Below are 45,891 nucleotides of genomic sequence, written 5' to 3'. Positions count from 1 at the left end.
CCCTCACCCTCACCCTCACCCTCACCCTCACCCTCACCCTCACCCTCACCCTCACCCTCACCCTCGCCTGCCGCCTCCACAGTCACTTCGACCAGGGCCATGGCTTCTTCACCCTCCAAGTCGTTTACGGTATACGTAAAAGTCTCAGCGCCAACAAATGACATTGCGGGGGTATATACCACCCCTCCGCCATCGTCGGCGGGCGCCGCCTGGCCGCCCTGATCCGGCGCCCCGACCGCCACCACAGACAGCACGTCTCCCGTGTCGACATCCGTGTCGTTCGCGAGCACATCCAGCAGATTCTCCGACGAGTCCGCCGCCACCAGGAACGAATCCGCGACAGCCACCGGCGCGTCGTTGACCGGTTCCACGGTCACATCCACCGTGATGGTGTCCGTATCCAGATCCGCGTTGAACACCCGCACCGAAAAGCTGTCGCTTCCATGAAAATCCGGATTCGGTGCGTAACCGATAGCCTTCGAGGATCCCGTGCCGCTCGCGGTGGCCACCCCATGGGCCGCTGGAGTCTGGATGCTCCACGTCAGGTCGTCGGCATCCGCGCCAGTCGCGTTCAGCGTTAGTGAAAAGGGCGTCGGATCGCCGTCCTCGTCCATGAAAACGCTCACCGGGCCCACTTCCACGATTGCGGGCCCCGGTTTCGGAATTCGGAGCAGGGATGCAAACGCCTCGATCTCTCCATCGACCAGGGTCGCGTCCGAAGGGTTCGTACTGTCGTCGTCGCCCTCCCAGACCACGAGAAAAACCTGGCTCGATGTGCTGTAGGCCACATGGGGACGGCTGGCGCGGTAGGCCCCGCGTTTGGCGGCGTCCGATTCGCCGTCGTCGCCCATGTCGGAAATGCGAAAGTCGTTCTCGCCCACTTCCGATCCGTCCACCCCGGCGATTCGCTGGCCGAATATCTCAAACTCACCATTGACCAGCGGCGCAATGTCGTCTTCGCCCGACCAGATCACAAGATACTCGTCGGCATCCGGATTCCAGCATACCCGCGGTTCCGAGGCAAAGTAATCGTCCCGGATCTGCGGGTCGGTCTCCGTGTCGTCCCCCATATCGCTGAGGCGCATGTCATTCTGGCCCACCTCCGCCCCTGTAATCCCATCCAGACGCTGGCCGAAAATCTCGGACTCGAAGGGGGCCAGCGGCGGCGTGTCGTCAACCCCCCGCCACACCACAAAGTATTCGTTGCGGGTCGCGTTCCAGGCGACGTCCGGATCCCGGGCGAAAACGGTGGTGTCGCTGTCCGACGCGCCCATATCGCTGATCCGGAAGTCGTTCTCGCCCAGCTCGGCCCCCGTGGATGCATCCAGCCGCTGCCCCCAGATCTCGCGCGCATCGTTTACGAGCGATCCCGTATCGTCGTCTCCATACCAGACCACCAGGAACTCGTTCTGGGTCGCGTTGTACGCCGCACGGGGCCGGACCGCGCCGAAATCATCCCGCACCGAAGGATCCGTCTCCGAATCATCGCCCATGTCGCTGATTCGGAAGTCGTTGCCGCCGATAGCCGCGCCCGTGGCGCCATCGATAAGCTGGCCAAATACCTCAAACTCCCCCTCAACAAGCGGGGCGATGTCGTCTTCGCCGGACCACACCACCAGGTACAGATTGTCCGTGCTGTTGTACGCGGCCGCGACATCTTGCGCGTCAAATCCATTGGCCCCGTCCCCGCCCATGTCGCTGATGCGAAAATCGTTCTCGCCAATCTCCGCGCCCGTCGCCCCATCCAGACGCTGGCCAAATATCTCGTACTCCCCCGGCGACAGCGGCGCCGTGTCGTCGCTCCCCACCCAGACCACCAGATACTCATCGTTCGTGGCGTTGTAGACCGGGAAGGGATCGTAGGCAGTACAGAGCCTGCGTGTCGCCGGATTCGTTTCCGCGTCATTCCCCATGTCGCTGATCCGGAATCCCGGCTCGCCGAGCAGCGCGCCCGTCGACGCGTCCACACGTTGCCCGAAAATCTCGTATTCGCCCTCCACAAGCGGCGCGCGGTTATCGTCCCCCGCCCACACCACCAGAAACTCATTGTGGGTCGCGTTGTACGCCACCCGGACATGAAACGCGCCATACGCGGTGTCGCCATCCGGGCCCTGATGGCTGATCCGGCGATCCCCCAGCAGCGCCTCAAGTGATTTGGCCCCACTCGCGGCCTCCGCCGCCGCGGCGATATCGTACAGCGCGCTGGAAACCCACCAGGCGGTCAGGAACACTGTCAAAAAGCGCCGGAAGAATCTGCGAGAGATGAGCTCGTGGCCACCGGCCGGTGATTGGCAATATCGCACGGGCAGGCCCCTTTATTGTTTGACGCGCCTCATCCTCACTACAGCCCACAGTGTACGAGATCGGCGCGGCCGTGGCAAGGCGGTGAGAAGCCCCAAATATCCTCAGCCCCGTGTCACGCGCGGCAGAAAACGCCCCGTGTAGCCCCGGTATTGGCGATACCGCTCTCCAAACGCGTCCTCCAGGATCGCCTCCTCCAGCGGCGTGCGCCACGCGATCAGCAACCAGAACGCCAGCGCGCACGCCGACACCGCCCCGTTTGCCAGCAGCAGGCACACGCCAACGGATTCCAACATTCCCCCGCTATACAACGGGTGCCGGATCCACCGAAACGGGCCCGACGTCACCAGCGCATGCCCCGCGCGCGTGCTGATGCTAATCGTCAGGTTCTTCCCGAGATGGTGCATGCCCCAGATGTGCAGCGCGGCGCCCGCCGCCATCACCGGCGCGCCAACCCACCGAAGCCACGGCGGAATCGGCAGCGCGGACCACCCCATCCACGCCGGATTTATCATAAAGGCCAGCACGGTGAAGCAATAGGCCGCATAGGCCGCGCCCGTCGCCGCCGCCAGCCCCCGGCCCTCGGCGCGCTCCTTGAACAGCGTCGCACCCGCCCGCGCACCCCTTACGTAACGCCGGCTGAATACGCCATGCGCAACCGCAACGATCGCCAACGCAATCCGGTATCCCACGTCCACGAGTCGATTCCTCCACGCGCCGGCCACGCCTCCCATTAGCGATACCGTACGTTCCGTGCATTGTACCCCCGGGGAACGTAAGAAAGCAGAGCGCGTCGATCCCGCGCACTTTTTTCACTAAACCCCGAAAAGCGTTCCATTCTGGTGTTTCCCATGCGGAATATGCCCGAAATCGCCTCTCTTATCCTATAGACGCGCGTGCCTTCGGACGCCACACGCGGCGACTCGGGTCGTAGTCTGTCAAGTATACGCCGGTCTTCCACCGGCGGCGTCCACAGACCGTGAAAGGAGTTTCGTCATGGTTCCATTTCGATTGAAACAGGCCCTTGCGGCCCTGACTGTTCCCCTCTTCCTCATGGGCTGCCCGCTCGGTGGCTCGCCCGCGACCAAGAACGCCGAATTGACCGTGCTCGTGGCCGCAAACGACGCCGGCCTGCGCGCCAAGTCCACCAGCGTGCCCAAGGCCCGTGTGGTTCAGCAGGAAGAGCTCGTCAGCCTGACGATCACCGTGGATCAGGTCGCCCTCCAGCAGGTCGGCGATCCGGCCAATGTCGTCGTGATTGACACCCCCTTCGACCTCAATTTGCTCGACATCCTGAACATGCCCAATCTGATCGACCTTGCCCCCGTACCTCCGGGCGAATACGAGGGCGCCGTCCTCTCGCTTTCCGGAGCTGCGGCCGTCTTCGCCGATGCGCCCGACGCCCCCGTAGCCGTGGACCTGCTCGACGGCGGCAACCTTCGTGTGCCAATAAGCTTTTCCGTCGTTGCGGGTGAAGCCGGACTCCTCGTCTTCGACCTCGGCGCCATTACCCTCGTCGAACTCGACGCCGGCGGCTACCAGCTCATCCCCGACCTGCAGGTCGGCCTCTTCAACGCCGTCCAGGCCCAGGTGCGCGGCGAGATCGTCGAAAGCAACCCCGATGACGCCTTCATCGTGGTCCGCCGCGGCGGCGCCGAGATCCTCGTGGATGTCCTGAATGCCGCCATCTTCCTCCCCGATGACTTCGACACCGCCAACGGAACCCCCGCCGACCTCATCGTCGGAGCCGAGGTCGTCGCCATCGGCGCGCTCAACTTCGATGGATCCCTCGCCGCCAATACCGTCGCGATTCTCGACTTTCCCGTGGAGGACGACGAAAGCACCCGCGGCGGCAAATTCCACCTCCACTTCCGCCTCGTCAGCACCGGCGTGGACCCCGACGCCGAAGGGGAGGCCAGGTTCAAGACCCACAATGACTTCCGGCAACTCAAGATCAAAATGGAGGATCTCACCCTGATTCGCGTGGTCGAAGTCGCCGTCGATGGCGAACTCATCGCCGACGCGCGCGTCCGGAAGAGTGAAAAGGCCCACATCAACCTCGTCTCCGCACGCGGCGACTACGTCCCCGCCATGACCGAAAACTCGGTCATCGAAGTCTTCGACGCCGAAACCGGCGAGCTTGTACTCGTCTCCGAAGTCGGAACCCGCCACGAACGCGGACATCGCGACGACGATGATGATGATGATGATGATGACGACGATGACGACAAGTAAGCAGTAGCCGAACCGGCCACAAAACCCGCGCCAGGGCGAACCCGCCCTGGCGCGGGTTGTCTATCACCGCGCCTCCCAACCACAAGAGCCGGACCAATGGGAGCGCGAGTCGAAGATACGCCGTGGCGGACGGCCCGCCCGCAACGCGCCGAAGGCGCAACACAATTCTCCCGTGCCACGCGATTCCGCCTCAGGCGGATTCGTGTGCCTGGAGCAACGCCAACCCACCACCTCCATCAATAGCCCACTCGAGCGAATCCACTCCGCCCACTACCCACTACCGCCATTGTCAACTGTCAACTAACCTCCAGTTTGAACTTCCCCCCGGAAATCTTTATGCTCACCCGGATGACGTTGCGGGCCGTCTTCCCCTGGATCCTCGCTGTGTTCCAGGAGGGAGCAGGGGAACGCCGCCCGAACTCAAAAACAACTGCGGCCCATCCCATGGTTTGCCGCTCCGGAGAGTACCAATGACCAAGAATGCCATGACCCGGCGCGCCTTCCTGGCCGCCACCACCACCACGGCCGCCGCGGGCGCCCTCGCCCAGCCCAACACGGCCCAGGTCGTCCCGGGGAAGAAATCCCCCAACGAAAAACTCAACATCGCCGCCATCGGCGCCGGCGGCAAGGGCATGGGCGACATCATGTCCTGCCACCGCCACGGTGAAAACGTCGTCGCCCTCTGCGACCCCGACTTTGACCGCGCCAGCGAGGCCTTCTACCGCCTGCCCGAAGCCAAGCAGTTCAAAGACTACCGCGAGATGCTGGAGTCCATGCCCGAGATCGACGCGGTCACCATCTCCACCCCCGACCACACCCACGCCCCCGCCGCCTACATGGCCATGAAGCTCGGCAAACACGTCTATGTGCAGAAGCCCCTCACGCACACTGTCGCCGAAGCGCGCCTCCTGACCAACGTCGCCCGCGAAATGGGCGTCGCCACCCAGATGGGCAACCAGGGACACTGCGGCGACGGCGTCCGCGACCTCTGCGAAATGGTCTGGTCCGGAGCCATCGGCCAGGTCAAGGAAGCCCACGTCTGGACCAACCGCCCCGTGTGGCCCCAGGGCATCGACAAGCCCCTCGACGAGGAAGCCATCCCCGAAACCATGAACTGGGACCTCTGGATCGGCACCGCCCCCATGCGCCCCTACAATGCCAAGTACGCCCCCTTCAACTGGCGCGGCTGGTGGGACTTCGGGTGCGGAGCCCTCGGCGATATGGCCTGCCACATCATGGACCCCGCCTTCTGGGCCCTCAAGCTCGTTGAAGCCCCCGACTACACCGTCGAAGTCGTCGCACAGTCCGGCAAGAACGACCAGACCGCCCCGAACGCCTCCATCGTCAAGTACAGCTTCCCCGCGCGCGGCGACATGGCCCCCGTCGACGTCTACTGGTACGACGGCGAGCTCATCCCCAAGCGCCCCGACGGCGTGCCCCTCGATCAGAAGCTCGGCGATGGCCGCAACGGCTCCTATTTCGTGGGCGAGAGCGGCATCCTGACGGCCGGCGAATACGGCGGCCAGGCGCGCCTCCTGCCCGACGAGAAAATGCTCGACTACAAGAAGCCCGAGCAGACCATCAAGCGCATCGAGGGCGAAGATCCCTACCTCAACTGGATCCAGGCCTGCAAGGGCGGCGAAGCGGCCGCATCCAACTTCGACTACTCCGGCCCCTTCACCGAAATGGTCGTCTTCGGCAACCTCGCCATCCGCACCGAGCAAAAGATGCACTGGGACAACAAGAAGGGCATGGTCACCAACGTCCCCAACCCCGCCGAATTCGTCAGCAAGGAATACCGCAAAGGCTGGGAACTCCCCTGCTAGTCGCATAATACAATCGCATCTCTAATCCACGGCCCCGCGGGCGCCCCCCGCGGGGCCTTTACTGTAGGAAAGCGCGTCCCGCGTCGTCCCTGCTGTCCCTGTTGTCCCGCGCGTCTCCCGAAACTTGAACCTCCCCACGCCCCGTCGAATACACTGCCCCGAAGACAAGCGCAACAGGAGCCCAACGCCATGATACACGACACCCTCACCCGCCGCGCCTTCCTCGCCGCAACCACCACCACCGCGCTCCTCGCCGCCACCACGGCCCGCGCCAACGATGCCCGCGTCGTCCCCCGCAAGCTATCGCCCAACGAGAAGCTCAACGTCGCCGCCATCGGCGTCGGTGGCCAGGGCCTGACCGACATCATGAACTGCCGCAAGGAAAACGTTGTCGCCCTCTGCGACGTGGACTGGAAGCGCGCCGAAGAGGCCTTCTACCGCCTGCCCGACGCCCGGCGCTTCATTGATTTCCGCGAAATGCTGGAGGCCATGCCCGAGATCGACGCCGTGACCATCTCCACGCCCGATTTCATGCACGCCCCCGCCACCTACACCGCCATGAAGCTCGGCAAGCACGTCTACGTCCAGAAACCACTCGCCCACACGCCCATGGAAGCGCGCCTCCTCGCCCGCACCGCCGCAGAAACCGGCGTCGTCACGCAGATGGGCAACCAGGGCCACTCCAGTGCCGGCGCGCGGCGCTTCTGCGAGATTCTCTGGTCCGGCGAAATCGGCGAGGTCCGCGAAGCCCACGCCTGGACCGACCGCCCCGGACGCCGCTGGCACCGCGACCCCGCCGCCCTGGAATCCGGCGAACCAGTCCCGGAGCAGCTCGATTGGGACCTCTGGCTCGGCTGCGGCCCCCGCAGGCCCTACAGCGAAATCCTCCACCCCAATAAATGGCGCGTCTGGTGGGACTACGGCTGCGGCGCCCTCGGCGACATGGCCTGCCACGTCCTCGACGCCCCCTACTGGGCCCTGAAGCTCGGCGAGGCTGCCGCCTTCACCGTCGAACCCGTCCTCGCCGAGGGAGGCAGCGACGTGCAGACCCCCGCCGCCTGCGTACTCAAATTCAGCTTCCCCGAACGCGCCGGCATGCCCCCGGTCGACCTCTACTGGCACGACGGCGGCAAGCTGCCACAGCGCCCGCCCGGCGTCCCCAACGGCGAGCGGCTCGGCGACAAAGACGGCGGCTCCTTCCTCATCGGGACCGCCGGCGTCCTCGGCACGGGGACCTACGGCACAACCACCAGCCTGCTCCCCGCAGCCCGCATGGAGCGCTACACCCTGCCCCCGGAAATCCTCCCCCGCGTAAGCGGCTCACACTACCGCAACTGGATCGAGGCCTGCAAAGGCGGCGACCCGGCCTGCTCCAGCTTCGACTACGCCGCACCCTTCACCGAGATGATCCTCGTCGGGAACATCGCGCTCAGAGTGGGGGAGAAGGTCAAATACGACTTCGCCAACGGCGCCGTCCTGAACAACCCCGCCGCCCAGGCCCTCCTCTCCAAAGAATACCAGAACGGATGGACGCTCCCCGTGGACCCCTGAACCGCCGGAAACAAAACCCGCCACCTCCATCAACACTGCGCCCACTGCGTCCACTCCGTCCACCCGCCGAATGGATTATTCCCGCCCGTTGCGCTACCATACTACGATGTATCGGGGCGGTGGGAGCCCCCTACCCCGCACGTGTCTTTCGCAACGAGGAAACCGTTCCATGAATCAGTCCAAGCTATCCCGGCGCGCCTTCCTGGCCGCCACCACCACCACCGCGGCCGCCCTCGGCGGCTGCGCAACCACCCAGAGCGCGGCCCCCAACACCGCCCGCGTCGTCCCCAAGAAATACTCCCCCAACGAAAAGCTCAACGTGGCCTCCATCGGAGCCGGTGGCAAGGGCCTCGGCGATATCATGGACTGCCACAAGCTCGGCGAGAACGTCGTCGCCCTCTGCGATGTCGACTGGAACCGCGCCGGCGAAGCTTTCTACAAGCTCCCCAACGCGAAGCAGTACAAAGATTTCCGGAAAATGCTCGAAGAAATGCCGGAAATCGACGCCATCACCATCTCCACCCCCGATCACACCCACGCCCCGGCCGCCTACCTCGCCATGAGCATGGGCAAACACGTCTACGTTCAGAAACCCCTCACCCACACTGTCGCCGAGGCGCGCCTCCTCACCAATCTCGCCAAAGAGACCGGCGTTATCACCCAGATGGGCAACCAGGGCAACTCCGGCGACGGCGTCCGCGAACTTTGCGAAATGCTTTGGGACGGCGCCATCGGCGACGTGCAGACCGTATACACCTGGACCAACCGTCCCATCTGGCCCCAGGGCATGGCCGCCGCGCTGCCCGCGCAGCCCATCCCCGAAACCATGGACTGGGACCTCTGGATCGGCCCCGCCCCCCTGCGCGAATACAACGAGGGCTACGCCCCCTTCAACTGGCGCGGCTGGTGGGATTTCGGCTGCGGCGCCCTCGGCGACATGGCCTGCCATATCATGGACCCCGCCTACCGCGCCCTCAAGCTCAATGAGGCCGCGTATTACACCGTCGAGTTGATCGCCCAGGAGGGAAGCACCCCCGAATCACCGCCCACCTCCTCCATCGTTAAGTACAGCTTCCCCGCGCGCGCCGGCATGAAACCCGTCGATGTCTTCTGGTACGACGGCTTCAAAGTCGACCCCGCCTCCGGCGAGAAGATCTACAACCTGCCCCCGCGCCCCGAAGGCGTCCCCGCCGATGAAAAAATCGGCGACGGCGGCAACGGCTCGCTCTACATCGGCTCCGGCGGCATCCTCACCACCGGAACCTACGGCGGCGAGTCCCGCCTGCTCCCCGCCGTGAATATGGCGGACTACACCCGCCCCGCGCCCACCATCCCGCGCGTCGAAGGCGGGAACCACTACAAAAACTGGATCGACGGCATCAAGGGCGGCCCCGCCCCCGGTTCAAGCTTCGAATACTCCGGACCCTTCACCGAAATGGTCAACTTCGGCAACCTCGCCGTCCGCACCGGCAAAAAGCTCCACTGGGACAACATCAAGGGCCAGGTAACCAACGACAAAGACGCCGCCGCCCTCATCAGCAAGGAATACCGCAAGGAGTGGGAGCTCCCCTGCTAATCCCCCCGAAACAACACAAAGAAAAGCCCCCGGCGACCAACAGCGCCGGGGGCATATTTGTTATAGCGCGTATTGTGTTGCCTGGCGGTGCGGGCATACAAACACCCACAAACCACGAAAGACCGGCGCGCAGGGGCGCGGACACGCCCGTATGCGATATCCCCCGGAACCGGCGCTCTCCCGACACGCGTCCACGGTGCCCAACCCTGTGAAAACAGCCGGCGGCGCGCCATCGACAGGATCGCGGGCATTCCTGCCCGCGGCAACAACCACCCCCACAACACCGCGCACCCCTTCAATCCACCACAACCAACGTGCCACGCGATCGCGCCCGAGGCGCGTTCGTGTGCCTGGAGCAACGCCGCCCCGACCCCACCCATTCCACCCCACACGAGCGGCGCCTGGGAAACCCGATCCGCCATCAACCCCCTTAAAGCATCGCCCGCGCTTCCGCCACGGCGCACCATCGGCCCGCCCGCGACAAAGCACGCCCAATTGGCGCACCGGGCGCTACGACACAACCCGGTGCGCCGCCGACAGCCCCTGCAACGTCTTGTTCTCCTGAATCGCCGTATCCGGGATCAACAGATAATGCCACGGCTTGCCCCCATTGCCCTGCCCGTGCGCCGTCGCCTGCATGCACCACACCGCCGCCGCCCGCGCCTTCGCAAGCACCGTCTCGTCCCCCATCTCGTTATCGGCCTTCGGTTCGCACAAATACTTCGCCGCGCCCGTTTCGACCACGAAATCCGGCACGTACAACGCCCCCTCGCGATCGTATTGGATGTGAATGTCGCCCTTGTTCAGTCGGACCCACTTTTCCACCGCATCGTCATTCTCCAGCACCACCGCCAGCCGCCGCTCGGAGTCCGCATCAAAGCGCTGCATCGGATAAACGCATTTCCTGAACCCGCCAAAGACCATCCGGCGGATCCGTTGCTTGTCCTCCACCGGCAGGCGAAAATCGCGCACATCCTCGCCATCGGGCGCCTTTATCGGCAGGGCCCGTATTGTCGTGAACTCCCGCGTCACCTTCACGTCATACTCCGCCGTCATATCCTCGTAATGCGCCTGCATCTGCGCGTGGATGAGCTTCACCAGCGGCGCCTGGTGGTACTGGAGCACGTTGTGCACCTCGTCGTCGTCTTTCAGGTACGAACGCAGGTGCGCCACCATCTGCCCCGCCAGCCGGTACAGCAGGGGCGCATCCACGTCGTAGTTGACGTCGCCAAACGCCGCCAGCCCGCGCACCAGGTAGTCGTCCAGCCGCTCCTCCTCAACAATGCCGTCGCCGCCGCTGACGCTGTATCGTTTCGCGTCGTGCAGCCCCTGCGAAATGAGATCGCTCTCCACCGGCTGCGGGCGTATGGTCTTCAAGTCCAGATCAAAATCGACATAGCGGCCCGCGCTCTCGCCCCGGGGAACCAACGCGATGCGCGGCACATCGATGGTCATCGCGGCATAGCTCAACGCCGTCTCCCGCACCACTTTCGCCACGTTCACCTGTTCCACGGCGCCCGCAATTTCGTATTGCTGCGGGGCCATCGCCGATTCCACCCGCGCCACGCGGCCATTAAGAGAACTCTAAACACTGGTGAGAGATTTAATACGGGCCAATCACCGTGGTATTGTAGTTCCGCATCTTTTAGAATAACGCGGTAACGAACGTAAGGCGGATTATCTAACCTGAACTATACTTGGACGGGGTACCAATGCAGAACACGGCAACGCCAAATGAAAAGACGCTGAATATCCTTCACTTATCCGATCTGCACCGTGAACCTGGTAATCCAATCAGCAATAAGGTGCTGCTCAGTACGCTTATGCGGGACCGTGACAATTATACGTCCAATGAGGATCCGAGAATCCCAGCGCCTAACTTTGTCATAGTTAGCGGTGATATCGTCCAAGGAGTCAAGCACGATACGGCTGACGCGAAGGTATTGCTCAAGCGCCAATACGATGAAGCCACCACCTTTCTAAATACTGTCGCAGATGAATTCGTCGATGGTGACAAAGACCGCGTCGTGATCGTCCCTGGTAACCACGATGTTAGCGATGAAGTGTTTCGCCGAAGTACTAAGAGACGCGAAGTCCACCCGGATGCACGAAGGGCTCTCGTCGGCCAACTCTTCCGCCCAAACTCAAAGTTTCGCTGGAGTTGGGAGGAGTTCGCTCTCTACGAGATCGATGACCCCACCGTCTACGACGAGCGTCTTACAGCGTTTTGTGAATTCTACGAGGCATTCTACGAAGGTAAGCGACATTATGGGAAGGAGTCGACTCGGCAGCTTGATTTCTTCGACTACCCCGACTACGGTATCGCCGTCGTCGGGTTCTCGAGCTGTTACAATAACGACTTGCTTAACCGTCAGGGCGCTATTCACCCCGACTGTATAGCGGAGGCTGACACCTGGCTTCGCGATATTTCGCTCTCCCGTGAACCGATCCGCGTCGCGGTATGGCACCACAATACGGAAGGATCACCGACTGCGTCGGACTATATGGATTCTGAAATCCTTCAGAACCTGATTGACATTGGTTTCAGTCTCGGATTTCACGGGCACCAACACCGGCCGGCCTTTCTCGACATCAAGTTCCGACATGTGCAAGAGCGGCGCATGACCGTCATCAGTGCTGGCACCCTTTGTGGCGGTGCAGCTTTCCGGCACGGGCGCGCCTACAACATTATCGAGATCGACCCGACCGCTAGGTCTGGACGCCTTCATTTGCGGGAAATGCAGAATGACAAATTGGATATGCCAATTTTCGGCCCCCGCTCTCTGCCGCCGAACCGGACAAGCTTCATCGATTTCACTTTCGATTCGCCACCTCAGCCCTTTGCCAGGCTTGATCGAACCACTATGCTGTTGAACAACGCACAGACGCTCTACAACACCGGAGAATTCCAAGCTGCGGCGGACATATTGGCACCGCTTGCGATCAATGACGCGGATCCTCTCGCGCGCCGGCTGCTCCTTGAGTGCTACAAGCAACTACATGACGTGTCGGCGGTCGTCGATAATTTCGATCCGCCGGAAGGCCCAGCTGAGACGATTGCGCTCATGGATGCGTTATGGGAGCTTGGCTTGCGGCCCCGCCTCGCCGAAGTGCTCAAGTTGCCAGTGGTCTGCGGAGCTACGGATTCGTCCGTGATAGAAATGCGCAACAAATACGCTGTAAAGGTGAGGATATGAGCGATCAGACAAAGGAACGTATCTCATTTGAGGTGGAAACCAGCAGGATTCTCAGGATTCTCACTTCAGAGATCTACGATTCCCCTAAAGCCTTCTTAAGGGAGAATGTACAGAACGCATACGATGCAATACTTATGCGCTGTTGTGTTGAACAGATCCCAGCTGCCGAGCGAAACATTGAGATCACTGTGAATGAGGGCAAGTTGACCGTGCGCGATGACGGAATCGGCATGAGTGAAGAGGTCCTCAGGAACAATTTTTGGAAGGCCGGGTCGAGCGGTAAAAAGTCCGAACTCGCGCAGCGCTCCGGCGTAATTGGCACGTTCGGGATCGGAGCAATGGCCAATTTCGGAGTATGTGTAGATCTTCGTGTCGAAACCCGACCGATCAACTCCGATGTGACTTTGGTGAGCGGCGCTAGGCGCGATAACCTCAAAATTGGACAGGATTGTATTGACTTTGAGCGCATTTCTGACGACCGGGGATCCGGCACCTTAATTATTGCGGAACTAGACCCATCGTTCTCGATTGACGCTGCCGGGGTCTGCGAGTACCTCGAACAGTACGTTCGTTTCCTCCCGGTCCCGGTAGCGGTCAACGGTCGAAATATTAGCCAACAGAGCTTCCCGGACACGCTGGCCAGCAGGGCAGCAAACTATGCCATTGTCTCAACGCGTTCAATCTCCCGTGGCAACCTCGCGGGAACGCTTGAAGTTTCGCTGAATGGACAGCATCGTCTGCTTGTCCAGCTCAGGGAGATTTCATTGAACGGCAGCCCGATTGATGGAGAAGTCTTTCTTGTGCAACAGGGCGGGCCGACTCATGGATTTCGCAACTTGTTTGGACTCGCACCTATTCCAGTCTCGGGTTACTACGGGCTGGGCGGCTTCGTCAATCTCGATATTTTGCTTCCCACGGCCGGACGCGAAGCGCTTAGCCGCCAAAGTGTACAGCAAGTTGCCGCGATAGTTGAGATGGTCGAAGCCGAGGCGTCCGTTGACATCGCTAGGACCGATTCCGCTGACGGCAACCAAGAGTTCCAAAGTTACGTCATGTCTCACAATCTCACCACACTTGCCGAGAAGGTGAAGATTACCGTTCGTCCTGAAGGGGTTTCAATTTCTCTTGGTGAAGTCACAGCATACGAGCCCCACAAGAGCAAGTTCTATTACAAGGGGCAAGACCAGACAATCCTTAATCGATTTGCCAGCGATCAGGCTAATTTGCTCCATGTCAGCCAAGCAAATCCACGGCGCAAGCTCCAAGTGAGGTACCTCACGCAAATCGTTAGGTTAGAGGAAGTCCCGGAGAGCACGCTCATAGATAGAATTCCCCATCGCGAATTGACTTTGGAAGAGGCCATGTTCCTTGTGCGGCTTCGGGGGATACTTCTTGATGACTACCTTATGCCCGATGTCGATGCTGCGTTCGCCACCATTAGCCACGGTGTGTCGTTCAATGTCGAGAGGAATGACGGAATGATACAGTTGTCCATCGCCAGGAGCATTGACCCAGTAAAGATAGTCCTCGAATGCTACTTGACGTCGCGCGAAGTCTTCGACGGATTCATGAAGGATTTCGTTCGTGAACATCTATACCCGCACATCCGCGACCACGTACCGTCATCCACAAAGCAAGGTCGCGATGCGCTCTACCGACGACTGAAAGAACAGAAGGAACTATTCCGCCTGCAAGATAGCGATTACGGCGCGATCGAGCCGCTCCTTGCGGATTATCTCGCGGGAAAAGTGGAATTTTCGGAAGTTCTTCGTACTTCCCGGGGGCGCAGTACCACGCAACGGCAGCAGGTCAGCCGAGATCAGGTCGGCAGCGTTGAGAGTGAGTTTCCAGACATTATCGCCAGTGATGAATCGAGTTTCTTGGCGAATAGCATTGAGCCGGCTCCGCCGATTATGCGCGACGGATTCCAGAGCGACATGAAGGTTCTTACAGTCTCGGCGCAGCACCCCAAACTCAATAATTTCCAGATGTTCCTGGCTCTCTCCGAACGCATGATGAAATGCGATGGTGAGTTCCTGCACTGGCCGCATACGACAAAGATTATCTGGGGTGCGCATAGGGTAATCTATATCTTCACGGATGCGACTGGCGAACTTAGCCTGTATTACGACATAGAACTCAGGGCCCCACTGGAAACCGACCAAACGGGCGGCGCGATGTTTCCCACAACAACTATCGTGACCAGCAACCGTATCTTCGTCCCTGTGCCCGCAGACCTCGAACTGGCCTTTCAGATTGGCGATGTACCGAAGGAGTTTTACGTGCGGTTCGACACAATACCTTAGTCATCGCCCTACTTCCGGGTTTGGCGGGCGGTTCGTTCTGCGGCCCTCCAATGAGCCGGGACTTCTCTCTCACCAGAGATCCAACTCTTATTCGGAGAAATTGACTTAGATTCGTTTTTAGATTAACAATTGAAGCTTTGAGTTGAAAATGTTTGAATGGATAGACACTGAGATAAGTGGAGATCTAAGGCGGGTCTTGTAGGAGTGGCAAGTGTATAACTTGAACGGGCTGACTGCAGCCATCACCTTCTTTTTCGCGCTTTTTGCCCTCTTCATGGGATGGGAACGCCCAATTCCAATTCTTTGGTGGTGCGTGCTTGTATCAAATCTTGTCGGTTCGGTATTCGAGGGGATTTCAGACAATATGATCCGAATGCACGGGTTTCATAATACTCCGACCAAGGTCGTCATAGTCGCTAGTCATTCGACTCGATTGCTCACATTCGTATTGTCTTTGTGCCTAGTCTTTTTGTGACCTGTTTGCATCGAGTGTATATTTGAAGTGTCCCGCAACCTCAAATTGAACTATGCGTTAGTTGCTGCGACAGCAGCATTCCCTTGGAATTCGGTTTACTTAAGTTCTCTGGCTCGCCCCACACATTCCTCCATCCCATCCGCCGCCGGAACTGGTTCGCCAGTTCCTCCTTCGTCCCCGAGTAGCTCTTCCCCATCCCCTGCTAGGTCGACCAGACTCTCTGGGGAGAGGTGAAAAACGATGCCCTCTGCGACCACATCCAGCGCGCCGGCGTCGGATTTTATGCGCTTAAGCCGGCGGCGCATGAATAGGGTCCTGGACGGTCTCCCACAAGGCTCACTTGACCAAAGACTTGACTTACGCTTGACTTATGGGTACGTGAGTCATGGCCTATTTGCCACAATTCAACATCACCCCGCCCCTTCTCTCCGAAGTGGAGCGGATTGCGGATCTCCGCGCGCGCATTCTGAGCGCCGCCGTGGATATGCCGTGGATTCCCGCGATGCAAAAAGACGCGCGTTCGCGCAATGTCCACGGCTCGACCGCTATCGAGGTTTTCCCCGGGGTACAGCCACCCGCACATTGGGGCGGGTGTTCGCGCTTGCGCGGCGGCGGTAATTGCGGCGCGGGAGGCAGTCCCCACCCGGCCGCGGCGCGTGTCACAATCCCCTGCTTCCGCCCATGCGTCCGCCCCACGTACTCCTCCAGCAGCATGCGCATGAATAGGGTCCTGGACGGTCTCCCACAAGGCTCACTTGACCAAAAACTTGACTTATGCTTGACTTACTGCTACGGTGAGTCATGGCCTATTTGCCACAATTCAGCATCGCGCCGCGCCTGCTCTCCGAAGTGGAGCGGATTGCGGATCTCCGGGCGCGCATTCTGAGTGCCGCCGTGGATATGCCGTGGATTCCGGCGATGCAAAAGGACGCGCGTTCGCGCAATGTCCACGCCTCGACCGCTATCGAGGGGAATCCGCTGACCCTCGTCCAGGTGCGCGCGCTGGAGGAAGGTCGCGAACTTTCGGATCCGTCGGAACGAGCCAGGCGCGAGGTGTTGAACTATTTCGCTGGGCTGCGCCACATCGAACAAAACGCGATGCGCGACCCCATCCGCCAGGACGACGTCCTGGCCCTGCACCAGATTCTCGCGGGCGAGGTGATGGATCAGGGGGAATCGGGCCGCTATCGAACAATTTCCGTTCAGGTGGGCCGGTATGTGCCCCCGCCGCCGAAGCTGGTTTCCGGGCTGATGTCGGAACTCCTCGAATGGTGGAACGGCCCTTCACGCGAACTCTCGCCCGTGCTCTCCTCCGCCATCCTCCACTATCGTTTCGAAGCGATTCATCCCTTTGCGGACGGCAACGGCCGGACGGGCCGGGCGCTGGCCCTTTGGGATCTCTACCGCCGCGGTTTCGATACCCACCACATTTTCGCGGTCGACGAATACTTCTGGGAAAACCGGCCGGCGTACTACGCCGCGCTGGACGCCGTGCCCCGCCAGGAGGACGACCTGAGTGCGTGGATAGAATACTGCGCGGCGGGCCTGCGGCAGACCCTCGAACGGGCCTGGCTTCGAATCCAGACCTTCCAGATAACGCCCGGCGAACGGCTCGTGCTGCGCCCGCGCCAGGAGGAACTCCTGCACCTGCTCCGCGACCACGGAAGCATGGCGCCGAAGGAATTGTGGGCGGCCCTCGGCGTCTCGCGCCAGGGCGCAATGGACCTGCTCAATCCGCTGCTGGACGCCGGCCTCGTCGAGAAGGTCGGCGGAAAAAAGAGCGGGCGGTATGTGCTGCGGGACGTTCTTTCATGCAGCGCGGAAAAAGAGTGAACGTGCTGGGTTTACTCCAACACCTTCCGCCCATACGGTCGCCCCTCCGACGGCTCACCGCGCTCGCCGCATACGGCTCGTGTATACTACAAGAAACGATGCCGCCCCCGGAGGAGCGCACCATGCAATTCAATATTGAAACAGAATGCGAAGAAGACGGACGCTGGATCGCCGAAGTGCGCGAGCTTCCCGGTGTGCTGAAGTATGCCGCCACCCGCGAGCAAGCCATCGCGCTCGCCGAGGCCCTCGCGCTCCGCGTCATGGCCGAGCGCATCGAGGCGGGCGAGCATCCGGTGGAACCGATCCAGATCTCGTTTACCGCGGCATGAGCGCCTGGCCAGCCACCCGGGCCAGCCGCGTTCTCTCCGCCCTCAAACGAATTGGATGGACAGAGAAGCGCGTTTCCGGTTCCCATCGCACCCTCGCAAGAGAGGGATTCCCCGACTTCGTGTTTGGCTTTCATGACCGCGAAGAAATCGGACCTCGAATGCTGGCGCGCATCCTCGCATAGGGTTGTGAGGTCGTCGACGTTGGCGACGATGCGGTGTTGCTTGGCCGGGGCATGCAGGATCGCAGCCATTCATGTCCGCGGCAAAGGGAGCTCGGGAAATAAATTGACGTAAGTAGTTTGAAATAAGATCCAAGCGTACCAAGGAGCGGAAAGCATTGGGGACCCGCGCCTCTTCAAGTACACATCGATCACGACATGTCATGCGCTCGTCCTACCGCGCTTCCTCGTATATTAACAGTCCGTTCGTGCTGTTTCCGCGCGTTGCTGCTTCAGGCGGCTAAAATGTTACCAAACCGGCAAAACTTGCCGGGAAAACGAGAACTCGAAATACCATGGTGTGAATCCCTGCCGGGGCCACTATCCAACGTCGGGCCAACCGGGTCGGACCCCGCCATACCCCCGTCTCATCAACGACTCGGCCGCGCTTGTCTACCCCGCGCCGGGATCGCGTATAATCGGGATAGCACCACCAATTGCTGGACGTTTCCATAAGCGGATATATGGCGAAAGAACGACTCGACATCCTGGTACAGCAACAGGCGGGGGTTTCCCGCTCCAAGGCCCAGGGGCTCATTCAGACCGGGCAGGTATTCGATGGCGCGGGCAACCGGCTGGACAAGCCCGGCCTGCGCATGGAGATCGCGTCGCCGCTCGACATCCGCGAGCAGCCCCGTTTTGTGAGCCGGGGCGGAGAAAAGCTGGCCGCCGCCTTCGACGCCTTCCCGTTTTCGGTTCAAGACCGGGTCTGCATCGATCTCGGCGCCTCCACCGGCGGTTTCACGGATTGCTGCCTCCAGCGGGGCGCCCGGATGGTCTACGCGGTCGATGTGGGCTACGGACAGCTCGCCTGGCCACTCCGACAAGACCCCCGCGTCGTCGTCATGGAGCGGTGCAACGCGCGCAACCTCACCCGGGACATGCTGGGCGAGCCCCCCTCCCGTTTTGTGACGGACTGCTCCTTCATCTCCCTGAAGCTCGTTGTTCCGCCGCTGGTCCCCCTACTGGGCGATGCCCCCGAGGGCATCGTCCTCATCAAGCCCCAGTTTGAGGCGGGCAAGGATCAGGTGGGAAAAGGCGGGGTCGTCCGCGACGAGGCCGTCCGGCGGCAGGTCGTCGAGGACGTCCGCTTCATGGCGCACGATCTGGGCTTTCAATCGGTGGACGTGATCCCCTCCCCCCTGCTCGGGCCCGCGGGCAACCGTGAATTCCTGGCCCATCTGCACCAATTCGAACGCCCCGAGGCCGCGCCATGCTAGCCACCCTCCGCGTCCAAAACTACGCCCTGATCGACACCGTCGAGATCGATTTCGAGCAGGGGCTGAACGTGCTCACCGGCGAAACCGGCGCGGGCAAGTCCATCCTGATCGGCGCCCTGAACCTGGTGCTCGGAACCCGGGCCTCCGGCGACGTGCTCCGGCAGGGCGCGGACAAGGTCCAGATCGACGCCATCTTCCTGATCGATAAGCCCGGGCGCCGCCTGAAGGCCCTTTTAAAACAGTACGATATTGACCTGGACGGCCCCGAACTGCACCTCGCCCGCACCATCGGCGCCGACGGCCGAAGCAAAGCCTATATCAACGGCGTCATGACGCCGATTTCGGTGCTCTCGGATATCGGGGACGAACTCGTGGACGTACACGGGCAGCACGATCACCAGTCCCTCTTGAAACCCGACCGGCAACTGGACCTGCTGGACGCCTACGGCGGGACCGAAGCCGAGGCCGCCGCAATGCGGGAGCAGGTGGAAGCCTTCCGCGCGCTGGAGCGGCGCATCGAGGCGCTTGAGAGCGATGATCGCGACCGCACACGCCAGATGGAGTTTCTGCGCTTTGAAGTGAACGAGATCGACGAGGCCGCGCTTGAACCGGGCGAGGATGAGGCCCTCAAGGCGCGCATCAATCTCATTACCAATGCGGAATCCATCTTCGAAACGGCCCGGCGGGCCTATGCGCTGCTCTATGAGCGCGAGGACGGCGCCGCGATTGACCAATTGGGCGCGTCGAGCCGGGATCTGGAGGAGCTGGCGGCGATTGACGAGCGTTTTGCGCCGCTGTCGGCCCAGCTCGCCGAGGCCCTGGCCTCGGTCGAGGCGATCGCGTCGGAATTGCGCGGCTATACCGAAGAACTTGAATTCGACCCGGAAGAATTGAACGCCCTGAACCGGCGCAATGCGCAGATCGGCGCCCTGAAGCGAAAATACGGCGCGACGGTGGAGGAAATCCTGGCCTACCGCGGTCGGGCCGCCGCGGAACTGGACGGCTACGAGAACCGGGACGAACAATTGGCGGCGCTGCGGGAGGAGGCGGCGGGGCTGCGCGCGCGAATCACGGCGGCGGGAGCAAAGCTCAGCGCGGCGCGCCAGAAAGCCGCGAAGAAGCTCGCCAAAGAGGTCACGACATCGCTTCAGGATTTGGGCATGAAGGGCGCGCGTTTCGAGGCGCATTTGCAGGCGATCGAAATGAGTCTGAGCGGCTTCGACCGCGCCGTGTTCCAGCTTGCCGCGAATCCCGGCGAACCCATGCAGCCGCTGAAACAGGTCGCGTCCGGCGGCGAAATCTCCCGGATTATGCTCGCGATCAAGACCGTCCTTGCCAAGGCCGACACAATACCCTCCCTCATCTTCGACGAGGTGGACGCCGGCATTGGCGGAGACGTGGCGCGGATGGTGGCGAAGAAGATGCGCGCGATCGCGGCGTCCCACCAGGTCCTGAGCATCACGCACCTGGCGCAGATCGCCGCCGCCGGCGATGCCCATTTCACCGTCGCAAAGGCGACGAGCAATGGCCGCACCCGCACGGACGTCAAGCCGATTGCGGGCGATTCGCGGGAGAAAGAGATTGCCCGGTTGCTGGACGGTTCCGTCTCCAAAGTCAGCCTCGAACACGCCCGGGAGTTGCTGGCCACAACGGCCTGAAGTCACGAAAAGGAGATGTCATGGAGGTCGCCCGGATCAAAGTCGGCGTCATGGGTTCCGCCGGGGGCGAGATGGGTGACCTGCTCGTGGCGAAGTGCCGCCTGCTCGGGCGCGCGATCGCGGAGGAGGGCTGCGCCATCCTTACCGGCGGCTGCCCGGGCCTGCCGCATCACGCCGTCATCGGCTGCAAGGAAGCCGGCGGCCTGACGATAGGGATCTCCCCCGCCATCAGTTACGACGAACACGTGGGGCGCTACGGATCCCCGACCGACCACCTCGATGTGCTCATCTACACCGGCAGCGGGCTCATGGGCCGCGAGGTCACGGGCATCCGCAGCTGCGACATCGTGATTATCGCCGGCGGGCGCTCCGGCACGCTCGGGGAATTCGCCATCGCCTATGACGAGGGCCGCCTCATCGGCGTGCTCACGGGAACGGGCGGCGTGGCCGATCATGTGGACGATTTCCTGCCCGTAATCAAAAAACCGACGGGCTCGCGAATTGTATTTGACGACGACCCGGAGCGCCTCGTCCGGCGCTGCGTTCAGTCCTTTAGAGAAAACCCGCCGGTAGTACGGCAACGGGAGGCCTCCCTGTGAAAATCACATCTTTTGGCGGCGCGGAAGAAGTCACTGGCAGCAAGCACCAGATCGAGATCAACGGCGCGCGGATCCTGATCGATTGCGGCATGTTCCAGGGCCGCCGGAAAGATTCCGACGAGAAGAACCGTCACCTTGGATTCGATGTGGACCGGATTAACGCCGTGATACTCAGCCACGCGCACATCGACCACAGCGGCCTCCTCCCCATGCTCGCGAAATTCGGGTACCGCGGCGTGATCTACGCCACCCCCGCGACGCGCGACCTCTGCTCCATCATGTTGCAGGACAGCGCCCGCATACAGAAGCGCGACGCGGAATGGCTCTCGAAAAAGCACATGACCTTCGTGCCGCCGCTCTACAGCGAAGACGACGCGCGCGCGATCATGCAGCGTTTTGTCTCCATCCCCTACGAGGTCCGCTTCCCGGTCATTCCCGGTGTCTTCATGACCTTCCACGACGCCGGGCACGTCCTCGGCTCCGCCATGGTGGAGCTTGAATACGAGGAGAACAGCAAGCGGCGCCGCTTCCTCTTCAGCGGCGACATCGGGCGCAGGAACATGGCCATTCTTTCGGATCCGTGGGAACCGGGACCCGCCGACGCGGTGATGATGGAAAGCACCTACGGCAACCGCGACCACGACCCCATGGAAAAAATGGAGGGCAAACTCGCCGGCATCATCAACGAGACCGCCGGCCGCGGCGGCAAGCTCGTGGTGCCTTCCTTCGCCCTGGAACGCGCCCAGGAACTCGTCTACGCCCTGAAGCGCCTCGAACTGAAGGGCGCCATCCCCGAACTGCCCGTTTTCGTGGACAGCCCCCTCACCGTCAACATCACCGAGGTGTTTCGCCTTCACACCGAGTCGTTTGACGCGGAATTCCGGAAGGTGATGATGGAGAATGGCGACCCCTTCCTCACCAAAAAAATCCGTTATATCCGCGCCGTGGAGGAGTCCATGGCGATCAACAAATTCGAAGGCCCGGCTGTTATCATTTCCGCGGCGGGCATGTGCGAGCACGGCCGGATCCTGCACCACCTGAAGAACCACTGCACCAACCCCAAGAACACGATCATGATTATCGGCTTCCAGGCGAAGAATACGCTGGGACGCCGGATAGTCGAGCGCAGCCGCACCATTCGCATCTTCGGGATGGAGCACGAACTGAACGCGCAGGTGAAAGTGATGAACGAATTCAGCGCGCACGCGGGCCGTAAGGAATTAATCGAATTTGGCGCGCGTTTCAAAGAGAGCGCGGAGCATATCCTCCTCGTGCACGGCGAACCGGAAGGCCAGGAAGCCCTCAAGGACGCCTTGATCGAGGAGGGCGTGAAGAACGTCACCATTCAGAAGCAAGGCGAAACGGTCGAGGTGTAATACGCGGGCCAAACCAGGGAAAGCCGTTGCCATGCAGCATGAAGGCCTCAAACAAATCCTCCAGCAGATCGAAGCGGGCCAGATCCCCGAGGCCCGGGACGCCCTGCGCCCCTACATTCTGGGCGATGTGGAAGCCCCCGCGCCGGAACTCCATTATGTGCTCGGGCGCGCGTTTTTCGGCATCGACAACGCCACCGCGCGCTATCTTTTTGAGGCCGCGCTCGCCGAGCGCCCGGACTTTGAGGAAGCCGCCCGCTACGAAGCCCGCTGCGGCTCGTCCCTCGAAGGGCTCGAATCCTTCGAGGACGGACGGCACCCCGCCTGCGCCCAGTGTGGCCTGCGCCACCGCGACGACGAGCCGGCGTGTCCGTATTGCGGCATCGCGGTCGACACCGGGTCCGAACATCGGGGAGAATCCTCCTTCCAGTCGCAGTTTCGCATCGCCAAAGAGGAAATGGCGGACACCTGGCGGGATTTGAGCGAACGCGAGGAGGTGCGGCGCGCGCGCGAGCTGGCTGCGGAGGCGGGCCGGAAGGCGGCGGAAAAGGCGCGCGAATTCCGAGAAAGCGAGAAGGCGAAGGAGCTCAAGGCCACCGCGAAGGCCATCGGCGCCGTGACCGCGCGCAAGGCCCGCGAGCTTGGCCAGCGCCGGGAAGTGCAATCGGCCAAAGACCGCGCGGCGCATCTCGGCCAGGAAGCAAAGGAAAAGGCAAAGGCCTTCAGCGAGCGCGAGGACGTGAAGGAGGCCGTCGGAAAGGCCGGCGCCGCCTCCCGAAACCTGATGGGCAGAGCCCAGGACTACGTCAAGGCCGATCAGGAGCGCTTCAACCAGGGCGACCCCACCGAGCGCGCCAAGGTGATCGGCAAGTGGGTCATCTTCGCGCTGCTCCTCCTCTTCATCGCCAAGTGGCTCTTCGGCGGCGATTGACCGGGAAACCGCGCCGCTACTCCGAGACGCGGCTGACCTGCACATCCACGGCCAGCTTCTGGCTTCCGCCGCCCAGGATGACGCCGCGGATGGGGCTGACTTCATCGTAGTTCCGGCCCCAGGCTATCGTGATGTGTTCCGTGGAGGCCACCATGTCGTTCGTGGGGTCCAGGTCGACCCAACCCGCGCCGGGTGTGAATAGCGAAAGCCACGCGTGCGAGGCCTGGGCGCCGATATAGGCCTCGCCCGATCCAACGTGCCGCGGCGCGATGTAGCCGCTGATGTAACGCGCGGGCAGACCCAGCGCGCGCAGGCAACCGATCTGCAGGTGCGCGAAGTCCTGGCAGACCCCGGCGCGCTTTTCGAGGATCTCCGCCACCGGCGTGGTAACCGTTGTGGCGGTTGGGTCATAGGCGAATTCGGAGTAAATGCGGTGCGTGAGTTCCAGCGCGGCCGCCAGCACCGGCATTCCCGGCGTGAAGGATAGCAGGGCATAGTCACGGAGCGCGTTCGATACGGGGGCCGGTTCCGACGGGTATGTGAACTGGGCCGCATCGCGGGCCTCGCTATCGACGGGCCGCGACATGGCCTCGGCCACGCTTTCCCAGGGTGGCGTTGCGCCCGGTTCCGGCGTGAGGAGGGGAGTCAACCGCACCTCGCTGCGCGCCGTGACTTCCAGTACGCTGTGTTGCTCCTGCACGGTGAAAAAAATCACCTCGTTCCCGTAGTAGTCCCGCGTGCGCTGGCCGAACACGGCCGGCGCCGGTTTAATTTCCAGTTGGGTGCGCAGGCATTCCTGCGTGGCGCAGTTCCGCGGTGTGAGGTAGGCGCGGTTGTAGCCGATGGGTACCGAACCGGCATAGTCGTAGCGCGATGTGTGGCTGATCCGGTATTTCATCCGAGCGCCTTCACCGGAAGTCGTCGAGCGGGCGGGCCGGCGCCGTGTGAATGAAGTAGCGCTGTTCCAGCAGGTCCGCGAAGCGCGGCAGTTCGCGCTGAAACCGGACCAGCAATGCCAGCAGGGCGCGCCGTTCGCCGTCGCGCGCGGGACGCGCCAGGCGGTTGGCGTCCGCGGTGCGTATCTCGGTGTTGAGGCGCTCGATGATGCGTTCTTCCTCGTTGAAGAGCCCGGATCCGCGCGAGGCCGGCAACCACTTGATATGCTTGATGATGCGGTGAACCTGGTAGGCCACGGAACGTGGATTGGTGTCGTCGCAGACGAGCAGGTCAATCACCGGCGCCGCCTGAAACACCGACCCATACCGCGCGCGGTAGGTCATCGGGCTGTCGCAGATCGAGAGCAGCGATTGCAGCAGCGCCTCTTCGTGGTCCGAGGTCCGCTCCAGCGTCTGCACGACCACATGCGCCGTGTGGTTGACGCGTTCCAGGCGGAGGCCGAGATCCAGGAAGACCTGGCCCGACTCGCGCGTCATGTTTTCGCGCAACAGACCGCTCAGCGCGGCGAATCCCCGAATCAGGTTGTTCAGCGCATACAGCACCTCACCCAGGCCGGGCCGTAGGGATCGGTCCTTCAACTGCATGAATTCGAGCGTAAAACTGTTCAGAATGCGCCAGTCATCCTCCGAAAAGCGCTCCCGCACCACCCAGGCCGTGCGCCGGATGGCCGATATATTGCTCGCAACCGTATCGGGTTGTTCGCCGTTGAAAATCGCGTCAAAGACCACATCCTGGACGCGGTCGAGCGAGCGGAGCCACTCGTAGGTGTCCCCCACTTCGCCGGAATGCCGGGACCACGCGGCGGACAGTTGCGCGCCCGCATGTTCCGTAAACAGGCCCATCGGCGCGGCGCGAAGGAGTTCGCGCAATTCGCCCATCCCGCGGTAGCCTTTTTCATCCGCACAGCGCGCCAGCAGGTGTCGCAGGTAACGGACGGTTGCTTCCGCCCGCTCGCAATAGCGCCCGAGCCACAGCAGATTCTCCGCCAGGCGGCTCGAAAGGTTGCTCGGAGAGCGGCGGATTGTCAGCGGCGTGCCCCGATCCTGCAGGAGACTCCGAAACGACGTTTCCGTCTCGGCCAATACCCAGACATCCTTGCTCCCGCAGCCCTGCTGCATCGAAATGTCGAACACGTCGCCCCGCGTGCTGAAGCGCGCCAGGCCGCCCGGCAACACCCGTATCGAGTCCGCCGTATCCCCGCCGATGGCATACACGCGAAGCACGAGATTGTTGGCGACGAGTTGATCGTTCGCGAAAACCGGAACCGTGGACGGTACGACGGGATCGACGTGCACCCAGTCGTAGGGCCGCTCGCGCCAGTGGGCGCGGAGCGCGGCCCGGTCCGGCGCCTGCATCTGGCCGGACACAGGCGTCTCATACATCCCGCCGAAGGCCGGCATGAGCCGCAACCCATCGAAGTTTGCCTCCATCCAGGCACGGTCTTCCTCGCGCGCCCCCCAGCGCGACGGGACGGAATCGAGGATGAGATCCTCGCCTGCCGTCCGGCGGGCAACATCGGGAAGAACCGACGACAGCGCCGGCACTTCCAGCAGGCCGCTCCCCACGGCGTTGCATACCGCAACATTGCCACTCCGGACGGCCTGAAGCAGCCCCGCAATACCGAGCGTCGAATCCTTGCGAAGTTCCAGCGGGTCGCTGAATTCATCGTCGATCCGGCGGAGCAATACGTCGACCCGCTTGAGCCCTTCGATGGTCTTCAAATACACATGGTTGTCGCGAACCGTGAGATCCGCGCCCTCCAGCAAGGTCACCCCCAGGTAGCGCGCCAGGTAGACGTGCTCGAAATAGACCTCATTGAACGGGCCGGGCGTATGGAGCACCACCGTCGGGTCGGGCGTGTTGCCGGGCGCCATCGCGCGCAAGGTGTTGCGGAAGCTTTCGAAAAAGTCCGCCAGGCGCTCGACCCTGCCCTCCGAAAACAGGTTCGGAAAGGTCTGCGCCATCACGATCCGGTTCTCGAGCGCATAGCCCGCGCCCGAGGGGGCCTGGGTGCGATCGCTGTAGACTTTCCACTGCCCATCGGGCGAACGCACCAGATCCACGGCGTATCGGGCGATGTGGCCGTGCCGCGAGGGCGCGATGCCATGGCAGGCCCGGTGGAATTTCGGGTTGGCCTGCGTGAAGGCGTGCGGCAGCACCCCATCCGCAAGCAACTTCTGAGGACCATAGAGATCGCGCAGCATCGCGTTCATCAGGTGAAGCCGCTGCTTCACGCCCCGCTCGATGTGCGCCCACTCCGCCGCGGGCAGCACCACCGGCAGCATGTCCAGCGCCCAGGGACGATCCATGCCCTTCGCATCGCTGTAGACATTGTAGACCACCCCGTGTTGCCGAACCATCTCCTCCGCCTGGCGCCGGCACTCCGCCAGTCCCCCGGCGTTCAGGCTGCCCAGCGACTCCGTAATCCATTGCCAGTGCGGGCGCACCGTGCCCTGGGGATCCAACAGTTCGTCATTCGGACCGGCGACGGTGCTGTAGTTCGACAACAGGTCATGGAGGGTCCCCGAGGGCGGATTCGCCTGGCTCATTTGGCTCTGATACATCAACGGTAGTTTCGTTCCTGGTTCCGGGCCCCAACTACGCTATAGAGCAAGTGTTGTGCCATGGGTTTCTGCTGGCACATTACTTGCTCAGCATCGGCCATGTCAACGTACTCGACGTTGCCGGGCTTTGGCGTGGATAAGGGCGAATTCCCTCCTTTTGGTAGCCCTTCTGCCCCGAAGATCCGAATCTCTGTTCCGTTTTGGATTTATTTTGCCCCGAATTGGCCCGCGTGGCCGACTGGAAAAGAGCACCTGGTATGGGCGTTCGCGTCGCATTGCACCATCGGACAAGCTACGAATACGACCGTTTGGTAAGATTGTCCCCCCATATTGTAAGATTGCGGCCCGCGCCCCATTGCCGGACGGCAGTCAGCAGCTACACCCTGAAGGTTCAGCCTCGGGAACATTTCCTCAACTGGCAACAGGATCCGCACGGTAATTATCTGGCGCGACTCGTCTTTCCCGAGCCCTCCCAGGCGCTCGTCGTAGACGTTGATCTCGTTGCGGAACTGACCGTCTTCAACCCATTCGACTTCTTCCTGGAAGACCACGCGACATACTTCCCATTCAGGTACGAACCGGATGCGCTCAAGGATCTTGCCCCGTACCTGGTCGTGGACCCGCCGGGCCCGCGGATGGAACAATACCTCCAGGGGATTTCTCGGAACAGGGCGCAGATCATAGACTACATTGTCGCGGTGAATGCGCAATTGAATCGGGATATTGAATACCGGATCCGGATGGAGCCCGGCGTTCAGACCTGCGAGGAAACCCTGACAAACCGGAGCGGCTCCTGCCGGGATTCGGCCTGGCTGCTGGTGCAGATCCTTCGCAATCTCGGAATGGCCGCCCGGTTCGTCAGCGGCTACCTGATCCAGCTGGTTCCCGATGAAAAACCGCTGGACGGGCCCGCCGGCGCCTCCCACGACTTTTCGGACCTCCATGCCTGGGCGGAAGTGTACCTGCCCGGCGCCGGCTGGGTCGGCCTCGATCCCACCTCCGGCCTGCTGGCGGGCGAGGGCCACCTGCCCCTGGCCTCCACGCCCGACCCCGTATCGGCCGCGCCCATCACGGGAAGCACCGACAAGACGGAAACCCATTTCACCTTCGACATGTCGGTGCGGCGGGTATATGAGTCGCCGCGCGTCACCAGGCCCTTCAGCAGCGAGCAATGGGCGGCGATCGACCTGCTCGGGGAGACCGTCGACCAGACGATGGCGCGCCTCGGCGTGGGCCTGACCATGGGCGGCGAGCCGACCTTCGTCTCCATGGAGGACCGGGACGGTCCCGCGTGGCATACCGAGGCGCTCGGCGAGGGCAAATATAACCTCGCCTTCAAACTTTTCGAACGCTTGAGCAAGCACTTTGCAAGCGCCCCGCTCCACCACCTGGGCCAGGGCAAGTGGTACCCCGGCGAACCCCTGCCCCGCTGGTCGATGGACTGCTACTGGGCGAAGGACGGCACGCCCCTCTGGCGCGAACCGCGCTGGATGGCCAATCCCCTGCGCGACTACCGGATGGGCGCGGAGGATGCGCGGGCCTTCGCGCGGAACCTCGCCAACCGGCTCGGAGTCGGCGCGGAGCGCGCGATGCCGGCCTACGAAGACGCCTTCTATTATCTCTGGAAAGAACGGCAGTTGCCGATCAATACAGACCCCTTCGACAGCAAGCTCGAAGACCCCCTGGAGCGCAAGCGCCTGTGCGCCATTTTTGAGCGGGGACTCGACGCCGTGACCGGCATGGCGCTGCCCCTTCGCGCTGTACCGGCGGGCGCGTCGTGGCGCTGGGAAAGCACGACGTGGAAGTTGCGCGCCAACCGCCTCTACCTGCTGCCCGGCGACTCCGCCATGGGGTTCCGGCTGCCCCTGGATTCGCTTCTGCACGAGCCTGCGGGGAAACGGGAAGAAGTCCTGATGCGCGACCCGATGGGCCTCCCGCGCGGAATGGCGGCGGCGCCGCTGCGGATCCCCGCGCCGGACGGCGGCAACGGGATGCGCGCGGAACAGCCGCTGCCGGGAAGGGATGAAAGCGAATCTCCCCGCGATCGGGGCATCATCCGCACCACGCTGTGCGTGGAACCGCGCCAGGGGCGCCTTCACGTGTTCATGCCGCCGATGGAATCCTCGGAGACGTATTTCACGCTGATTCACGCCGTGGAGGATACCGCCGCCGCGCTGGAGATGCCCGTCATTGTCGAAGGCTATCCCCCGCCCTTCGACCCGCGCGTGACGAAATTCAGCATCCAGCCCGATCCCGGCGTCGTGGAAGTGAATATCCAGCCCGCGGCGAACTGGGCCGAACTGCGCGCCATTTCGGAGACGCTCTACGAAGAAGCGCGGCAGTGCCGCCTGAGCGCGGAAAAATTCGGGCTGGACGGCCGCGCCACGGGCACCGGCGGCGGGAGCCATATCGTGCTCGGGGGCGCGACGCCCGCCGAGAGCCCCTTCCTGCGCCGCCCCGACGTGCTGCGGAGCATGCTGGCCTTCTGGAACAACCACCCCAGCCTCTCCTATCTGTTCAGCGGCATGTTCGTCGGCCCGACCTGTCAGGCGCCGCGTATTGACGAAGCGCGCAACGATCTATTGCAGGAGCTTGAAGTGGCCTTCGCGCACCTCACCCGCGAAACCACGCCAGCGCCCTGGATGGTGGACCGTTCATTCCGCAACATCCTGGTGGACGTGACGGGGAACACCCACCGCGCTGAGTTTTGCATCGACAAGCTCTTTTCCCCCGATTCCGCCAGCGGGCGGCTTGGCCTGCTGGAATTGCGCGCCTTCGAGATGGCGCCGCATCCGCAGATGGGCCTGCTCCAACAGTTGCTGGTCCGCGCGCTGGTGGCGGCATTCTGGGAGACGCCTTACGACTTCCCGCTGGTGCGCTGGAACACCATGCTCCACGATCGCCACCTCCTGCCGTACTTCGTCTGGGAAGATCTGAAGGACGTGTTGGAAAACCTCCGTCGCCAGGAATTCCACTTCGAGGAAGCGTGGTTCGCTCCGCAGTTCGAATTCCGATTCCCGCAATACGGCGAAATCGCGCGCGGCGGCGTCCACCTCGAGCTGCGCGGCGCCCTGGAACCGTGGCACGTACTCGGCGAGCAGCCGGGCCCCGGCGGCACGGCGCGCTTCGTCGACAGCGCCCTCGAACGGGTGCAATTGCGCGTCCGCGGACTCGTGGACCGGCGCCACAAGGTCGCCTGCAACGGGATCGAGGTCCCCCTCCACCCCACGGGCGCCGCGGGGGAATTTGTCGCGGCCATACGCTTCAAGGCCTGGGATCTGCCCAATGGGATGCACCCGACGATTCCCGTTCACGCGCCCCTGATCTTCGACCTGGTCGACACCTGGAACCAGAAATCGCTCGGCGGCTGCACCTACTGGCCGGCCCACCCCGGCGGGCGGCACTACGAGACCTACCCGGTGAACGCCTGCGAGGCCGAGGCCCGGCGCGAGGCCCGTTTCAGCCCGATCGGTCATACCCCGGGCTACATGAACCCCCAGCCCGCGCCTGCCAACCCGGAGTATCCCTGGACCCTCGACCTGCGCAAGATACCGGCGGCGGGCCCCTGAGTGAAGCGACTGCCGAGGGGGCCGCGGTCTTGTGACGAAAAAACAAAGTACCCGCCGTACCAACGGCGCCTGGCAAGCCAGCCGAAAGGGAATCGAACAATGATGATACTCGACGTATACGAGACCGGTGGATTCTTTGACGAAATGCTCGACGATACCGGCGCGCCGCGCACGGGCATGAAGAACATCGTCGAAAAACTGGTGTCCATCAGCCAGGAGGAACTGGTGCGGCGGCAGCGTAGCGCCGAACGCACACTCCGCGAGCTGGGCATCACGTTTACGCTGAAGACGGAGGACGGCAACACCGAACGTATTTTTCCCTTCGACCTGATCCCGCGGATCATCCCCGCGCATGAGTGGAAGTGGATCGAGCTTGGCCTGAAGCAGCGCATCTACGCCCTGAACACGTTCCTGCAGGATATCTACGGCGACCAGAAAATCCTGCGGGACAAGGCCATCCCGCGCGGGCTGGTGTATTCCTCGCCGGGCTACCGCAAGGAATGCATTGGCCTCAAGCCGCCCCGCGGCATCTGGGCCCACGTTTCCGGGACGGATCTCGTTCGCGACGGAGACGGTCAGATCTACGTGCTCGAAGATAATATCCGGTGCCCGTCGGGGGTGTCCTACGTTTTGGAAAACCGCGACATTATGAAGCGGACGCTCCCCCACTTCTTCGATGTGGGCAAGGTCTGCCCGGTCGAGGAATACCCGAGCAAACTGCTCGAAATGCTGCTCCACCTGGTGCCCGAAGGCGTGGAACGGCCCACCGTGGCGGTGCTGACGCCGGGCATCTTCAACAGCGCCTACTACGAGCATTCCTTCCTCGCGCACCAGATGGGCGTGGAACTCGTGGAAGGACGCGACCTCGTCGTCCAGGACGGCTACTTGAAGACGCGGACGACACGGGGCTTCCAGCGCGTGGACGTGATCTACCGCCGCATCGATGACGATTTCCTCGACCCCCTCTGCTTCCGCCCGGATTCCATCCTGGGCGTCCCCGGACTGATGGAGGTCTACCAGGCGGGGCGGGTCGCGCTGGCCAATGCGCCGGGCACGGGAGTCGCCGACGACAAGGTGATTTACGCCTACGTGCCACAGATCATCAAGTACTATCTCGGCGAAGATCCGATCATTCCGAATGTTCCGACCTACCTGTGCGACAACCCCGCGGATTTGGGCTATGTCTGCGACAACCTGGAGCACCTGGTGGTCAAGCCGGCCAACGAATCCGGCGGCGCGGGGATCATGGTCGGCCCCCACGTCTCGCGGGGCGAGCGCGATGCCTACCGCGAGCAGATCAAGCTGAACCCGCGGAATTACATCGCCCAGCCGACGTTGAGGCTCTCCCGCGTGCCGACCCTGTGCGACAACCAGTTCGAGGGGCGCCACGTGGATCTGCGGCCCTACGCCCTGTTCGGCAAGGAGCAGTATGTCCTGCCCGGCGCCCTGACACGCGTCGCGCTGAAGAAGGGTTCCCTCGTCGTGAACTCGTCACAAGGCGGCGGCAGCAAGGATACGTGGGTGCTCGCGGAATAGCGCGCCACCGGGACGCCGAAGGGCAATTCGGGCCAAAAAACTGGAGAAGGAACGAGGACATGTTAAGCCGTGTCGCAGAATCAATCTACTGGATGTGCCGCTATATCGAACGGGCGGAGAATGTGGCCCGGATCGTCAATGTAAACTGGAATCTGACCCTCGACGCCTCCTCATCCGAGCCCCAGTGGCAGCCCCTGATCAGTATCATGGGGGACGAGGAGTACTTCGCCGAACACTACGAGAGCGCCACGCAGGATAACGTAATGCGCTTTCTGGCCTGCGACCGCGACTATCCGAACAGTATCTACAACTGTCTCCGCAACGCGCGGGAGAACGCCCGCTCGATCCGCGAGATCATCCCCTCCGATGTGTGGGAGCAGGTGAACAAGTTCTACCAGGAGGTGGAAAGCGCGACCCAGGGCGGCTCGATTATGGAGTCGCCCCACGAATTCCTGGGCATGGTCGTGCGCGGAAGCAACGAGTTTATCGGGCGCAGCTACACCACCATGATGCACGACGAGGGCTGGCACTTCAGCCGCCTCGCGCGTATGCTCGAACGCTCCGACAAGACGTCCCGCATTCTCGACGTGAAATACTTCTACCTCTTGCCCACCGTGGAAGACGTGGGGTCTTCGCTCGACAATATTCAGTGGTCCGCGCTGCTGCGGAGCGCCAGCGCCCTTCAGGCCTACCGCCAGATCTATGGCCCCATCGACCCCCAGAACGTCGTCGAACTGCTCCTCCTCGGCTATGGCTTCCCCCGTTCCGTGAAATACTGCGTGGACCGCCTCCAGACCTCGCTAGCGTTTGTCTCCGGTTCGCCACCCGGCCTCTACACCAACGACGCCGAACGTTGCTGCGACCGGCTCCGCTCCCAGCTCAACTGCGCCCGAGTCGAAGACATCATACAGTCCGGACTGCACGAATTCGTGGACTCGCTCCAAGTGCAGCTCAACGAAATCGGCTGCGCCATCCAGAAGCAGTTCTTTGACCGCCGAGAAATTGAAACCCCGGAAGTCGCGGTCGAAGCGCCCGAATTGGACATCGAGTACCCCGGCGGAAAAGCCGCCGCCGCGGACAGACATGCCGTGGCCAGCCAGATGCAGTAAACGTTGGCCGAAAAACGTATCACCACGAAGGCCGCGAGGAATTGCTCTTCGTGAACTTTGTGGTGACCCCCTCTTCCGTTGCGGCCAAAGGCTGCCCTGCGGCCATGGTGGTGAAGAAGCATTCCGGCTTCTCCTTTTGTATGTAGCGCTTCCCCGGAAATTCAATCCCCCACCCCCGGCGTGCTATACTACCCGGAATCTGAGGAAACTCTCCTCCAACCCCTGGTACGACTTGACTTATGCCCGCACTATCCTCGAAAAACACCTTTCCGGAATGGATACGCCAGCCTTGGCCTTCGGGTGAGGCCTTCAGCGAGGTGAAATCGCTGATGGGCGACCTGAAATTGCACACGGTATGCCAGAGCGCCCATTGCCCCAACCAGTCGGAGTGCTGGGGGCGGCGCACGGCGACCTTCATGGTTATGGGCAACGTGTGCACGCGCCATTGTACGTATTGCGCGGTCAACAGCGGACGCCCGGGCGATCTGGACGCCGAGGAGCCGGAACACATTGCGGAGGCGGTCAAGCGGCTCGGGCTGAAGCATGCCGTGCTAACCTCCGTTACACGGGACGACCTCCCGGACGGCGGCGCGGGCCACATCGCCGACACCATTCGCGCGATCAAGGCCGTTTCCCCGGAGACGACCATCGAGGCGTTGGTGCAGGATTTTGACGGGAAGCGCGAACACATCGCCACCGTTCAGGCGGCGGCCCCCGAAATCTTCAGCCACAACATCGAGACGGTGGAACCGGTCTTCGCGCGCATCCGCGACCGGCGCTTTACGTACCGCCAGTCGCTGGACGTGCTCCGGATCGCGCGCGAACGCAGCGAGGGCCGTTTTATCAAGTCCGCGTTCATGCTGGGATGCGGCGAGACGCCGGACGACATCGATCGGACCTTGCGCGATCTGCACGCGGCCGGTTGCGACGCCGTGAGCATCGGACAGTACCTCCAGCCGACACCGAAGCACGCGCCGGTTGTGGCCTATGTCCCGCCGGAAACCTTCCGGGAGTACGAGGCCCTCGCGTACGAAATCGGCTTCGGTTTCGCTGTCGCCGGCCCCTTTGTCCGGAGCTCGTACCGCTCCGAGGCGCTGCTGGAGTCCGAGTTCGCCCGCGAGCGGCTCGCGTCGGCATCCGCCCGAACCTGAATCCGGGATTCGCGCAACCAACCCGGCGCCGCCGGGGGCGCGATGCCCGAAACCCAAGTATCCTGTGAGGCGAAAACCATGCAGATCGAGATTTGCCTGCCCAGTCTGGGCGATGATGATGACGCCGTCGCTGGCGGCGTGGTGTCCGAGTGGCTGGTGAAGGAAGGCCCGGTGGCTTCCGGCGATGATCTTCTGGAGATCACGACCGACAAGGCCGCCTTCGTGCTGCCGGCCCCTCGCACCGGCGCCCTCGTGGAAAAACGCGTCCAGCCGGGCGACGCGGTAAAGGTGGGCGATGTCCTGTGCATATTCGAAGTGAAGGATCCGGGCGAAGCCTGAGCGGGCGCACCCGTCGCGCGCTGGTGCGCGCAGTCTTGTCGAGAAAGGAATTTACATGGCCTGCAAAGTAGGCGTAATTGGCGCGGGAACCGTTGGCGGTGGCGTGATTGAAACGCTGCTGTCGAACAACCAGGTGATCGCCGACAAAACTGGCGCGGACGTGGTTTTGGCGCACGTGGCCGAGTTGAACGAGGAACTGGTCTCCCGTTTCCCGCTCGACGGCGTGCGCGTCAGCAGCGACGCGAAGGCCCTGATCGCCGATCCGGACCTGGATGTCGTCTGCGAGCTGATCGGGGGCTATGAACCGGCCCGCACCTTCATTCTGGAGGCCCTGAACAGCGGCAAGCACGTCGTGACGGCGAATAAGATGCTGCTCGCCATGGCGGGGCCGGAGCTGTGTGAGGCCGCCATCAAGAACGGCGTCGAGTTGCGCTACGAGGCGGCCGTCGCCGGCACTATACCCATCATCAAGACTATCCGGGAGAGCCTCGCCGCGAACAACATCCACGCGGTTTACGGCATTCTAAACGGAACCTGCAACTACATCCTCACGCGGATGGCCGTGGAAGGCCTGGAATTTGACGAGGCGCTGCGCCAGGCCATCGAGCAGGGGTTCGCGGAAACGCCGCCCGACCTGGATATCGAAGGCCACGACACCGCCCACAAGTGCCAGATCCTGGCGAGCCTCTGCTACAGCACGCGCGTGCCGCTGGACGAAATCTATGTCGAGGGCATCACCAAGGTGACCCACCTGGACGTGCAGTACGCGAAGGAGATGGGCTACCAGATCAAGCTGCTCGCCGTCATCAAGTTCGAAGCGGGCGAAATCGAAGTGCGGGTGCATCCCACGCTTGTCCCGGATCACATGTTGCTCGCGGCGGTAAAGTATGAGTTCAACGCGATCTTCGTGGAGTCCGACATCGCGGACAACACCCTCTACTACGGGCGCGGCGCGGGCAAGCTGCCGACCGCCAGCGCGGTTGTGGCGGACATCGTGGACATTGCCCGGCGCGGGGACGCGCCCGCCGCGCCGCCCTTCCACTACACCCACGACCTGAGCCTCCGCGACAGCGGGCTGATCGAGGGCCGCTATTACCTGCGCCTGACGACCGAGAACCACCCCGGCGTGCTCGGCACAATCTGCACGATTCTCGGCAATCACGGGGTCAGCATCGCCTCGTGCCTCCAGAAGGAAGAGGCGGAAGGCGTCCCGGCGCACGTCGTCATCGTGACGCACGAAACCATTGAGGCGAACGTCCAGAAGGCCATCGCGGAAATCGACGCGCAGACCATCATTGACGAACCAACACACATGATCCGTATTCTATCCTGACCGGGCGAAACGCTTGAGTGTGAAATCCGGACCACCACGCAGACGAACCGAGGTTATTGCATGCGCAACGAAGGCTTGATCAACCGATACCGCCAATACATGCCCGTGGGGGACGACACCTGCGTCATCACCCTGAACGAGGGTTCCACGCCCCTGATTCCGGCGTACAACCTGAGCCGCATGATCCACCCGAACATCGAGATCTGGCTCAAGTACGAGGGCCTGAACCCCACTGGCTCCTTCAAGGACCGCGGCATGACCATGGCCATCACGAAGGCCGTGGAAGAGGGCTACCAGGCCGTGATGTGCGCCTCCACCGGCAATACCTCGGCCTCGGCCGCCGCCTACGCCGCCCGCGCCGGCATCCGCTGCGCCGTGCTCATCCCCGAAGGCAAGATCGCCCTCGGAAAACTTTCGCAGGCCATGATCCACGGCGCGAAGGTCATCCAGATCCGGGGGAACTTCGACGATGCCCTCACGCAAGTGCGGAGAATCTGCGAGGAGCATCCCATCGCGCTGGTGAATTCCGTCAATCCCTACCGTATCGAGGGGCAGAAGTCCGGCGCCTTCGAAATCGTGGATGATTTCGGCGGGGTCGCCCCGGATTTCCAGGCGATGCCGGTCGGAAACGCCGGCAATATCACGGCCTACTGGAAGGGATACGTGGAGTACCACGCCGCCGGCAAAAGCAAGAACCGCCCCGCCATGCTGGGCTTCCAGGCGGCCGGCGCCGCGCCCATCGTGCTCGGCCACCCCGTCCCGCAGCCCCAGACCTTCGCCACCGCCATCCGCATCGGAAACCCCGCAAGCTGGAAGGCCGCCGAAGCCGCGCGCGACGAATCCGGCGGCCTGATCGACATGGTCACGGACGACGAGATTCGGGCCGCTTACCAGAAGCTGGCGGCGGCGGAGGGCGTTTTCTGCGAGCCCGCGAGCGCCGCGGGCGTGGCGGGCCTCATCAAGCTCGCGGCGGGCGGCTTTTTCGATGGCAAGGCGCCGGCCCACAGCGACAAGATCCGCATCACCTGCATCCTCACCGGCCACGGCCTGAAGGATCCGGACAGCGCAATCAAGTCGGCCGAGGAGCCCCTCACCGTGGACAACGACGCCGATCAGATTCTGGACGCCATCGGCCTCGAACAGGCGGCGGTGGTGTAAACCAGCCACGATAGCGGACCGATCCGCCGGATCCGTCCGCTCGTTCCGCGATTCTTTCTCAAAGGAGTTCCATTTCCATGTTCGGCCTGGTATTTGATGTCGATGGCGTGCTTGGCGACACCGAGGGTCTCAGCGTGATCGCCACCACGCGGATGTATGAGGCCCTCTACGGGTTGAAGGTGCAGCCGGAGGATTTCATCCCCTTCATCGGCACGGGCGCCGAACGCTACTGCATCGGCCCCGCCGAGAAGTACGGCGTCGCCATCGACGTGGCGGAAGCCGTCGAAACACGCCACAAATACTTCATGGAACTGCTCGCGGACGACCCGGACATCTCCTTTCCCGGAATTCACCCGCTGATCCAGGCCGCGCACGATGCGCCGGACTGGAAACTCGCCATCGCCACGTCCAGCCCCGGCAAGAAATCGGCCGAGACGCTCAAGTCCTCGCGCGTGAACACGGATTTGTTCGACGCGTGGATCCACGGCGACATGATCGCACACAAGAAGCCGCATCCCGAGATTTACCTGCGCGCCGCCGCGGAAATCGGGCTCGATCCGGCCCAATGCGTCGCCGTTGAGGACGCCATCACGGGCATTGCCTCGGCAAAGGCCGCCGGGATGAAGGTGCTCGCGGTCACGAATTCCTTTTCCGCCGATCAGCTGGCCGATGCGGACTTCATCGTGGACTCGCTGGAATCGGTCTCGATCGACACCGTCCGGGCTTTGCTGGACCATGCCTGATTTCCCCCCCCACGCCCTGGAGACCATTCGGATTCCGGCGCCTGTGGGGTACGCGGAAATGCTCGACCGGCAACTTGCACGCCACGCCGAGGTGGCGGCGGGCCAGGCCCCCAACACGCTCTATCTCCTCGAACATCGCCCCGTGGTCACGCTCGGCAAGGATTCCGATCGCGCGCACCTGCTACTGGACCGCGCGGGCTACGCGACCAAGGGCATCGAACTCCTGGAAACCAGCCGCGGCGGGGACGTCACCTACCACGGCCCCGGCCAGCTGGTCGCCTATCCCATCCTCAACCTCCAGCATTGGAAGCCATCGGTCGGCTGGTACCTGCGGACGCTGGAGGCCGTAATCATCGACGTGCTCGCGGAATTCGGATTGCCCAGCGAGCGCGTTGAGGGACTGACCGGGGTCTGGGTGCGGGGGGCGAAAGTGGCCGCGATCGGCATTGGCGTGCGCCGCTGGACGACCTTCCACGGGATCGCCCTGAATGTGAATCCCAACATGGCCCACTTCGGCGCAATCGTGCCCTGCGGCATTGCCGACCGCCCCGTGACGTCCCTGACCCTCCTCCTCGGCGCGCCGCCACCGTTCCAGGAAGTAGAGGCAAACTTCGAACGCTGCTTTCGCGAGCGCTTCGAATGCGACTGATGGAAGCGCGGGGCCGTATCCCCTACCGCAAGGGCCCCTGGCCGCGAAGCGGCGCCTGGCCCTGTCCGGAGGCCGGCGGCGCGGCCTGCTGCTGTTGGACCTCGCGAAGCTGTTCCACAGTCTGCTGAAGTCCCGGCTGGTCCGGGTTCAGCTTGAGCGACGCCTCGTACGACGCCAGCGCGTCACGGTAATTCGAGATCTGCAATTGCACCGCGCCCAGGAAGTTCCAGATCTCCACGCGATCCGGCGCCAGATCCGTCGCCCGGCGCGCCGCCAGCACCGCCTCCGGAACGCGCGACGCCAGATACAGCAGACGCGCGTAGGCGTAGTGGTTGTCCGCCGTGTCGTCAAATATACGGCGGGCCACATCAAAATCGTAGAGCGCCGTTCGCATCATCGAGCGAAGCTCGATATCGTAGGGCTGCGCGGCGCGGCCCACGGATTCAATGATGGCCCCGGCCTCCGCAATCTCCCCCGAAAACACGCGCGCCGCCGCTTCGCCCAGCCGGGACGGCACATGCTCGGGATCCGCCTTCAGGGCCGCCGCGAAGGCGTCCGCCGCCGCGTCCGGCAGATAGTTCTCCAGGTAGTAGCGGCCCAGCGCGAACCACGCCTGCGCGGACGCCGGGCTGGTCCCGTCCAGCGCGACCGATTTTCGGAGGGCGTCCACCCCCCGCTGGAAGTTGTCTGGTCCGGTGACGAGCAGGCTCTCGCCGAGCACGCGCAAAAGGGCCGCGCTCTCCACGCCGCGATCGATCGCGGCGTCCGCCGCCTCGGCGGCCAGATCGTGATCGCCCAGCGCGCGAAGCACCACGAGGTAGTCCATCAGGACGGTCTCATCCGTACTGCGCGCCGCTTTTCCCGCTTCGAAAGCCTGGCGCGCTTCGACCAGCGATTGCCGCGCCTCGGCGTCCCGCGCCTGGTACCCCTCCATGTCGCCGCGCACGGCCGCTTCCTGGCGTTCCGCGATCTTCTGCTCGTACGCCTGGTAGCGTTCCCGCGCGACATCCACCGAGGCGCTTGCCGTGAAGGCGCAGGCCAGGAGCGCCGCCGCGACCAAGACTTCTACTCCGCGGGGGTTAATTCCCGTGACCACAGGTCGGCCTCCATACGGTTGAGCAGATCGCCAAAGGTATCCCGATCCAGCGCGCTGATCGCGATGCCCTGGAACTGCTCGATTAGCCCCGAGAGCACGTCGGGATCGCACTTGTCCATCTTGTTCAGCACGTGGCACACCGGCGTGCTATCCAATTCAAGCTCGCGCAGCAGCGAATGCACGGTTTCGTATTTCGCTTCGAGGTCCGGGCAGGACGCGTCGATGACGTGCAGCAGCAGGTCGGCCTCGTGGAGCTCTTCAAAGGTGGTGCGAAACGCGGCCATCAGGTCCTTGGGAAGGTCTCGAATGAAACCCACCGTGTCCGTAACGATGACCTCGCGCTCCTGCGGGAAGCGGACGCGCCGCGAAACCGGATTCAGCGTCGCAAACAACGCGTCCTCCGCCGTCACGTGGCTGTTCGTCAGGTGGTTCAGCAGCGTGGATTTCCCCGCGTTCGTGTAGCCGACCACCGCAACCGTGGGCACGCCCTTGCGGTGGCGCACGCCCCGCCGGAGCTCGCGGCGCTCGCCCAGCTTGTTCACCTCGCGCTCGAGACGCGAAATGCGATCGCTCGCCCGGCGGCGATCGACCTCCAGCTTCGTTTCGCCGGGGCCGCGGCCGCCGATACCGCCGGTAAGCCGGGAGAAGGCCGAGCTCTTCATGCCGAGGAACGGCTGGCGGTAGCGCAACTGCGCGAGTTCCACCTGCAACTTGCCCTCCCGCGTCACCGCGTGCAGGGCGAAAATATCCAGAATCAGCTGCGTCCGATCCATCACCTTCAGGTCGGTCATCTCGCTGACGCTCTTCATCTGCGACGGGGTCAGATTCAAGTCGAAAATCAGCAGCTCCGCCCCGAGCTGCATCGCCTTGATGATCGCGAATTTCAGCTTGCCCTTGCCCATCACGTATTTCGGATCGGGCGTCCGGCGCTGGTGGAACTCGTGCACCACTTCGATGCCCGCGCTGCGGGCCAGTTCCCGAAGTTCCGCCAGCGAATCCTGCGCGGCGGTCGGGGGCTTTTCGGAAATATGGACGATGATCGCCCGGTTGTTGTCTTCCTGGCTCTTCCGGCCCCAGCTTTGCCGCGCAAACTCGTCCTCAAGCGCCTCGATGAAGGCCGGGAAGTCCGACGGGAGATCGTGGACGGATTGCGGCGGCTGTACGGCCCACGGCTCGTCGCCCGCGTTCGCGGGCATGAGGTGCGCCACATGCACCTTGCCGGGCAGCCCATCCCGGCCCACTTCCACCGCGGCGACACAATCCAGTCGGAGCAGCGCCAGGTCGGTCAGGTCGTCGTCGGTCAGGGGTTCCGGCCCGAGGTGCGTGTGCACCAGCCGGAGCCCGCAAAGGCGATTGCGCCCGCGCCGCGCGATGTCCGGCAGGAAAATGGATCGCGCGTCCCCCACCACGACCGCCGAAATACGGCCGCGGCGGTCGATTAACAGGCCGATCTGCCGGTTGAGTTCGGCTGATAACTCCGTGATCGTGCGCGCCAGCTCGGGGGAGATGATGGAATCCGGCGCGGTCTTTCTTTTGGACAGCTTCTCGAGGTTCCGGGTATCGGACGCCTTGAGACCGCTTGTATTACCGCTTAGCAGGGGATACGCCTCCTCATCGGGTTTGATTTGCTCACGCACTTTCATCGTACTACGCGCAACGCACCGGGCTCAACAAAAATCGGCCCTGTTCCATTAGAACAGGGCCGATATGCATACCGTCTGGCCGGCACGGTCAGCTGAGCAGAACCCGGCGGATGATGCGCTGCGACTCGGTGGCGTCCAGCGTCTTCTGGGCCTTGCGCAGCTCCGACGTGTCGAGCTTTTCCAGTTTCTTGAACAGAATACTGAGATTCCCGATCGCGATTTGCAGCGCGTGCGTCGGCTCGATACGCTGCGGGAGCATGTCGATCGTGTAATAGCCCTTGTACTTCGACGCTTTCAGGTAAAACAACGCTTCCATGCACTCCCAGATATTCAGGCTGCCCGGGATCATCGCGTCGTCCCAGAGGCGGTACCCATCCGTGAAATACATCTGGAACAGCTTGTTCGAACGCGTGAGAAACGCGATCGACTCCGCCGGGTTCTCGCCCGACATCATCGCGTGCGAGAAATTCATCGCCACGCCGACGTTCTTCATCGCGATTTCCTGGCACATCGAAAGCGCCTTGCCCACCGTCGCCACCGTCAGGTGCTTCCGGGGCTCCCGGGGCTTGTACGCAATGGCCACGTTGATATCGGGCGACGCATACTTGGCGATCGTCTTGATCGATGAGATCACCGTGTTCCAGTGCGTCGTATAGTCCACCTGGAACGGATAGTCGAAGCCGTCGGTGTACAGCCGCAGCGTGATCTCGGTCGCTCCCAGCGCCCGCGCCAGGTCGGTGGCTTTGCGCCCCTCATCGATCGCGGCATTGCGCGTCTTCTGATGCTGGTGACCAAACCCGGCCAGGGAAAAGCGCCGCGACTGGCAAAGATTCGTGTTGACGCCCGAACACGCCAGCCCGTGATCCTTCAGAATCCGCTTCAAGTCCTTCACAGGCACTTCGGTAGAGACGTCCGACTGGCTGATCTCGACCGCCTTCAGGCCCTTGATTTTCGCCGCAAGTGCAATGGCCTCAGGGACTTTCGGAGCCTCGCGGTAGCCTTCCGGGCAAAAACGGTCCGGATTGTTCGAAAACACCCAGAGTCCCGTTGAAAATTTTTGGGTCATTATATTCTCCTGTGACATGCAATTGGCCTCTTGGACAGACCGGTTCTGGACTTGGTCAAAATGCGTGGTTAAAACGAAGCCCGGAGTTGCAGGGGAGCCACAACATACTCACAATACGAGGGGATTCAGAGAGTGTCTATCCAAGGTACCGGATAGCGGGCCGTTCATCGGGCGCATTATATGCGATAACTATAGGCTTGTCAATAGGTTCTACCGGGTCAATGGGCCGCGTGTTGGCGTGATTCTGAACTCGAAACGCTCGAAAAGGTCTATTTCCAACCGGTTAGAAAAAAAAGAGGCGAGTGCAAACAGCGGGGGAACTGTTATTCTGCACTCGCCGGTGGTGGGAACCAGCCATTGCTGACTGATGACATCCGGGAGGTCTGGGGGAAGGACCTCCAAGGATGCTGTATGTGGAAACACCGACTTTCTTCGAATATATTCCCGAAATCCCGAAAAAAATTCAAAAAAAATTGTCGCACGACGCCGAAATCGCTAACAATATGGAAATAAACAGGTTAGGATCCGGACAACCGGCGCCGCCCACCGTACGGGGCCAGGAAACAGCACGCAACCCCCCCATTTACAGGTACGGGTGCACTTCATCCATGAATCGTTGGGACAGCTCCGCCACCGTGCGCGTCACGGGAAAGGCGCCCGGATAGCGAATATAGCGGGAAGTACCATCCGACATCAGTACCGACGCGCCCAGATCGCCGATACCGCTGTGTTGCAGGGAGGTGGCAAGAAAGTCCCAGCCAAGCGGAGCCGGACGATCATCGCCCGGGTGAATGCCATCGTAGGCGGGTTCCAGGTCGAAGACATTGCCCTCGGGATCCGAGACGCGGAGGCGCCCGCCATCCACCTCGGTGATAGGGCCGGAAGCATTCGCGTCGATCAGGGTGAACCAGTAGGCCCGGAACTCCGCGTCACTGTTGACCTTATAAATCAGTTCGGTCACGTGAAAATCGAAGTCGCCCGCGTCAATGCTCGTGCGGTACGCGCGGCGGGCCTGATCGCGCAGGGCGGCCGCATCCACATTCCGCTTCGGACGGCGCTCGGAATCCCCCGCGGCGCTCCGCACGAGATTTTGCTGCCGCTTCCCCTCAACGGCCGCGACGCGCTTGGCGCTGCGAATGGCGTTCACGTAGTGCGGAAGCGCTGTGGCGAGAAGCACGCCGATAATCGCCAGGACCACCAGCGTTTCCACCAGGGTGTGGCCCTGTTGAAGCCGGCCCGTTTGCCGTAATCGAATGTTCATGATCCATTACAGCACACCCGCCCGAATTGCCGCAAGCGATCGGCGCACCGCGCAAAAATGGGCTTGCAGTCGATTGCGACCGTATAGCATAGTACCCCCATGGCAATCACACCCGAGCAGCGGCAGTGGCTCGCCCTGAAGATGATCCCCGGGGTCGGAACTACCCTCTTCATCCGCCTCCTCGCCCGTTACGGCGCGCCCGCGGATGTCCTGGCGGCCTCCGAGGCGTCCCTGCGCGAGGTGGTGGGGCCCAAACTGGCCGAGCGCATTCATGCCTATCGCGATGTCGTGGACGTCGACGGACAGATCGCGCGCATGGAAGAATACGGCGCGGCCTTGTACACCATGGACGAGACGGCCTACCCCCTGCTTCTCGCCGAAATCTACGACCCGCCGCTCGTGCTCTTTGCACGGGGAGATCTCGTCGAGGCCGACCGGCACGCCGTGGCGATTGTCGGGACCCGCCGCTCCACCCCGTACGGCGCCCGCATGGCCCGCTCCCTGGCCTACGACCTCGCCGCGCGCGGCATTACGGTTGTCAGCGGAATGGCGGAAGGCACGGACACCGCCGCGCACGAGGGCGCCCTGGAAGCGGGCGGACGGACGATTGCCGTGCTGGGCTGTGGCGTGGATGTGGTCTATCCGGCGTCCAACGCGGCGCTGATGCACCGGATCGTGCAGCGGGGCGCGGTCGTTTCCTGTTTTGAGATGGGCGTCAAACCCTCCAAGGGGCACTTCCCCTACCGCAACCGCATCATCAGCGGACTGTCCATGGGGACCGTCGTGGTCGAGGCCCCCGTGGGAAGCGGCGCCCTGATAACCGCGCGCAACGCCGCAGAACAGGGGCGCGAGGTCTTTGCTGTGCCCGGCGAGGCCGGCAGTTACAACGCGCGCGGGCCCCACGCCCTGATCCGCGAGGGCGCCAAGCTCGTCGAAACCGTGGACGATATCCTCGTGGAACTCGACCTGGAAGCGTCCGCGCGCCAGGCCCCGGCGGCCCGAAAAACGCCCGAAAGCGCGCCGGTCCCCGCACGGCCCGCCTCCACCACCGCCGCGCCCCAGCCGTTCGCGGCAGCGACCGCTGCGCCCCCCACGCCCCGCCCGAACATCACGCCCGTGGAACAGGCGGTACTGGATGTGCTGCACCGGGATGGCTCCTTCGTCGATGAAATCGCCGCCGCCGCGCGCCTCTCGGTATCGGAAGCCCTTACCTCACTCACCATGCTGGAATTGAAGGGCCTGATCCGCCAGCTGAGCGGGAAACGATTTGCACCCCGATAATACCCAGGGCAATCGCATTTAAACCCGATGGCGGCATTTGGGCGTGAATTTGAGTTGATTTGGAGCCTTGAATCAATGAAAGTGAGCGTGTTGGAGCGCCGGCATCCTTGCCGGCAGAGATGCCGGCGCTCCAACACGCTCACTTTTCAACATTTCAGGTGGTTCATATGGCGCTCGGCTCGGACAGGAAGTTTAAATGCGATTGCCCTGCGATAATACCGCTTCCGTATTGGCCCGTTTGGGTGTAAGATGAAGCGGGGGGAAGCGGCATGCCCCGGCATCGCCGCGGAGGGTCAATTCGTGGGTAAAGCGCTCCTGTATCGACTTTTCAGCGCGGGCAGTATTCCCGATTCGCGCCGGAGTGAATTGGAACGTGAAGGGATGGTGCTTGCGGACGAAGGTTTCAGCGGCCACCTCGTGCAGCGAAACCTTCGCATCCCGGGCCGGTGCTCGCTCTACAAGATCAGGAGCTTCGCGGGCTATCTTGCGATTACGCGCCAGCGGATCCTGCTATGTTGTTATGGGAAGCCCCAGATTGACCTCCCGCGCGACGACCCACGGGTGTCGCGCTTGCAGGTATCCTGTCCCCGCGAAGGACGCCTCCTGATCTCGTTTCGCTATGAGGACATGCGGCCGGGTTGGCAGGGCCACGCGAAATTCCGTATAAACTCCCCCATGGCGTCCCAGTTTCTCGACGAATTGACGCGCATGGGCGCGCAGGTGGAAGCCTGACCGCCGGGAGTTCTTGCCAAACCCGCAACCCGCCCGGGAATCGGATGCGCGAGGCTGCCCGCCCGACTCGACAGCA

The 45,891-nt window shown here is 62.7% G+C and carries 34 protein-coding genes; 25 read left to right on the top strand and 9 right to left on the bottom strand.

Annotated features, from left to right (window positions below):
• Positions 1 to 2,231, bottom strand: a 2,231-nt coding sequence (locus KF886_15340; protein ID MBX3178732.1) for a cadherin-like domain-containing protein, incomplete at its 3' end; no start/stop codon positions are given.
• 174 nt (positions 2,232 to 2,405) lie between these two features.
• Positions 2,406 to 2,999, bottom strand: coding sequence for an isoprenylcysteine carboxylmethyltransferase family protein (locus tag KF886_15335; GenBank protein ID MBX3178731.1), 594 nt, complete (start codon positions 2,997 to 2,999; stop codon positions 2,406 to 2,408).
• 298 nt (positions 3,000 to 3,297) lie between these two features.
• Between KF886_15335 and KF886_15330 the strand changes: the two genes are divergently transcribed.
• The 4 genes from KF886_15330 (at position 3,298) to KF886_15315 (ending at position 9,489) form a co-directional block, all read left to right on the top strand.
• Positions 3,298 to 4,536 carry a hypothetical protein gene (locus KF886_15330; protein MBX3178730.1) on the top strand — a complete coding sequence of 413 codons (1,239 nt, stop codon included), beginning with the start codon at positions 3,298 to 3,300 and terminating at the stop codon, positions 4,534 to 4,536.
• A 470-nt stretch (positions 4,537 to 5,006) separates the two neighbouring features.
• Positions 5,007 to 6,362 carry a Gfo/Idh/MocA family oxidoreductase gene (locus KF886_15325; GenBank protein ID MBX3178729.1) on the top strand — a complete coding sequence of 452 codons (1,356 nt, stop codon included), beginning with the start codon at positions 5,007 to 5,009 and terminating at the stop codon, positions 6,360 to 6,362.
• Between the two features lie 189 nt (positions 6,363 to 6,551).
• Positions 6,552 to 7,913 carry a Gfo/Idh/MocA family oxidoreductase gene (locus KF886_15320; protein MBX3178728.1) on the top strand — a complete coding sequence of 454 codons (1,362 nt, stop codon included), beginning with the start codon at positions 6,552 to 6,554 and terminating at the stop codon, positions 7,911 to 7,913.
• Positions 7,914 to 8,082: 169 nt separating this feature from the next.
• The gene (locus tag KF886_15315) at positions 8,083 to 9,489 is read left to right on the top strand and encodes a Gfo/Idh/MocA family oxidoreductase (protein MBX3178727.1); all 1,407 of its coding nucleotides are present in this window, start codon (positions 8,083 to 8,085) and stop codon (positions 9,487 to 9,489) included.
• A gap of 510 nt (positions 9,490 to 9,999) precedes the next feature.
• On the opposite strand, the gene KF886_15310 is transcribed toward KF886_15315, so the two are convergent.
• The gene (locus KF886_15310) at positions 10,000 to 11,034 is read right to left on the bottom strand and encodes a hypothetical protein (GenBank protein ID MBX3178726.1); all 1,035 of its coding nucleotides are present in this window, start codon (positions 11,032 to 11,034) and stop codon (positions 10,000 to 10,002) included.
• A 167-nt stretch (positions 11,035 to 11,201) separates the two neighbouring features.
• Between KF886_15310 and KF886_15305 the strand changes: the two genes are divergently transcribed.
• From KF886_15305 to KF886_15260, 10 genes are all read left to right on the top strand, one after another.
• Entirely contained in the window at positions 11,202 to 12,686 is a 1,485-nt protein-coding gene (locus tag KF886_15305) for a metallophosphoesterase (protein MBX3178725.1), read from the top strand.
• Positions 12,683 to 14,992, top strand: a complete 2,310-nt coding sequence (locus KF886_15300) for an ATP-binding protein (GenBank protein ID MBX3178724.1) — start codon at positions 12,683 to 12,685, stop codon at positions 14,990 to 14,992. Before KF886_15305 ends, KF886_15300 begins: the two co-directional genes overlap by 4 nt.
• Positions 14,993 to 16,268: 1,276 nt before the next feature.
• Entirely contained in the window at positions 16,269 to 17,300 is a 1,032-nt protein-coding gene (locus tag KF886_15295) for a Fic family protein (protein MBX3178723.1), read from the top strand.
• A gap of 122 nt (positions 17,301 to 17,422) precedes the next feature.
• On the top strand, positions 17,423 to 17,629 hold the full coding sequence (locus KF886_15290; GenBank protein MBX3178722.1) for a type II toxin-antitoxin system HicB family antitoxin: 207 nt from the start codon (positions 17,423 to 17,425) through the stop codon (positions 17,627 to 17,629).
• Entirely contained in the window at positions 17,626 to 17,811 is a 186-nt protein-coding gene (locus KF886_15285; protein MBX3178721.1) for a type II toxin-antitoxin system HicA family toxin, read from the top strand. Before KF886_15290 ends, KF886_15285 begins: the two co-directional genes overlap by 4 nt.
• Before the next feature lie 500 nt (positions 17,812 to 18,311).
• Positions 18,312 to 19,067 carry a TlyA family RNA methyltransferase gene (locus tag KF886_15280; GenBank protein ID MBX3178720.1) on the top strand — a complete coding sequence of 252 codons (756 nt, stop codon included), beginning with the start codon at positions 18,312 to 18,314 and terminating at the stop codon, positions 19,065 to 19,067.
• A complete protein-coding gene (recN, locus tag KF886_15275; GenBank protein MBX3178719.1) occupies positions 19,061 to 20,725 on the top strand; it encodes a DNA repair protein RecN in 1,665 nt (554 codons plus the stop codon). Before KF886_15280 ends, recN begins: the two co-directional genes overlap by 7 nt.
• 20 nt (positions 20,726 to 20,745) lie before the next feature.
• Positions 20,746 to 21,324, top strand: a complete 579-nt coding sequence (locus tag KF886_15270; protein ID MBX3178718.1) for a hypothetical protein — start codon at positions 20,746 to 20,748, stop codon at positions 21,322 to 21,324.
• Positions 21,321 to 22,700, top strand: coding sequence for an MBL fold metallo-hydrolase (locus KF886_15265; protein MBX3178717.1), 1,380 nt, complete (start codon positions 21,321 to 21,323; stop codon positions 22,698 to 22,700). Before KF886_15270 ends, KF886_15265 begins: the two co-directional genes overlap by 4 nt.
• Positions 22,701 to 22,731: 31 nt before the next feature.
• A complete protein-coding gene (locus KF886_15260; GenBank protein MBX3178716.1) occupies positions 22,732 to 23,628 on the top strand; it encodes a hypothetical protein in 897 nt (298 codons plus the stop codon).
• Between the two features lie 16 nt (positions 23,629 to 23,644).
• On the opposite strand, the gene KF886_15255 is transcribed toward KF886_15260, so the two are convergent.
• Both KF886_15255 and KF886_15250 read right to left on the bottom strand, forming a co-directional pair.
• Entirely contained in the window at positions 23,645 to 24,526 is an 882-nt protein-coding gene (locus KF886_15255) for a transglutaminase family protein (GenBank protein MBX3178715.1), read from the bottom strand.
• Positions 24,527 to 24,536: 10 nt separating this feature from the next.
• A complete protein-coding gene (locus KF886_15250; protein ID MBX3178714.1) occupies positions 24,537 to 27,149 on the bottom strand; it encodes a circularly permuted type 2 ATP-grasp protein in 2,613 nt (870 codons plus the stop codon).
• Positions 27,150 to 27,406: 257 nt separating this feature from the next.
• On the opposite strand from KF886_15250, the gene KF886_15245 reads away from it, so the two are divergent.
• From KF886_15245 to lipB, 9 genes are all read left to right on the top strand, one after another.
• Positions 27,407 to 30,718 carry a transglutaminase family protein gene (locus KF886_15245; protein MBX3178713.1) on the top strand — a complete coding sequence of 1,104 codons (3,312 nt, stop codon included), beginning with the start codon at positions 27,407 to 27,409 and terminating at the stop codon, positions 30,716 to 30,718.
• Positions 30,719 to 30,820: 102 nt separating this feature from the next.
• Positions 30,821 to 32,254, top strand: coding sequence for a circularly permuted type 2 ATP-grasp protein (locus KF886_15240; GenBank protein ID MBX3178712.1), 1,434 nt, complete (start codon positions 30,821 to 30,823; stop codon positions 32,252 to 32,254).
• A gap of 59 nt (positions 32,255 to 32,313) precedes the next feature.
• Positions 32,314 to 33,363, top strand: a complete 1,050-nt coding sequence (locus KF886_15235; GenBank protein ID MBX3178711.1) for an alpha-E domain-containing protein — start codon at positions 32,314 to 32,316, stop codon at positions 33,361 to 33,363.
• Positions 33,364 to 33,602: 239 nt separating this feature from the next.
• Positions 33,603 to 34,514 carry a lipoyl synthase gene (gene lipA / locus KF886_15230; protein ID MBX3178710.1) on the top strand — a complete coding sequence of 304 codons (912 nt, stop codon included), beginning with the start codon at positions 33,603 to 33,605 and terminating at the stop codon, positions 34,512 to 34,514.
• A gap of 78 nt (positions 34,515 to 34,592) precedes the next feature.
• Positions 34,593 to 34,853, top strand: a complete 261-nt coding sequence (locus KF886_15225; GenBank protein MBX3178709.1) for a lipoyl domain-containing protein — start codon at positions 34,593 to 34,595, stop codon at positions 34,851 to 34,853.
• Positions 34,854 to 34,908: 55 nt separating this feature from the next.
• A complete protein-coding gene (locus KF886_15220) occupies positions 34,909 to 36,186 on the top strand; it encodes a homoserine dehydrogenase (GenBank protein ID MBX3178708.1) in 1,278 nt (425 codons plus the stop codon).
• 60 nt (positions 36,187 to 36,246) lie between these two features.
• On the top strand, positions 36,247 to 37,344 hold the full coding sequence (locus tag KF886_15215; GenBank protein ID MBX3178707.1) for a threonine synthase: 1,098 nt from the start codon (positions 36,247 to 36,249) through the stop codon (positions 37,342 to 37,344).
• 77 nt (positions 37,345 to 37,421) lie between these two features.
• The gene (locus KF886_15210; GenBank protein ID MBX3178706.1) at positions 37,422 to 38,087 is read left to right on the top strand and encodes an HAD-IA family hydrolase; all 666 of its coding nucleotides are present in this window, start codon (positions 37,422 to 37,424) and stop codon (positions 38,085 to 38,087) included.
• Positions 38,080 to 38,736 carry a lipoyl(octanoyl) transferase LipB gene (lipB, locus tag KF886_15205; GenBank protein ID MBX3178705.1) on the top strand — a complete coding sequence of 219 codons (657 nt, stop codon included), beginning with the start codon at positions 38,080 to 38,082 and terminating at the stop codon, positions 38,734 to 38,736. The genes KF886_15210 and lipB overlap by 8 nt, the downstream gene beginning before the upstream one ends.
• 22 nt (positions 38,737 to 38,758) lie before the next feature.
• On the opposite strand, the gene KF886_15200 is transcribed toward lipB, so the two are convergent.
• The 4 genes from KF886_15200 to KF886_15185 form a co-directional block, all read right to left on the bottom strand.
• The gene (locus KF886_15200; protein MBX3178704.1) at positions 38,759 to 39,796 is read right to left on the bottom strand and encodes a tetratricopeptide repeat protein; all 1,038 of its coding nucleotides are present in this window, start codon (positions 39,794 to 39,796) and stop codon (positions 38,759 to 38,761) included.
• Positions 39,797 to 39,801: 5 nt separating this feature from the next.
• Positions 39,802 to 41,475: a GTPase HflX gene (hflX, locus tag KF886_15195; GenBank protein ID MBX3178703.1), complete on the bottom strand. Its 1,674-nt coding sequence runs from the start codon at positions 41,473 to 41,475 to the stop codon at positions 39,802 to 39,804.
• Between the two features lie 88 nt (positions 41,476 to 41,563).
• Positions 41,564 to 42,541, bottom strand: coding sequence for a TIM barrel protein (locus KF886_15190; protein ID MBX3178702.1), 978 nt, complete (start codon positions 42,539 to 42,541; stop codon positions 41,564 to 41,566).
• A gap of 583 nt (positions 42,542 to 43,124) precedes the next feature.
• A complete protein-coding gene (locus tag KF886_15185; GenBank protein MBX3178701.1) occupies positions 43,125 to 43,802 on the bottom strand; it encodes a prepilin-type N-terminal cleavage/methylation domain-containing protein in 678 nt (225 codons plus the stop codon).
• Positions 43,803 to 43,901: 99 nt separating this feature from the next.
• On the opposite strand from KF886_15185, the gene dprA reads away from it, so the two are divergent.
• Positions 43,902 to 45,083 carry a DNA-processing protein DprA gene (dprA, locus tag KF886_15180; GenBank protein MBX3178700.1) on the top strand — a complete coding sequence of 394 codons (1,182 nt, stop codon included), beginning with the start codon at positions 43,902 to 43,904 and terminating at the stop codon, positions 45,081 to 45,083.
• A gap of 300 nt (positions 45,084 to 45,383) precedes the next feature.
• Positions 45,384 to 45,815 (top strand): hypothetical protein, encoded by a 432-nt coding sequence (locus tag KF886_15175; GenBank protein ID MBX3178699.1) that lies wholly within the window; start codon positions 45,384 to 45,386, stop codon positions 45,813 to 45,815.
• The last annotated feature ends 76 nt before the right edge of the window (positions 45,816 to 45,891 follow it).

Source organism: Candidatus Hydrogenedentota bacterium, from assembly GCA_019637335.1.
GTDB lineage: Bacteria > Hydrogenedentota > Hydrogenedentia > Hydrogenedentales > JAEUWI01 > JAEUWI01.
Note: the sequence above shows the minus strand (reverse complement) of the source record. Positions and strands in the feature narration are given on the sequence as shown.

Excerpts from the sequence above, each read along its gene's own strand:
- KF886_15255 (MBX3178715.1), bottom strand. The coding sequence starts at position 24,526 with ATGAAATACCGGATCAGCCACACATCGCGCTACGACTATGCCGGTTCG.
- KF886_15245 (MBX3178713.1), top strand. The coding sequence starts at position 27,407 with ATGGGCGTTCGCGTCGCATTGCACCATCGGACAAGCTACGAATACGAC.
- KF886_15310 (MBX3178726.1), bottom strand. The coding sequence starts at position 11,034 with ATGGCCCCGCAGCAATACGAAATTGCGGGCGCCGTGGAACAGGTGAAC.
- KF886_15220 (MBX3178708.1), top strand. The coding sequence starts at position 34,909 with ATGGCCTGCAAAGTAGGCGTAATTGGCGCGGGAACCGTTGGCGGTGGC.
- KF886_15225 (MBX3178709.1), top strand. The coding sequence starts at position 34,593 with ATGCAGATCGAGATTTGCCTGCCCAGTCTGGGCGATGATGATGACGCC.
- KF886_15250 (MBX3178714.1), bottom strand. The coding sequence starts at position 27,149 with ATGTATCAGAGCCAAATGAGCCAGGCGAATCCGCCCTCGGGGACCCTC.
- KF886_15290 (MBX3178722.1), top strand. The coding sequence starts at position 17,423 with ATGCAATTCAATATTGAAACAGAATGCGAAGAAGACGGACGCTGGATC.
- KF886_15190 (MBX3178702.1), bottom strand. The coding sequence starts at position 42,541 with ATGACCCAAAAATTTTCAACGGGACTCTGGGTGTTTTCGAACAATCCG.
- KF886_15315 (MBX3178727.1), top strand. The coding sequence starts at position 8,083 with ATGAATCAGTCCAAGCTATCCCGGCGCGCCTTCCTGGCCGCCACCACC.
- KF886_15215 (MBX3178707.1), top strand. The coding sequence starts at position 36,247 with ATGCGCAACGAAGGCTTGATCAACCGATACCGCCAATACATGCCCGTG.
- hflX (MBX3178703.1), bottom strand. The coding sequence starts at position 41,475 with ATGAAAGTGCGTGAGCAAATCAAACCCGATGAGGAGGCGTATCCCCTG.
- KF886_15295 (MBX3178723.1), top strand. The coding sequence starts at position 16,269 with ATGGCCTATTTGCCACAATTCAGCATCGCGCCGCGCCTGCTCTCCGAA.
- lipB (MBX3178705.1), top strand. The coding sequence starts at position 38,080 with ATGCCTGATTTCCCCCCCCACGCCCTGGAGACCATTCGGATTCCGGCG.
- KF886_15330 (MBX3178730.1), top strand. The coding sequence starts at position 3,298 with ATGGTTCCATTTCGATTGAAACAGGCCCTTGCGGCCCTGACTGTTCCC.
- KF886_15240 (MBX3178712.1), top strand. The coding sequence starts at position 30,821 with ATGATACTCGACGTATACGAGACCGGTGGATTCTTTGACGAAATGCTC.
- KF886_15280 (MBX3178720.1), top strand. The coding sequence starts at position 18,312 with ATGGCGAAAGAACGACTCGACATCCTGGTACAGCAACAGGCGGGGGTT.
- KF886_15235 (MBX3178711.1), top strand. The coding sequence starts at position 32,314 with ATGTTAAGCCGTGTCGCAGAATCAATCTACTGGATGTGCCGCTATATC.
- dprA (MBX3178700.1), top strand. The coding sequence starts at position 43,902 with ATGGCAATCACACCCGAGCAGCGGCAGTGGCTCGCCCTGAAGATGATC.
- lipA (MBX3178710.1), top strand. The coding sequence starts at position 33,603 with ATGCCCGCACTATCCTCGAAAAACACCTTTCCGGAATGGATACGCCAG.
- KF886_15210 (MBX3178706.1), top strand. The coding sequence starts at position 37,422 with ATGTTCGGCCTGGTATTTGATGTCGATGGCGTGCTTGGCGACACCGAG.
- KF886_15185 (MBX3178701.1), bottom strand. The coding sequence starts at position 43,802 with ATGAACATTCGATTACGGCAAACGGGCCGGCTTCAACAGGGCCACACC.
- KF886_15320 (MBX3178728.1), top strand. The coding sequence starts at position 6,552 with ATGATACACGACACCCTCACCCGCCGCGCCTTCCTCGCCGCAACCACC.
- KF886_15300 (MBX3178724.1), top strand. The coding sequence starts at position 12,683 with ATGAGCGATCAGACAAAGGAACGTATCTCATTTGAGGTGGAAACCAGC.
- KF886_15270 (MBX3178718.1), top strand. The coding sequence starts at position 20,746 with ATGGAGGTCGCCCGGATCAAAGTCGGCGTCATGGGTTCCGCCGGGGGC.
- KF886_15305 (MBX3178725.1), top strand. The coding sequence starts at position 11,202 with ATGCAGAACACGGCAACGCCAAATGAAAAGACGCTGAATATCCTTCAC.
- KF886_15285 (MBX3178721.1), top strand. The coding sequence starts at position 17,626 with ATGAGCGCCTGGCCAGCCACCCGGGCCAGCCGCGTTCTCTCCGCCCTC.
- recN (MBX3178719.1), top strand. The coding sequence starts at position 19,061 with ATGCTAGCCACCCTCCGCGTCCAAAACTACGCCCTGATCGACACCGTC.
- KF886_15325 (MBX3178729.1), top strand. The coding sequence starts at position 5,007 with ATGACCAAGAATGCCATGACCCGGCGCGCCTTCCTGGCCGCCACCACC.
- KF886_15260 (MBX3178716.1), top strand. The coding sequence starts at position 22,732 with ATGCAGCATGAAGGCCTCAAACAAATCCTCCAGCAGATCGAAGCGGGC.